General features: G+C 58.2%; 38 protein-coding genes and 1 pseudogene (1 of these 39 running past the window's edge). 25 read left to right on the top strand and 14 right to left on the bottom strand.

Annotated elements, in window-relative coordinates; translation table 11 throughout:
- From DW58_RS14750 to DW58_RS14690, 13 genes and pseudogenes are all read left to right on the top strand, one after another.
- Positions 1 to 915: type VI secretion system Vgr family protein (locus DW58_RS14750; protein ID WP_029593055.1), on the top strand; the 915-nt coding region annotated here is incomplete at its 5' end.
- Between the two features lie 9 nt (positions 916 to 924).
- Positions 925 to 1314, top strand: a pseudogene (locus DW58_RS14745) (PAAR domain-containing protein); the annotation flags it as partial.
- Positions 1315 to 1375: 61 nt separating this feature from the next.
- A complete protein-coding gene (locus tag DW58_RS14740) occupies positions 1376 to 4156 on the top strand; it encodes a glycoside hydrolase family protein (RefSeq protein WP_024549785.1) in 2781 nt (926 codons plus the stop codon).
- Positions 4157 to 4171: 15 nt separating this feature from the next.
- Positions 4172 to 5017 (top strand): hypothetical protein, encoded by an 846-nt coding sequence (locus tag DW58_RS14735; RefSeq protein ID WP_152525601.1) that lies wholly within the window; start codon positions 4172 to 4174, stop codon positions 5015 to 5017.
- A gap of 259 nt (positions 5018 to 5276) precedes the next feature.
- Positions 5277 to 5948, top strand: a complete 672-nt coding sequence (locus DW58_RS14730; RefSeq protein ID WP_035886184.1) for a hypothetical protein — start codon at positions 5277 to 5279, stop codon at positions 5946 to 5948.
- Positions 5949 to 6065: 117 nt separating this feature from the next.
- A complete protein-coding gene (locus DW58_RS20700) occupies positions 6066 to 6623 on the top strand; it encodes a hypothetical protein (protein ID WP_152525602.1) in 558 nt (185 codons plus the stop codon).
- A gap of 414 nt (positions 6624 to 7037) precedes the next feature.
- The gene (locus DW58_RS14720; RefSeq protein WP_024549782.1) at positions 7038 to 7526 is read left to right on the top strand and encodes a hypothetical protein; all 489 of its coding nucleotides are present in this window, start codon (positions 7038 to 7040) and stop codon (positions 7524 to 7526) included.
- Positions 7527 to 7686: 160 nt separating this feature from the next.
- Positions 7687 to 8601, top strand: a complete 915-nt coding sequence (locus DW58_RS14715) for a DUF4123 domain-containing protein (RefSeq protein WP_024549781.1) — start codon at positions 7687 to 7689, stop codon at positions 8599 to 8601.
- A 17-nt stretch (positions 8602 to 8618) separates the two neighbouring features.
- Entirely contained in the window at positions 8619 to 13388 is a 4770-nt protein-coding gene (locus tag DW58_RS14710; RefSeq protein WP_024562369.1) for a toxin C-terminal domain-containing protein, read from the top strand.
- A 1-nt stretch (position 13389) separates the two neighbouring features.
- Positions 13390 to 13842, top strand: coding sequence for a hypothetical protein (locus DW58_RS14705; protein ID WP_024549757.1), 453 nt, complete (start codon positions 13390 to 13392; stop codon positions 13840 to 13842).
- A gap of 293 nt (positions 13843 to 14135) precedes the next feature.
- Complete coding sequence (locus tag DW58_RS14700; protein WP_024549758.1) at positions 14136 to 14621, top strand: Imm15 family immunity protein; 486 nt, start codon at positions 14136 to 14138, stop codon at positions 14619 to 14621.
- A gap of 175 nt (positions 14622 to 14796) precedes the next feature.
- Positions 14797 to 15261 carry a hypothetical protein gene (locus DW58_RS14695; RefSeq protein WP_024549759.1) on the top strand — a complete coding sequence of 155 codons (465 nt, stop codon included), beginning with the start codon at positions 14797 to 14799 and terminating at the stop codon, positions 15259 to 15261.
- Between the two features lie 164 nt (positions 15262 to 15425).
- Positions 15426 to 16379 (top strand): DKNYY domain-containing protein, encoded by a 954-nt coding sequence (locus DW58_RS14690; protein WP_024549760.1) that lies wholly within the window; start codon positions 15426 to 15428, stop codon positions 16377 to 16379.
- A gap of 132 nt (positions 16380 to 16511) precedes the next feature.
- Here DW58_RS14690 and DW58_RS14685 read toward each other — a convergent pair whose 3' ends face one another.
- From DW58_RS14685 to DW58_RS14655, 7 genes are all read right to left on the bottom strand, one after another.
- Positions 16512 to 17471: a GlxA family transcriptional regulator gene (locus DW58_RS14685; protein ID WP_024562370.1), complete on the bottom strand. Its 960-nt coding sequence runs from the start codon at positions 17469 to 17471 to the stop codon at positions 16512 to 16514.
- 57 nt (positions 17472 to 17528) lie between these two features.
- On the bottom strand, positions 17529 to 18305 hold the full coding sequence (locus tag DW58_RS14680) for an MBL fold metallo-hydrolase (RefSeq protein ID WP_024549762.1): 777 nt from the start codon (positions 18303 to 18305) through the stop codon (positions 17529 to 17531).
- A gap of 161 nt (positions 18306 to 18466) precedes the next feature.
- A complete protein-coding gene (locus tag DW58_RS14675; protein WP_024549763.1) occupies positions 18467 to 19753 on the bottom strand; it encodes a hypothetical protein in 1287 nt (428 codons plus the stop codon).
- Between the two features lie 11 nt (positions 19754 to 19764).
- Positions 19765 to 20994, bottom strand: a complete 1230-nt coding sequence (locus tag DW58_RS14670) for a hypothetical protein (protein WP_024549764.1) — start codon at positions 20992 to 20994, stop codon at positions 19765 to 19767.
- A 114-nt stretch (positions 20995 to 21108) separates the two neighbouring features.
- Positions 21109 to 21750: a response regulator gene (locus DW58_RS14665; protein WP_024549765.1), complete on the bottom strand. Its 642-nt coding sequence runs from the start codon at positions 21748 to 21750 to the stop codon at positions 21109 to 21111.
- A 2-nt stretch (positions 21751 to 21752) separates the two neighbouring features.
- Entirely contained in the window at positions 21753 to 23240 is a 1488-nt protein-coding gene (locus tag DW58_RS14660) for a PAS domain-containing sensor histidine kinase (protein ID WP_029593052.1), read from the bottom strand.
- A gap of 162 nt (positions 23241 to 23402) precedes the next feature.
- A complete protein-coding gene (locus DW58_RS14655; RefSeq protein WP_409371881.1) occupies positions 23403 to 23945 on the bottom strand; it encodes an RNA polymerase sigma factor in 543 nt (180 codons plus the stop codon).
- A 341-nt stretch (positions 23946 to 24286) separates the two neighbouring features.
- On the opposite strand from DW58_RS14655, the gene sctW reads away from it, so the two are divergent.
- The 12 genes from sctW (at position 24287) to arsC (ending at position 35228) form a co-directional block, all read left to right on the top strand.
- Entirely contained in the window at positions 24287 to 25423 is a 1137-nt protein-coding gene (sctW, locus tag DW58_RS14650; RefSeq protein ID WP_024550863.1) for a type III secretion system gatekeeper subunit SctW, read from the top strand.
- A gap of 27 nt (positions 25424 to 25450) precedes the next feature.
- Positions 25451 to 27574, top strand: coding sequence for a type III secretion system export apparatus subunit SctV (gene sctV, locus DW58_RS14645; RefSeq protein ID WP_029593050.1), 2124 nt, complete (start codon positions 25451 to 25453; stop codon positions 27572 to 27574).
- On the top strand, positions 27574 to 28449 hold the full coding sequence (locus DW58_RS14640; protein ID WP_235810701.1) for an FHA domain-containing protein: 876 nt from the start codon (positions 27574 to 27576) through the stop codon (positions 28447 to 28449). The genes sctV and DW58_RS14640 overlap by 1 nt, the downstream gene beginning before the upstream one ends.
- The gene (sctN, locus tag DW58_RS14635; protein WP_029696695.1) at positions 28449 to 29801 is read left to right on the top strand and encodes a type III secretion system ATPase SctN; all 1353 of its coding nucleotides are present in this window, start codon (positions 28449 to 28451) and stop codon (positions 29799 to 29801) included. The genes DW58_RS14640 and sctN overlap by 1 nt, the downstream gene beginning before the upstream one ends.
- Positions 29785 to 30249: a hypothetical protein gene (locus DW58_RS14630; RefSeq protein ID WP_024550670.1), complete on the top strand. Its 465-nt coding sequence runs from the start codon at positions 29785 to 29787 to the stop codon at positions 30247 to 30249. Before sctN ends, DW58_RS14630 begins: the two co-directional genes overlap by 17 nt.
- Entirely contained in the window at positions 30246 to 30794 is a 549-nt protein-coding gene (locus DW58_RS14625; RefSeq protein ID WP_024550671.1) for a type III secretion system HrpP C-terminal domain-containing protein, read from the top strand. The genes DW58_RS14630 and DW58_RS14625 overlap by 4 nt, the downstream gene beginning before the upstream one ends.
- Positions 30791 to 31837 (top strand): FliM/FliN family flagellar motor switch protein, encoded by a 1047-nt coding sequence (locus DW58_RS14620; RefSeq protein WP_024562660.1) that lies wholly within the window; start codon positions 30791 to 30793, stop codon positions 31835 to 31837. Before DW58_RS14625 ends, DW58_RS14620 begins: the two co-directional genes overlap by 4 nt.
- 5 nt (positions 31838 to 31842) lie before the next feature.
- Complete coding sequence (sctR, locus tag DW58_RS14615) at positions 31843 to 32496, top strand: type III secretion system export apparatus subunit SctR (RefSeq protein ID WP_024549160.1); 654 nt, start codon at positions 31843 to 31845, stop codon at positions 32494 to 32496.
- A 7-nt stretch (positions 32497 to 32503) separates the two neighbouring features.
- Positions 32504 to 32764, top strand: a complete 261-nt coding sequence (sctS, locus tag DW58_RS14610) for a type III secretion system export apparatus subunit SctS (protein WP_024549161.1) — start codon at positions 32504 to 32506, stop codon at positions 32762 to 32764.
- Positions 32764 to 33576 (top strand): type III secretion system export apparatus subunit SctT, encoded by an 813-nt coding sequence (gene sctT / locus DW58_RS14605; protein WP_024549162.1) that lies wholly within the window; start codon positions 32764 to 32766, stop codon positions 33574 to 33576. Before sctS ends, sctT begins: the two co-directional genes overlap by 1 nt.
- Positions 33573 to 34658, top strand: a complete 1086-nt coding sequence (gene sctU / locus DW58_RS14600) for a type III secretion system export apparatus subunit SctU (RefSeq protein ID WP_024549163.1) — start codon at positions 33573 to 33575, stop codon at positions 34656 to 34658. The genes sctT and sctU overlap by 4 nt, the downstream gene beginning before the upstream one ends.
- A 138-nt stretch (positions 34659 to 34796) precedes the next feature.
- Positions 34797 to 35228, top strand: a complete 432-nt coding sequence (gene arsC, locus DW58_RS14595) for an arsenate reductase (glutaredoxin) (protein WP_024549164.1) — start codon at positions 34797 to 34799, stop codon at positions 35226 to 35228.
- 30 nt (positions 35229 to 35258) lie between these two features.
- On the opposite strand, the gene DW58_RS14590 is transcribed toward arsC, so the two are convergent.
- The 7 genes from DW58_RS14590 to DW58_RS14560 form a co-directional block, all read right to left on the bottom strand.
- Positions 35259 to 35675, bottom strand: a complete 417-nt coding sequence (locus DW58_RS14590; RefSeq protein WP_024549165.1) for a type III secretion system chaperone — start codon at positions 35673 to 35675, stop codon at positions 35259 to 35261.
- Between the two features lie 36 nt (positions 35676 to 35711).
- Positions 35712 to 41759, bottom strand: a complete 6048-nt coding sequence (locus tag DW58_RS14585; RefSeq protein ID WP_024562661.1) for an AvrE-family type 3 secretion system effector — start codon at positions 41757 to 41759, stop codon at positions 35712 to 35714.
- A 26-nt stretch (positions 41760 to 41785) separates the two neighbouring features.
- Positions 41786 to 41971 carry an HrpT family type III secretion system protein gene (gene hrpT, locus DW58_RS14580; RefSeq protein ID WP_024550873.1) on the bottom strand — a complete coding sequence of 62 codons (186 nt, stop codon included), beginning with the start codon at positions 41969 to 41971 and terminating at the stop codon, positions 41786 to 41788.
- A 10-nt stretch (positions 41972 to 41981) separates the two neighbouring features.
- Positions 41982 to 44033 carry a type III secretion system outer membrane ring subunit SctC gene (gene sctC, locus DW58_RS14575; RefSeq protein ID WP_035885602.1) on the bottom strand — a complete coding sequence of 684 codons (2052 nt, stop codon included), beginning with the start codon at positions 44031 to 44033 and terminating at the stop codon, positions 41982 to 41984.
- A 63-nt stretch (positions 44034 to 44096) separates the two neighbouring features.
- Positions 44097 to 44324, bottom strand: a complete 228-nt coding sequence (locus DW58_RS14570; protein WP_024550871.1) for a hypothetical protein — start codon at positions 44322 to 44324, stop codon at positions 44097 to 44099.
- Positions 44325 to 44399: 75 nt separating this feature from the next.
- On the bottom strand, positions 44400 to 44993 hold the full coding sequence (sctL, locus tag DW58_RS14565; protein WP_024550870.1) for a type III secretion system stator protein SctL: 594 nt from the start codon (positions 44991 to 44993) through the stop codon (positions 44400 to 44402).
- Positions 44980 to 45122, bottom strand: the end of a protein-coding gene (locus DW58_RS14560; RefSeq protein ID WP_024550869.1) for a hypothetical protein. Its footprint extends 448 nt past the window's final position; the window shows 143 of its 591 coding nt (coding positions 449-591); the start codon falls outside the window, past its right edge — the gene reads right to left on this strand; its stop codon occupies positions 44980 to 44982. The genes sctL and DW58_RS14560 overlap by 14 nt, the downstream gene beginning before the upstream one ends.

The following is a 45122-nucleotide window of genomic DNA, read 5'->3' as shown; positions in this document are numbered from 1 at the left end:
GGCCCGGCCGGGGAGGAGATTTACTGCGACAAATACGGACGCATCAAGGTGCAGTTCCCGTGGGACCGCTACGGAACGCAGAATGACCAGAGTTCGTGCTGGGTGCGGGTGAGCCAGGGCTGGGCGGGTGGCCAGTACGGCATGGTGGCCATCCCGCGCATCGGGCATGAGGTGGTGGTGAGCTTCCTCGAGGGTGACCCGGACCAGCCGATCGTCACCGGGCGCACCTACCATGCGACCAACCAGACGCCATACGTCCTGCCGGAACACAAGACCCGCACTACGCTGCGTACCGACACCCATAAAGGCGCGGGCTTCAACGAACTGCGCTTTGAGGATGAAGCCACGCGCGAGCAGATCTACCTGCGCGCCCAGAAAGACATGGATACCGAAATCTACAATATCCATCGTCAGAGCGTGGGCTGCGATCAACACCTGAGCGTAAAACAGGATCAGTATCAGCGCGTCGATCGCCACAGTCACCGCACTATCGGGCAGGACGACATCGAGCAGATTGGACAGGATCACCACCAGTCCATCGGGCGCAGCTTCTTCCAGAATATCGGTCAGTCGTTGAAACGCTTTATCGGCGGCGGCGTGGTCACGGCGATCGGCGGTAGCCGCCAGACCACGCTCTCTGGTTCGGAAGAGCTGCTGATCGGCGCGCACCAGCGGGTGCTGGTCAATACCGACAGCTATCTGAAAGCCACCGACATCGTGCTGGAAGCCGGGCAGTCCCTGACGATCAAAGCGCCGGGCGGCTTTATCAAAATTGACGGGGCAGGCATCACCATGGTGGGGGCGGTGGTGAAAATAAACGACGGCGGCGCGGGCGGTTCAGGCACCGCGCCGGTTTCCGTTGAGCCGGACGCGCCAGCGAAACCGACCCTGCCGGATGCGCCGGACAGACGCTAAGGAGAGATCATGCCAGCAGCAGCGCGATTAAATGATATCGGTAAAGGTCATGAGTGTTTTCCGGATACGCCCGTTATTGCGGGCAGTCCGGACGTCATTATCAACGGGCAACCGGCCGCGCGGGTAGGCGACGCGGTGGATCAGCACGGTTGCCCCTGTTCCGGCAGCCCGCATGGCGTCCATGGGCGAGCCATCGCGGCCGGATCCTCAAACGTGTTTTTTAACGGTAAAGCCGCGGCACGGCTCGGCGATGCCATCGACTGCGGCGGTAAAATTATTACCGGCAGCGGCGATGTGATTATCGGCGATACGCCGTGGCAATCCCCCTCCCATGACTGTGGAGAGCAGGCTGTGCTACGCGGCGCGCCGCTGCTGGCACTGACCCCGGCTCTCAATCCGGAAGAGCTGATTGAAAACGTAGCCCTTCTTTCACGCTGACAGGAAACAGAACGGAATCATTATGGAAACGCGCTACCCGATAAGGAAAGCGGACGGCAAGGATTTTGCCGGCCCGGATGAAGTGCTTGCTCTGCTTCGCAATGAAAAGCATGGGCAGTGGCTGGCAGGAAATAATGGTATGTGGCACGGCGGTATACATATCAGCCGCAACGCCGCACCCCAGGCGGTGATTTCAGCGGAAAGTCCGGAAGGGGCGATACCCATTCAGTGCATCGCGCAGGGCGAGATAGTCGCCTGGCGCATTCAGCAGGAGTATCACCAGCAGCCCTATGGCGAGGCGGTGGAGGGTGAAGAGCCTGTTATGCTGCAAAACTCCAGCGCGTTTGTGCTGGTGCGTTCCGTGCATAAGCCGGATGACAACCCGGCAACCTGGCTCACCTTTTACACCCTGTATATGCATCTGGCGCCGTTGAGCTGTTTCCCCAAAATGAAGATGTTCCAGGTCACGCAGCAAGGTAATGGCCTGAGTATGCGCCGGTACAGCGGCTCGGAAGAGCCAGGTCAACTGGCACCCGATTCCAGCGGCAGGCTTCGCGCGGGTGATAAGGTCGTGGTCACGGAAGAGATCACGTTTATGCTGCGTTCAAAAAAACGCGACCTGGCGGGACGCACGCCGCCAGACGTGCCATCCCCGTTTGGCCTGGCGCAGAAAGTCAAAGACGGCGTGCCGCAGGGCGAAAAATTCTGGACGTCGGCCCTGCCGCAGTATGTGGCCCCGCTCGGTGATAAATATGCGTATCTCCCCGACTGGATGGCAAAAGCCGTGGAGAGTGGAAGCCTGGATGCGGTGGTGATCCCACCCGAGCCGGTTGCCATTCGCGCCGGGGAAGCTATCGGTTTTCTGGCCCGCGATGACGCACCGGGCAAAGGCAGTGCCGTACTCAGCGACTGGTTTATGCATATTGAGGTGCTGAGTAACGACACCAACATGCCGGCTTTCCTGAACAATCCGGGACATCTGACTAAGGGCACGATGTACCTGGAGGTACAGGGAAATCAGCCGCTGTACTACTGCGAAGAGAAGGGCGACAAGAAAACCTTTACCGTAATGGATGTCACGACCAGTACGGATGCGGGAAAATTATTACGCCGCGATGATGCCAGCCCCTTTAAAGATGACGCGGGTATCACCTGGTATAAGCTCCGCCCTCATACCTGGATGAAACAGGATGCTGTGAAGGAGATTATCCAGCACGATCTGAAAGCCCTGCGGTTTACCCCGCTTCAGCAGGAGCCGGCAAAAGATTTTCAGCAGAGCCTGGGCGAACAATGGCTTGGCAAAGCGTTCAGTTTCATCGGCGGGGCCATTCATCCCGAAAGAGCGCTGGAAAGTCAGGAGCTTAGCGAATACTATTCGCAGATAGCGAAGGTGCTGGATGCTAATGGCGACGGCAAAATATCTTCAACGGAACTGGACCTGTACCGGTCCGCGGTGCTTCAGGGCTTACGGAACAGAAATGAGGAAGTTGAAATGCTGCTGCGCCGTCTCATCGTTAAGCACGAAAGCGAATGGTACGGTAAAAGCGCGCATCCGCGCTGGCAAGCGTTGCTCGCGTCGTTGCCGAAAGACGGGCAGGACTACGTAAAGAAATGGATTGATAACCATGAATGGATGAGCCAGGTTCCCGCCTTAGCGAAAGATGAAGCGCTGTGGCATTTTCATCCGGTGGAATTTATTGATGCAGTAATGCAAAAGAGAACTAAAGAAATCATCTTTCCATTTAAGGTTAAACCTAACAATGATATCAAAGGTAAATGGAAAAGTTACTATTGGGGAGCATCCTTGACCGATAATAATGCTTCGCAAGCGATATTTGGAAGAAATAGATCCAACGGGGCCAGGAAGCATGCTGCTCGTGATCTCTACTCCGAGCCTAATACTGAGATTGTTGCGATCAGCAATGGCATCGTAAAAAGCATTACTCACTATTATTATAGTACTTGGCAAATCACGATACAACATACAACTGGTGATGGTCGTCATTTCTATATAAGGTATGGAGAGGTTGACCCTAGAAGTATTAAGGTAAGTGTTGGTACATCTGTTTCACAAGGAGATGTCGTTGCAAAGACAGGCTTGATGATTAACCCTGCAACCGGTCACCATCCAAATATCATACCTGGTGAGACAGTATACATGCTTCACTTTGAATACTATCCAGGTCAAGAAAAAACGCCCCCACCAAACAATGTTCAAAATCCACCGTTTCAACGCCGTCAGGATTTATATGATCCACTTGAAATACTTCAAGAGGGCTATAGAAACACATTTGATAACGCAAAAGAGTCGGTTAGTGACCGAATAGCTATCAAAGATCTAATGCTTTCTGTTGAAGGGAAAAGATTCATTAAGGATTGGGAAGATTTTAAATCCGAAGCTTATAATGATTCAGAAGGCTTCTGTACCATTGGATATGGTCACTTAATTGCTAAGCAAAGATGTGAAAATATTCAGCTATCAGATGAATTTAAAGATGGAATAACAAAGGCGAAAGCTGATGAGTTATTTGAGTTGAGGCTTCCCAATTATATCAATGAGTTAAAAAAAGCTATTAGCGTTGATCTTTATCAACATGAATTTGATGCTTTGGTTAGTTTGTTATTCAATATGGGTTCAATGAGAAAAGCTCCGTTAATGAGAGACAAGCTAAACGCTGGAGATTATGAAGGAGCATCAAGTGAATTTCTGGATATCACGAATGGAGGTAGTGCTGGCCTTATAGCTCGGCGTAATAAAGAGCATAGTCTTTTTTTGACTGGTGTTTATGATTCCTCACATTAAAGGTCAGTGAAGTTTATGAAAAAATATTTTGGTCTAATCTGTGCGTTATGTTTCTTGTATTCAGGAATAGTGATAGCGAATAGTCCCACCGACGCCTCGCCATGGTTTTATGATAAGGTATCAAATGCAAATGTTTTAGGCAAAAGCGATCCGGTTTTCATTCATGAAACAGAAGAAAATTATAAAGATATTTCACTTGTTTTTGCCAAGCAAAATCTAACAATCACAAATAAAACATCAAAAAATAGTAATATTTGCTCAGTGGAATATGTGAGTATCAGAAAAACACTTTCTGCATACTTCATGTCAACTAAAACAACAAATCTCTACGAGGCTTTATATAAAAACAATGGTATTGCAATACCCACTGAAATCAATTTGATAACTTCAGTCAATCCTGATGATAGTTGCCCGTCACCATATGATGAAATCATAGCGATTGGTGATTATTTAACAATAATAGATCAAGACTATGTTATCTTCTTTAAGCAACTAAAAAGTGATAATGAGAAGAGTGATAGTTCGCGGAACAGCAATTTTCTCGATTTCTGTAGAAAAGAAAACTCCGACCGCATCTATGATGGGATAGATAGCTATACTTGTTTTTTCCCGAGCATGAGTATAGCGGATTCATATGAGTTATTGAGCAAATCTAGCCCTGACAAACAAGGGTTTTTAAGAGGCATGTTGCCGGAAAATGATGCAGAGTATGAACTGGATGGAAAGAAAATAAAGTATCATTGGGAAAGTGGTACTGTATTAAAATTAACGGTGACTGAAGATGGTGAAGCCGAAATTTATATATTCGACCAGCAAGCTTCAGGTGCGAATGTTGCGATTAAATATGAAGCGCAATATTAAAAATAATTTGACCATGCATTATTTTTAATTTCAGGGTGTTTATCCTGATAAATTTTGAGTCTGGACGGACTGACGAGGAAAACCAGACTTCTACAATGAAATTTTCGCTATGAATGTAATGATATTATAAGCAGAACTCGTCACCCAGCTTCACTTCGCTCGAGTTTATCACTGTGAATTAGATAGACCGCGAGCATAAGGCATTGTAAGTGGTATACAAGCTGTGTCGCGAAGTGGATTTCTATCCATTCATTAAGGGATGAATAATGAATTTTACTTCATACGGAACAATGATTTTAGTGTTATTAACCACTGTGTCATCCTTCGCTGGCGACGGATTGACGATAACAACTCTCAAGGTAGTCGGTGGTCTATCATCCGGAAAAATGATAAATATCAACTGCACTATATCAATATTAATAGTGAAGCCTATCGTAATAGCTCTCTTATTGAGCCGGACATTAATGAAAACAATATTTTCCTAAACCACAGTTCCAATGAAAGCGTCAGTTTAGTCATTGCGTACCCGCGTGATACCTGGATATATGAATTTTCAGGCGGCGCTACGCCATCCTTACGTTCTGCTTGCCGGGAAACGAAAATAACCTCGCCTGATGACATGCAGAGTATAGAAGTGATGACATTATGTGACAAGAGTATTGCTAAGAGTGTTTACCCCCTTACTGAAGTGAAAGGCGATGCTTTACTGCATGCAGACAATCTCCAGTTAAAAGAACCGGTCAAAAGCTTAATTAGTAGCGATAAAGCATTTTTACTTAATGATTCTGGCACCAACAAACCCAGAAGGCCCTACTTGATTAAAGGGGATGAAGTACTAATCGAAGCGTATAGCCATCCTCTAGTAAAGGTCAGTTATCAGTCGAAGGGCAAACGGGCTGTAGCCTGGCTTAACATTGCTGATATTTTATGACTGGATATATTTATTAAAATTTCAGTGATTTCGACCGTACCTTCATCCACAGGGTTATAACAACCCTGGATTAATGAAAGAAAGCATTGTCAGATGCTAACAAAGACGAATTTGCGCATGAAAAAAATTATCAAAGTACGCCTTAAGGCGTTATCACTTGTGATTCTTGCACCCTATCTTTTCATATCTGCTGCCCTTGCTGATGTTCGACTGGTGTCACCCTCTGGATCTGCGTTAATATTTTCGGATAAGAAAACAGAAAAAAATTATGATCGTAATGCATGGGGGCAATTATTTTATGAGGTCAAAGGAAAAAGAGTAAACCTTAGCATTGAGGGACGGTATTTTGTAGAAGACGGTAGCTCTCGTTTATCACCCTCTGGCAGATATTTTGTGGTGAATAGTGTCGCAGGTGGATATGTCGATATGTTTGATGGAAGGGGCGAGCAGTATGTTGATAAAGCTTACTGTAGTGTTATAGATATGCGCACGGGATGCATCATTAGTGACTGGGATGGTGAAGCCTGCGGATATGATTGGAAAAAGGATAGTGATGAACTTGCAAGTTCCGATGAGCCGAATGCTGAAAAGTTCGATTTTCTCACGTTTCGGCCTGATATTAATAAACCATATAAACAACTCTCATGGCTAGCTTTAAAAGAGGTTAATGGTTAGCTCCGCTGCGATCCGATCAGTAAAGATAATATAAGCACATGGCAACGGCTTGCTAAAGAGAACAAAGTCTCACAAAAAAATGTAGATTCAGTGATTGTTGATTTTATTAAAAGCCTGCGTCACTCTGCCACGATCTCAATGACAACATATCTACATTCACTACCGGATAATGCCAGCGCAACCCGTTCTTACTTAATTCCCGGCGACAACGTTAAAGTGATACAGACATCTAAAGATCAGCAGTGGTTACTGATAGGCTACATAACCACTAAAAGTCGGCCCTTGGCTGCATGGATCAAACGTGAATCCCTGCAGCCGTAATTATCTGTTACTTAATCAATTCAGTTTAATTCGGTGGGTGTTAAGAATGCCGTCCTCAACTAAATAAATGCTATCAGGGACAAAAGAAACGATATGCGCTGTTCTCTCTTAATTGCGACGCTATTGTCATACCCGCTGAGCACACTCGCTAGTCCTGAAGTGATACAGGGGCCATTCACAATTGATGCTGCCGACACCGTTTTCATTCAGCGCGAAACTGATAAAGATTATCCGTTAGGGCTTTATTGGCAAAGTGAGCGCGGCGTGGTCAGGGTAGATACATACCCCGTTGAGGGTGATGAACCAACGGTGGAGTCAGTCTTTTTCACGACCATTCAAAACAGAAAAAACGTCATTGTATTACTCTCGTGGCACCAGGTGCATCGTGCAGAGGGAATCAACGGCTATGCCTGGCAGGTTTACGGTTATATATATGAAAACCATACTCTTGTCAGTAATTCTTTAATCAATAACGATCCGCAACTTCGCGGCTTTGATGGTGAGTTGGGCGGTGCCGAGTCAGTTTTCAAATATAAAAACGCCGCCGCTATCAAGTCCCGGCTGCAACAACAATATCGATAGCATTTGCCAGACCAGATTACTTCAAAATAATTCGTCAGGCCTGTAACACAGGGGTTCATGTTCACCCCAGACAACATAATTTCAACCCTGGTTCGATACTACTACTCAAATATACTCAAAGCCGGCGGGATGCCGGAAATTTATTTTACGGAGTTGACCCGTGAATACTTCACACGCATTTCTTTTACACAGCATATCTACCCAGGCGCAGTGGCAGGAAAAACTTGCTCAGGGAGGCTGCTTCGTTATTGCCGAAGCCGCGACAAACAGCGCCGTTCCCGGTGTAGCGGAACGCTGGGGCGGCAGTCTGGAACACACCCGCCTTTACTGGGGGGAAACCGGCCGCGTTCATGCCTCGATCTCACCATACTGCTTCCCGGTCAACCCGGAGAACTGGGACGCGGTGCGCGAGCAACTGCTGACGCAGTACGGCTGGGGCATCGGTATTCAGCTCGACTGGTTTATGCGCGCCATGCCGGCGCAGGAGCAGCTTAAGGCGTTACAGAAGCATCTCCGGGAATGGAACACGGTGGTTACCCCCGCCGGAGAAGAAGCCATCTTACGCATCGGCGACTGGCGGGTCGTGAAGCCGCTGCTGGAGGCGAGCACCGTGCAGGAGGCCAGCGCATTTTATGGTCCGATCGGTACGTTCTGGCAGCTCACTCCGGAAGGCAGCGCGGAGAGCCTGACCTTAACCCGGCGTGAAAAGGTGGCCGTCGCCGCACCGCCGCGCACCCTCAGCGACGCGCAGTGGCTCGCGCTGCTCGGTCCATCTGAGCTGGATGTCTTTCAGCGTTATATCGCCCATCTGCGGGAATACCACGGGCGCTGGCGTGATGCTGACGACGACGCGGTGCTGGCGTTTACCCAGCAGCAGAGCGAGGCGGCGCAGCTGCGTGGATTTAATAGCGAGCGCGACATTGTTCGCTATCTGGCGCTGGCGACTGAACTGGAGCCCGCGTTTATCGATGCTGACTGGGCGCAGGTCATCCTCGGCCAACCGGAGTATATCGGTACGCAAAACCGCATGGATCGGCTGTTTGAGAAAGCGATTCAACACCTGGAAAATGCCTGAACGGAAAGGGATGTCACATGAGCGAGAACAAATCCGCTACGCTGGTCGAAAGTAACAAGGCCATCGAACAAAACTTCAGTACTGATAACAAGATCTCAGGCGGCTGTACCAAATGCGGCTGCGAAGTCCTCATCTATTACCACTACGATTCCGGAAAACCGGTACCCAACGCCCCCTTTGTACTGACCGACAGTAACGAAAAAAAGATTGAAGGTCGAACGGATGCCAACGGGCTCTGCTTTGTTCATGACATGGGCTGCGGCCCGTTCGAACTGCTGATGGAGGAGGGCTCAGACGAATTCACGCCGAAACAGACCGTCGCCAACAACCCGGTGCTGCAGAGCAATCCGGAGTATGCCCGTATCGCTGGCGAGTACTTCACGCTGTTTCTGATCCTGCGCAAGCAAGGGCTGATCGAATATGACGCGGATGACAGCAGCGACAGCGAGGTCGACGTCGATGAAAGCGGTATTTTCGGCAATCTGTTTACCTCCATCCCCGACGAGTACCGCAAAGCCTATACGCGTTTCTGGGAACTTGACCGCAAGATCAACCGCAGCAGCCCGGATCTCAAGCGCGCCGTTAACAAGATCCACCACAGCCTTGCCGCAGAAGTCGCCGATAAAGGCAACGACAACGCGGCGCTGCTGCTGTTCTGCGAAATAGCTCTCGGCTTTATTCCCGTGGTAGGCCAGGCGATGGACGTTTACGCCATCGGTGAGTGGGGCTACCACTCATACGAAACCCCGGCGCTGCTGAGCGACAATCTGCACATTGCCGATGGAGCGCTGTGCGTCATCGGTATCATCCCCGGCCTGGGGGATGCGCTTAAGGTCGCCGGACGCGCCATCATCAAAGCACTGCGCAAGTCAGACGCCAAATCTATTCAGTTCGCCATCAAAACCATCCGTAATCTTTCAGACGGCAACCTGATTAAAGGCTTGACCAGCATGCGCAGCAGCATCCGTGAGTACGGTGCGAAGGCGAAAAAGCTGCTGCAGGATATCCACGCCGCGCTGGTGAAGGTCATCGCCGAGTCGGCGGCGAAAGGCAACTGGATCGTCTCCCTGATGAAAGAGAGCTTCGACGCCATGGTGAAGGCGATGGGCGATCTGATCAAAAAATTCGACCAGGCGCTGGCGGAAATCGACAGCAAATTCAATGAATTCATCGGCAAAGTGATCACCCGGTTTACGGCGTCCTCCAAAACGAAAGGCAGCTACAAGGTCAAGGGGCCGGATGGTAAACCCCAGGCGATGGCTCCGCAAAATGCAGGCCGGAATGCGGACGAGGCGGCGGACAATACCGCAGCGAAACAGCGGGCCGCCGAGCAGGACCAGAAAACGAAACAGTGCACCACCAGATGCGACACAGAGGGTGAGCCGGTCGATATGGCGACCGGGGCGGTGGTTGACTGGCGGACCGATTTTGCGCTCGGTGGCCTGTTCCCGCTGGCGATGAAACGCTATTACCGCTCGGCGGGCGAGCGTCATCCGGGATTGTTGGGGCGGCTTTGGCGTAGCAACTGGGATATCAGCCTGACGCTGGAAAAGGGCCTGGTCAGGATGATGGACGGTGAATTTAACGAGGTCTGGTACGCGCTGCCGAACGAGGGGGAAATCCTCAAGGCCGAGTCGAATCCGGTGTGGCGGCTGACACGCTCCAACGGCGTGTTAACGATGATCCACCTCGATGGCATGCGTTATCAGTTTGAACACGCGCTCGGGAACCAGCTCTGCCTCACGGCAATGGAAGACCGGGCGGGTAATCGCGCCACCTTCCTGTGGGAACGCACGTGGCTGCGCTGGATTGCCTTGCCGGATAGCCGTCTGATCCACGTTGAGACCCGTCACCATCGCGTGACAGCGCTGACGCTTTGCGATGCCGCCCGCCATCCGCTTAAAAAGCTGGTGAGCTATCAGTATAACGACAGTGGCGACCTTACCGGCGTGCGTGCCGACGAAGGGCACAGCTTCGACTATCGATATTCGCCCGAAGGATGGCTGCTGCGCTGGAACGATCTGGCTCATACCTGGGTGGAACATTCCTATGACAAGCAGGGACGGGCGCTGAGCGATAACTGCGCCGGCGGCTACTGGTCGGGGCGGTTCAGTTATGACGACGATAACCTGACCAACCACTACCGCAGCGGATTTGGCGGCGTGATCAGCTACATCCGCGATGAGCGGAATAACATCCTGATTCGCCGCACGCCCGACGGTGGTGAAGAGAAAAGAGAGTGGGTTAATAACCAGCTGGTCGCGCAAATCGATCCTCTCGGTAACCGCACGGAATTCACGCGTAACGACTGGGGCCAGATTGTCGAAGTGAAACGTCCAGACGGGGCGGTATATCGCTACGATTATGATGAGCAGGGGCAGCTGCTGGGCTGGGTCGATCCGCTGGGCAATGTCTGGCGCTACACCCGCAACGCGCTGGGGCAGGTGGAGACCGCCAGCGATCCTGAAGGACGCGCCTGGTACTATGCCTGGAACGAACAGGGGCTTCTGGCCGCGGCCACCGCGCCAGACGGCAGCGTGCAGCGCTACGTCTACGATCGGCGCGGCCTGCTTGAGCGACTGGTACCGGATCGCGCACCACCGGCAAGCTTCTTCTATGACAGTCAGGATCGCCTGACCGAGCGCCATATCGCCCATGAAAGCGGGACGCAGATCCGCCGCTGGGAGTATCACGGTTCGCGCACGACACCGGCCACCGTCATTTATGAAGACGGTACCTCAACCCGCTTTAGCTACGACATCGAAGGCAATCTCACCGCGGTGCAGGATGCGCTCGGGCAGACGCACCTTCTGCGTTATGGCGCGTTCGATAACCTGCTGGAAGCCACCGACCCGCTGGGCGCGACCGTGCGCTATCACTATAACGCCGAAGCGGAGTTTGCCGGGGTTACCAACAGCCAGGGCAAGACGTGGTCTTACCGGTTCGACACCTGCGGGCGACTGTGTGAAGAGAAGCACTATGATGGCCGCGTCTACCGTTATGAGTATGACCTTGCCGGGCAGCTTACCCGGCGTTACGCACCGGATGGCAGTACACAGGTATATCAGTACGATGTGGCAGGGCAGCTGACGCAGATTGCCGCGCTGCGCGCCAACGGTGACAGCGAGGGCATCACGACGTTCGGCTACGATCTTGCCGGCAGGCTGATCAAAGCCGCTGGCCCGGATGCGCTGGTGGAGTACCGCTGGAGCCCGGCCGGGCATATCGTCAGCGAGAGCATCAACGGCGCGGAAGTGCGCTCCGGCTACGATGAAGCCGGGCAACGCGCGGTGGTGGAGGGGCTGCTCGCCTCGCTCGGTCTCAGCTGGCAGCACGGGCGCCTGGCTACGCTGAGTATCGGCGAACATCAGCCGCTGTCGTTCAGCCACAACGCACAGGGATATGAACAGCAGCGCAGTAACGGCCAGGGGTTCGCCCTGCGGCACGAGTGGACGCCGACCGGATTATTGACGCGTCAGAAGCTGGAGACGGACGGCGGGCAGGTCAGCGATACGCTTGAGCGCCGCTATCAGTATGATGCCCTTGACCGGCTGACCGGGATCAGCGACAGCCACTGGGGCGACCAGGCGTTTCGCCTCAACGGTACCGGGCAGATCACCGCCGAACGCCGCGATAAAAACCGGGAACGCCAGGCGCGTCTGTTTGGCTACGACAGCGAGCAGAACCTGTGCGACGTGGCCTCTCTCGCACCGGGCGCCACGCGTCAGGACGCCGTCACCGAAACCGCACAGTATGATGTCGCGGGACGCATCATCCGGCGCGGGGACAGCGTTTATCAGTACGATGACTGCGGCCGTCTGGTGATGAAGCGCCGCACGCCGGCCGGATTTCGTCCGCAGGAGACGCGCTACGAGTGGAACGTTCACGACCGGCTGGTGCGTATTCAGCTCCCCGACGGCGCGCGCTGGCGCTACCGCTACGATCCGTTCGGGCGGCGCGTCAGTAAGGCACGCGAGGGCAATGTGCCTTCGGCGCAGGCCATGGCCCGCATCGACTACCGCTGGGACGGTGACCAGCTGGTCGGGCAGCAACATTACCTCGCCGACGGCAGCGCGGCCCGCCAGCTGCAGTGGGTGTACGAGCCGGGAAGCTTCCGCCCGCTGGCGCAACTGGATGCGCAGGGTGAACGTTCGCAGCTGCACTACATCGTTACCGATCTCACCGGCACCGCGCGCGAACTCTGTAGCGAAGAAGGGGAAGTCCACTGGCGCGGCGAGCAGCAGCTGTGGGGCGCCCACCGCGAAGCCCGCAAACCTATGGCGCTGCGGCGCTATCTGGGCGACGCCGCCAACGAGGAAACGAGCTGCGACCTGCGCTACCCCGGCCAGTTGTACGACGCGGAAAGCGGGTTATACTACAACCGCCATCGCTACTACGATCCGGAGGCCGGGCAGTATATCTCCCCGGACCCGATAGGGCTGGCGGGTGGTATCAGGCCGCAGGGATATGTGCATAACCCGCTGGAGTGGGTAGATCCGCTGGGGTTGAGTACTAATAAATGTTCGCAACCAGATAATGCTAATGTAACCAAGTTAAGCCATAAGGAAAAAGCATCAGAGCTAGGTTACTCAAAAGTTAATGAACGTTCGCATGGGCAGCCTGTTTTTGTAAATAATAAAGCTCCCAGAGAATTACGTTACATTACACCTGATGTAGATAAACATAATGGTGGATTTTGGAAAGCTGCAGACAGTATAAAAAGCCTAGGTAGTAGAAGGACTAGAACAGGCACCTTTGATGAGAATTTAATAAAAATAGGTGATTGATATGAAGCTTTCGTACAGAATAACAAAATATAAAGATAAGCATGATGATGATTGCTATTATAGCCATGCTCAAGAATGGAGTAGTTTTTTTGATGTAGGATCTAAGGTAAGCCTGCAGGAATATATCGCCGTAGAGGATTCATATATTGATTTTTTGATAGCTGCGTGCAGGTATTATCAAGTTACAAGTTTGCAGATTGTAGGGCTGGAGGTTTATGAATCGACGGAATATAAAGATATGTCGATTGTAGACATAGACAGTGTGCCACAAGTTGTTAGGGATATACTCCGCGAGAAGATTTGGGCTAAATTAGTAGCGCCATACCTTGAATTTCACTTTGGCTATGATTTTTATATGTATTTTTTATGTGAGGATAATAAAGAGATGTTCATTTCGACCGTTGATACACCTTTAACAGTAGATGCTTATATCTCACCCTACCTTACAAATTAGTTATTTTTATTAGCTATGCAGTGCTTTTTTAACTCAGACTGGGCGACGTCTCCAATATGTAAGAGCAGCACGACCAGCGCTCCCCTTTCATTTCACATCTCCGGAATGATAGGCGCATTGCTTCAGGCCGCAGGGCGCGTGCATAGCCAGTGGCACGCTCATCAAGCTAAACCGGAAAAAGGAAAACATCCAGCATTAAATCAGGATGGTTCGGCTCATGATGGTCCTCCATCTTTTTCAAAGAAAACACTTAAATGGTTAAAAGGTCATGGATGGGATGTGGATGATTGGTTATGATTGATTTTGATAAAGAAATGCAGAAACTTATAAAGAAAGAAGGGTTAGACGATCCATCTATCTTCTTTGCTGATTACGATACCTTCGAAGAAATACCATTGTTTTCAAGATGGAAAAATATTTCTTTCCTCTCACCTATGTCATTTAATGAGAAAAATAAAGTTTTAATAAAAACAGGGCTTGAGTTAATTCATAATAGTAACAATTGCGAATGCAATGATATTGATGATTACTTTATTTGCCTTAGTTTGACTAATTGGGATGACTACGAAGAGATAAATTGCCTGACACCTAATATATATATATCCCGAAGAAAAGAGTGGCTGCTCTCTAACTTAAAGCTTCGAGAGACACAAACCATTGAGGAAAATATAATTAGAGAGTATTTATTTTCTCTAGGGTTGTCTGATCGTAAAGTGTTTATTTCTGAGGGTTTTAGTGAAAATAAAAGAGTGTATATAGCGCACAATTCTATGTGTTAATGTTGATGCCGGGATAAAATCAAATGCCCCGGCTTTTAATTACCTAAGACTTCTGCTTACCTAGGCCAGCCAGGTTGCTTTTGTAAACATGTTCTATAACTATATCCATAGTTGAGCGGATGTTCGATTTTACTCTTTGATTATAGTGCTTGTGAAATGGGAATGGATAACAAACATGCCTGATATTTTTGAAAATAAAAGAAAGCTTTTGTACCGTAAAGCTCAGAATAACGTTAAGCTACCTCAGCTTCACCTTAAGTTAAAACGTCTTTTAGTCGACGAAGAGGTGTATTTGTTTTTAAGCCTGTCTGAAACCGACGGGTTAATTAATTACCTGTCAAAAAATAACGTTAAATTTCACGAGCGTTGCTGTTTTTCAAATTTAAAAGACGCATGGGGATATATTAACAAAAAAGTTTATGGCAGCAATTGTTATCTTTATGTCGACACAGACTGGAAGTATTGTGGTGCCGTGGCGCTCGAGAAAGGATTTGTTCTTTCTGATGGCTTCGATTTTGACGAGGTCATCTGCGACGAACTGCGTTTCTTCTCAAGGGAGGCAAAGAGAATTACAACGGTTGATTACAGTCACTCCAAAAACGATGACACTTACACCTGTACTTTCACCGAATATCAATGATTAAGGTGGGGTTAGCAAACCAAATAATCAGGATATAATAAATAACATTATTCCCCCTACAACAAACTCCACACTACGTACCCATCACGCTTTCGTTGCACATTAGCTATTTTCATCAACGGAACTACACCAGCAATATAACTATTAATGGATAAGGACATATCATGAAGAGCAATCCCCTTTATTTCGCGCTTACCCTGACGTGCGCAGCAGCTACACAAGCAGCCGTCGCTAACGATGGCGTTACCGCTCCGTGGAAAAATCTCTCTGGCAACGTTGTCTACCAGCCACATGAAAACAGTACTCCACGCATTCTGGAAGGGGCAGATGCGAATGCTTTCTCTGCGATTTATACCGGTGGCGATATCAATATCGCGCAGTCGCAGGGGCATTTTTATTGCAATGAGCAGACGTTGCCAGAGGGCTTTGATCCCAACTCTGCTACCGTGAGCGAAAGTTTCCTGTTTTCGAATGTCGGCTCATTCGTCAGCTGCGAAAAAACTGCCGTCCCCCTTGATGGGGAACACTTCCACGCGCTCGATTTTCCGTACTACAGCGATGGTAAGGTCATCGTAACCATCAGCGGCAGCCTTGTTGAAGGAGCCGATCCCGCCACCTTCACGGTACTGGAACAAAACCAGGGTAAAGATAAAGCGCACTATTTTTTTAACGCTGGCGAAGACGTGGTACTGCCCGTCAAAAAGTCTGCCAAAGCGTTCTCACCGTGCTACGGCTGGGCAAATGTAGATGGAACGCTTTATTACGAAGGGATCAGGCAACCCCAGGCTGATGCCGCGACCTTCCGTTGTTTCTCCTTCACCACAGCGGCAGATAAACATGGATTCTACAGCGGGGGAGGGAAGCATTTAACGCGCATTCCTGAGGATGCATCATTAAACAAGCTTAAGGCGATCGAGGAGAGCGTGTTTACCGACGGAAAATACGTGTGGTTCGTATCGGCCACCGGGATGTTACTCGAAGGGCTGGATGCGAAGCGGATCAAAATAGACGATGTCATGGGCGATAAAGAGATAACTGATGGCACCATAACCTGGCAGTGTCCTTCAATGGGAATAACCGGTGAAGCGCGTTGTGAGAAAGTTATCCCGGATGCCTGATGCGTTTTCCTTAACCTGACACCATCTCCCTTTCACGGCCCGCTTTACACAGCGGGCCTGTGCCATAACGCCAGCCAGCACGTCCTTATTTTCTACCCCCTCAAATCACCCCAAACCCCACACTACACCCCTCTACACGCTCCCGCGCCCCCGAAACGTACGTCGCCATTCGCCGGGGCTGACGCCGAACCGGGTTTTGAAACTTTGCCTGAACGATACCGGCGAGTGAAAGCCTGCCAGTTCGGCGACCGCCTCGACGCTGTTATCGGTGGATTCGAGCAGCTCCTGGCTGCGCTGCAGGCGCTCGGCGTTGAGCCAGTCGCCCACGCTCATGCCGGTGGCTTTCTGAAAATGGCGGGTGAAGGTGCGACGGCTCATGTTGACGGTGCGCGCCAGCGAGTCGAGATCGTGGGTCTGGTGCAGATTGCGGCGCAGGAAGTCGAGCAGGGTGTTGATCTGCGCATCGCGCGTCGTCTCCGGCACCGGACGCTCGATAAACTGCGCCTGCCCGCCGTCGCGGTAGGGCGGCATCACCATCCTGCGCGCCACGCGGTTGGCCAGCGCGCTGCCGCAGTGCTTACGCACCAGGTAGAGGCAGCAGTCGATCCCCGCCGCGGTTCCCGCCGAGGTGATCAGCCGGTCATCGTCGATATAGAGCGCATTGGTGTCGAGCTGCACCTCGGGAAAACGCGTGCTGAAGTCCCGTTCATATTCCCAGTGGGTGGCCGCGCGGCGTTGCGTCAGCAGGCCCGCCCACGCCAGCACATAGGTACCAAGGCACAGGCCAACCACTTCCGCGCCGCGCTGCCAGGCGGCATTCAGCGCGGCGATCAGCGCCCCGGAAGGGGGCTGCGCCGGGTCCGCCCAGAACGGCACAATCACAATGTCCGCGTGGTCGAGAGCCTCTAATCCCTGGTCCACCTCAATCACCATTCCGAGATCCGACTCGACCCGGCCCGGCTGGTCGGCACAAAGCTGCAGCGCAAAGCATCCGGGGTCGGTCATCGTCTCGCCAAAGATGATGCAGGGTACGGAGAAGTGAAACGGGCTGAATCCGGGGGTGGCAACCACCGCTACGTTAAGGACGCTCATCGGGTTTCCTGTCTGAGGGTAAAAAGCCCCGGCGCGAGGCCAGGGCTTACAGTATGGCTAAAAATGGCAGCTTTCGCCGTCCGCCGGGATCGCCACCCGGTCTGCGATGCCGTGGGCGTTAACATACTCCCGCAGCTCTGCCCGGCTAAGCAAGCAGTGGTTTACCGCTTCCATATGCGAGGCGACGATCGTGGCCCGCGGCAGCGCCTGAGCGGTACGCAGCACGTCCTCTTTCCCCATAATGATCGCCCCAATGTCGTCCACCTGGGCAAATCCGGCATTCAGTACCACCACATCCGGCTGCCAGCGGGCCAGACTCTGGGCATACGTATCGACCCAGATAGTGTCTCCGGCAATATAGAGGGTTTTCTCATCCGGATGCTGGAACACGAGGCCACAGGCATCACCCAGCAAGGCCGCCATTTCCGGTATCGCATACGCGGCATCGCTGCCGTGCTGCCCGTCAGTTTTAGACAGCGAAATGCCGGCAATCAGGTTGCTGTCCTGGAGCGGCTCAACGCGGGTAAACCCCTGGCTGCGGATCAGCGCCGCGTCGCTCTCGTTTTGGGTGTAAATCTGCATCGCTTTCGGGATAACCGCGCTGGCAGCCTCGTCCCAGTGATCGCGATGGGTGTGGGTCACGATAATCGCGTCTACATCCAGCAGCGTTTCAACCGGTAAGGGCAGGGCGACGAGCGGATTACGCAGATGGGATCGCGCGGTGCCGGGGAAGCCGTCCCAGGCCTCTTTATCAGTGAGCATAGGGTCAATAAGAAAACGGGTGCCGGCATACTTCAGCAGTAAGGTGGCGTTGCGGATCTGGGTCAGTTTCATCATCACTCCGGGATGCGTTAGTGGAAGTGATGCCAGTGTACGGGGGCTGCGGCTGCTGCGTGAGTAGCCTGATGGTCAATAAACGATGGAATCGGGCCACAATCAAACGTGACATATCAGCGCAAAACCCCTGGGCATCTGCCCAGGGAGTTAAATCAAACTTAATTTACCTGGCCTGGATGGGAGGCAACCGGGGGTTCGTTACCGTTGCGCAGCGTACCGGCAATCACGTAGCCCTGTTCCATGCGGATCAGCTGTTCTGGCTGCACGTAGTGGCCAGATGTCAGCAGGATCTCGGATTCTACGTCGGTCATATGCTCGGCCGGATCGTCGTTTAACGCCTGGCCGAGGGCCGTCACGCTGACCCCTGCGGCGCCTTCGGTTTTAAGCATAAATAAAAGTGAGGTTGCGCCTTCGGGGTTATTTTCCAGCGCGCGTAACGCATCGCGCCGCAGGCACTCATCCTTAATGCTGTTGGTGGTGAGATCGATGGTGTAGAGCGGCTCGCCCATCGAATGCTCCTGCTGCTGGGTGGCAAAGTTCTCGGCAATCTCATAGTCGCCGCTGGTGCTGCAGAAGCCGTTGAAGCGCAGGTTCTCGCCGTTGAGCAGGGCGCTGACGATGCGGTCGCCCTCAAACACGCCGTCGTGACCGATGCCGGACTGGCCACGCATCAGCGGGACGCCGGAGAGGCGCGGCGCGGTATCAATAAACTGCATCAGGGAGGAGACCGGCCCGGCGAGGGTGTCCGGAATGCGGGTGCGCAGCTGGTCAATCACCGCATTGGCATTTCGCTCGTGCTCCTCTTCATCGACCGCATCATACGAGCTGGGATAGAGAAAGAAATCCGACGCGAACTGGTGCAAAAACTCCTGAACCTCTTCCGGGTCGCGGAACTTGTCGTTGCGGCTGGTCAGGTAATGGGTCAGATCCTGATAGCCCATGGCGGCAATGTTCATCATCACAAAATCACCGGCGTGGGCCGCGCGATAGTGTTCCAGCGCAGCCGCCAGGCTCTTTTTTTGCTCCGGCGGGAGATGCGCCGCCATGGCCGCACTGCGCTGGTCGAGCAGGGCATGGGTCGACTCGATGGTGAACTTATCCATGCTGCTGATGCGTTCCAGATCCACCCCGGCATGCCGGGCGAGGGCTTCGCTCTCGGTGCGGATCCGCTCTGCGTGAGCCGGGTTGATGGCGAGGCGGGCACGCTGCTGGATCTGACGCGAGCGCCCGTCGCTGAAGGCCGAGCAAAACCCGCTGCTGTTGAGCGGACGCGTGGTGACGGGCTGGCCGTGGATCCGCACCGTATGGTGGCCTGGCGCCATCGCGCCGGGCGCCCGGGCCTGCGCCGTGTGTGCCGTGGCCTGCGTGTTGTGTGCCAGAGGCGCGACCGCGTGAGCCGCAGGGTTGTAGAGGTGCGGGGCGTAGTGGTTGTTGTTAACGGGCAAGGTACATCTCCTCAGGTAAGTGACGTGCCGGCGTCGCGCGCATAGCGCAGGGCGCCCACGGCAATAAAACCGTCATCGTGACGGATAAGCTGTTGGGGTATGAAAATGTGTCCCGGCGCGAGCAGGATCTCGTTCTCCTGGCCGGTGATGTGGCCCTGCCCGATATGCGGGTTCAGCGCCTGTTCGGTGGCGTTGACGCTGACGCCCGCGGCGTTTTCCGGGCGGATCAGGTAGAGCAGAGAGCGGCGGGCATCGTCGCACTCGCCGTTATCCAGCGCCTGCAACGCGTCCCGGCGCAGCACTTCATTGCGCGCCTCGTTTTGGGTATCGGAGAAATCGATGGTATAGAGCGGGGTGCCGAAGCCGGTGCTGCTGAGCTTGCCGGTAAAGTCCATGGCCGCCTCGTAGCTTGCGGTGGTGCTGAGGAAGCTGTTGAAGTGCAGACTTTCGCCGCGCAGCATGGCGCGCAGGGTATTATCCAGCGAGCGCAGCGGATTATCGCCCCCGCCGGACCCGCGCATTAACGGCACGTTCGACAGCCGCGGCGCCTGATGGAGATAGTCGGTTAAGGTCCGCGCCTGCTCCGGCAGCAACCCTTCCAGACGGCTGCGCACATCGTCTATCGCCTCCTCTTCATCGCTCTCATACCCGCTCAGGCAGTTGTAGCGCGTGGCGAATTCATGGACGAACGCCTGCATATGCTCCTCTTCGTCGCGGTCGGGATCGATGCTGTGCAAATAGCTGCGCAGGTCGGGAAAGCCCATGGCGCTGATGCTCATCAGCACGTGGCCGCCATCGGTGCTGCGGTAGTCGTCGAGCGCGGCGTTGATGTCGCGGTGCTGACGCGGGTCGGTGCGCTGCAGCGCCGCGCGGGCCGCCTGCTGCGTGATGTGATTGAGCGTCGGAAACGCGTCCAGCGCCATGGTCCGGATGCGCGCCACATCGTTGGCGGCGGCGTCGCGCAGCTGAGGGTCGCTCAACACCTGGCGGGCAAACGCCGGGTTGATCCCCAGCTGGCTGAGGTGATGAACGCGGGCGCTGTGGCCGTTCCTGAACGACGAAACAAACCCTGACTGGTTCAGGGGCGTTACCGGCACCGCATGCGGGCCGATGCGTCGGGCGCCACTTCCGGCGGGTGCCGGACGCGAGGTTGCCGCTTCACCGGCCGTCGGGGCGGTACGCTGCTGGGGGTGAAGCAGCGCGGGAGTGTGCCTGGCGGCGGAATGAATGCCAGAGGGCATAGCCTGGATCCTCAGAATATAGGGGAATATCCGTGAGTGGTCAGGAAAGCGGAAGGGTTCCCGCGCGGCGAATAAAACCGGCTGCGCGCGGGAAGAGGGCGTAGCCGCGACGGGTCAGCGCACCAGGTTATGGCTCAGGGAGTATTTGACGATATCGGCGTTGGTGGTGAACTTCATGCGCTTCATCATGCGCGATTTGTAGGTGCTGACGGTCTTATTGCTGATCGCCAGCGTATCGGCGATGGCGTTGATGGTCTCACCGTGCGCCAGCATGATCATGATCTGCCGCTCGCGCATCGTCAGGCTTTCATGGGCCGCGCGGTTGTTGCCGTGATAGTCGGAGAAGACAATCTCCTGGGCGAGATCGTGGTCGATATAGCGCGCCCCGCGGGCCACGGTGCGGATCGCTTTCAGCAGCGCCTCGGGCGGCTTGTCTTTAGTGATATAGCCCAGCGCGCCGCTGCCCAGCACCCGGCGGGCGATCTGTGGCTCGTTGTACATGCTCAGCACCAGAATGCGCAGATCGGGATACTGGGGGGTAATGCGGTGAATCAGGTCCTCGCCGCTGATGCCCGGCATGGAGAGGTCCAGCAGCAGCAGGCTGACCTCATGATGACGCAGCCGCTCCAGCACCTGGCTGCCGTCCGGGGCTTCACACACCACTTCTATTGCCTCATCAAGGGCAAATATTTGCTTCAGGCCTTCACGCATAATGGCGTGATCTTCGGCAATCATCAGGCGTATCCGCTCTTCCATCGTTATTCTCCTTTCTGTTTTTCGCCGCCGCCGCCGCGCGGGGCGGGCAGCGGGAAGGTCAGCCGCACGCGGGTGCCTTTTCCACGCGCGCTGATAATCGCCGCCTCGCCGTTGAGCATGCGCGCGCGCTCCTGAATGCCGGGCAGGCCAAAGGCGTTTTTACGCACCCGGCCCGGCGTGAATCCTTTGCCGTTATCAACAACCTCAATGGAGAGCGTGTCGGGCTCTGGTTTAACGATGATATAGACGGTGCTGGCCCCGGCGTGGCGGGCGACGTTGGTCAGCGACTCCTGCACCACGCGAAACGCGGCGGTGAGCGAGGCGTCATCCAGCACCACGGTGTGCTCGTTGGGGGCCACCAGAATGCAGCGGCAGCCGCCGTCTTTATTGAAGCGATCGCGCAGCCACTCCAGCGCCGGGATCAGCCCCAGATTCAGCACGTTGGGGCGCAGGCGGGTCGACACATCCCGCACCACCTGGATGGTGCTGTCCACCAGCCCCATCAGATTCTCTACCTGGCCGCGCAGCTCAGCGGTCTGCTGCGGGGCGCGCATCGCCAGCAGCGAGAGGCCGGTGCGCAGCGAGGTGAGATGCTGCCCCAGCTCATCGTGAATATCCCGCGCCAGCTGTTTGCGCTCCGCTTCACGATCCTGCTCGAAATTCTGCGCCAGCATGCGCAGCTGCTGGTGGGCAAAGCGTAGCTCCTCCTCGGTTTGCCGGATCGGGGTAATGTCGCGCCCGACCGCCAGCACGCTGGCGAGCTTGCCGGCGAGGTTGTACTCCGGGACGCAGCGCACGTGCAGGGTCCGTTTTTTACCGTGACGCAGCAGTGTCAGCTCCTGTTCGGCACCTTTCTCATCCACCAGGGTTTTGGAAACCAGCTTAAAAAAGCTCAGCCCGACATCGCCCTTCGGCACGCTTTCGGTGAGCGGCTTGTGGTGGATCTCCTGCTCGCTCAGCCCGAACCAGTTGCGTACCGCCGGGTTGGCATACAGACAGCGGGTGTTGAGATCGAAGCGCAGGATGAGATCCGGGGAGTTCTCCACCACCAGGCTCATCTGCTTTTCGCGCAGGCGCTGCTGCTCTTTCTGACGCCGCAGCTCGCGGACATCGTGAACCACGCACAGGATGTGCTGTTCGCCGCGGTGGGTGTAGCCGATGGAGCTGACCTCAACCGGGATCAGCTCGCCACGGCTGTCGCGGTGATGAGAGGTAAAGGTGATGCCTTCCGGACGGACGCTCAGCTTCCACCAGAGCGCCACCACGTCGCTGTCGCGCAGTTCCGGATCGATGGCAGAGAAGGGGAGCTGTGAAAAACCCTCGCGGTTATATCCCAGCAGCGTACAGGCTTTATCGTTGACATATTTGATACGCAGATCACAGTCGATCAGATATATCGCATCATGAACCCGGTTCAGGGCGATGTCTGATAAATTCGCTGCGTCCAGCGCGCTATTTTCCGGGCGGTTTGCAATAGCCTGCAGTAGCATAATTCCCTCTATGTTGTTGCTGGTCTTTTCACCAGTCAATATTGCTCTCGCGTAATATCAGCGTGAATAAAGTTCCCTTCTGGAACTATTTCACGCTGTAGGATAATTAACGTCTTCAACATAGTAGCAGTTAAATCATGTCAGCCGTTTGTCGGCGCAGTATCAGGCATAGATGCGGGTTTTCAACGCCTCTCGCGCCCGTGACAATCGGGAACGGACGGTACCCAGCGGAATATTCAGGTGAAGCGCCACATCCTGATAGCTGCCTTCTTCTTCCACCAGAATCGACAGCATGGCTTTAATATCCGGCCCCAGCGTATCAATCGAGTCCAGCGTATTAAGCAGCAGTTGGCGATTTTCCGTCAGATCGCAGGGGTCGTTTTCCAGCAGCAAATCTGCTGTGATTTCATCGTCCAGGCACTCCAGGAAACCATAACTATGCTGGCTTTTGTAATAATTGCGAATCAGATTAACCGCAATTCCAAACACCCAGGTTTCAGGACGTGACGCACCCATAAATTTATGCCGATTGCGCAGCACTTCCAGACAGGTCATCTGCAAAATATCTTCCCCGTCCTCGTGATTAGCAATTCGCTTTCGAATGAAATTAAGCAGCTTTTTATTATGCGTGAGGAAAACTTCGTCCCAGTTCACATTTTCCGGGAATGCGGTTGCATTATGGGACTGGGCGACATCAGGCATCATGGTGCTAATCATTATTTGCTCTCCGGTAGTTGTCATCGTGACCCTTACCCCATAGCAAGCGCTGTGCCAGCCCACGTTGTGATGCTAATACCCTGTTTTAACGCCGGTTTATATTCCCTCCAGGAGTTATCTGAGACACTTTTTGTTTTTATCTTTCGCCGCACAATGCAATTAATTGCATTCCGCCGCGCCGATATATTTTCCCGCAGCGTTGTGTATGGGTAGCGAAAATTCACCGGGCGTTCCGCCGCGCCATTCGCCGCGTTTTTTTTCATTTTTTCGGGAACCGATGTCCGGGTGTCGACACTGAAAAGGGGTGATAACAACGAGGAGTGCCGGCGATGATTAAAATGCAACATGCGCTACTGGTGCCGCTGGCCCTGAAAGCCCTGCATAAGGGAACGGAGCAGTCCACAGCAAAAAACGCCAGCCACGGCCCGGACAACGTGCGTACCCGCACCGAAACGCTTAACGACTCGCTGGAAGAGATTGGGATGATGTTCAGCGAGAAGATGGAGCGTAAAAACAAGGCGCTCAACCGCCGCAACCTGCAAAGTAACCTGCTGCGCAACAAGCACGCGATCGGGAAAATCGACGAGCTGACCCATCTGTTCGAGCTGCTGGATAACAACGACAACCAGCGCACCGAAGAGCAGCTCAGCCTGCTGCGCGACGCTCTGAACCAGTCTCCGCCGCCGGACAGCGATGCGCTGGTCGAGGCCGCAGGTGGCGATGCGGCGCGCTGCGATGTGCTGCTGCGCATTCTGGAGCAGCAGGCGCATGTTGACGGCAACCCTGAGCTTGCCAGCAAAATCGGCGGCCATCTTGACCGCCTTCAGCACACCCACGGCGAGACGATCCGCGCCGGAACCAACACCGCCAGGGCTATCGCCGAACACACCCGCGACCCGCAGCGCAAGCAGTCACTGCGCAACCTCTATTACGACACCATCGTCCACAAACAATCGGCGGTGATGATGCTCGACATGCTGCTGAAGGAGGTGGAGTCGCGCTATCTGCTGGCGTCGCTGCGCACCCTGCAACGGGCGCTGTCGGACGATATCGCCGCGCTGGCGCCGTCGATCAGCATCGGTGCGCTGTGCTGCATTCAACGCGGATTGCGCGATGCCGCGCAGATCAGCCAGACGCTGGCTAACTGCTCCGCCTTCGTAAAGCGCATGGAGACCAAGCTGCCCGAGGTGGCGATGACCGGGCTGACCCTGACGCGACGCGCCCTGCAAATCAGCTACAACGGCGCCTATGAGAGCGACTTTCACCACCTGGCAGAAGAGGTGGTCGGGCAGCACACCACGCAGCTGCCGCTGTTTTACGCCGGACTGTTTCCGCTGATGCACGGCCTGCCGCCTTCGCTGTGGCAAGAGCCGGAAAGCCGCAAAGACGCGCTGACGCTGCTGCGTAACATGATTGGCGAGGCGTCGAAAGACGAGCAGCAGGCCAACATGCGCAAAGATGTTTAATTTCCGCACTTCGACGAGGCCCTGGCGATGAACGTCCTTTTTCAGATTCTGAACAGAATTGCCATCAGTGCGATGCAGCGCTCCGAAGTGGTCGGCGCCGCCTTTGCGATGGCGCTGGTCTTTATGCTGATCATTCCGCTGCCGCTGGGGCTGATTGACGTACTGATCGCCGTCAATATTTGTCTCTCTTCGCTGCTGGTGGTGCTGGCGATGTACCTGCCGAAACCGCTGGCGTTCTCGACCTTCCCGGCGGTGCTGCTGCTCACCACCATGTTTCGTCTGGCGCTCTCCATCTCGACCACCCGTCAGATCCTGATTCAGCAGGACGCCGGGCACGTGGTGGCGGCGTTCGGTAACTTCGTGGTGGGCGGCAACCTGGCGGTGGGGATGGTGATGTTCCTGATCCTGACGGTGGTTAACTTCCTGGTGATCACCAAAGGGTCGGAAAGGGTGGCAGAGGTGGCGGCGCGCTTCACCCTCGACGCCATGCCGGGCAAGCAGATGTCCATCGACAGCGACCTGCGCGCCGGCATGATTGACGTCTGGCAGGCCAAGGCCCGCCGCGGCGAGCTGGCAAAAGAGAGCCAGCTGTTCGGGGCGATGGACGGGGCGATGAAGTTTGTGAAGGGCGACGCCATCGCCGGGCTGGTGATCCTGTTTATCAACCTGATTGGCGGCTTCAGCATCGGCGTGTTACAGCTCGGGATGCCCGCCGGGGAAGCGATGCACGTCTACTCCATTCTTACCATCGGTGACGGGCTGATTGCCCAGATCCCGGCGCTGCTCATCTCCCTGACCGCCGGGATGATCATCACCCGCGTCTCTTCGGACAACGATCAGGCGGTGGATAACAACATTGGCCGCGAGATTGCCGAACAGCTGACCAGCCAGCCGAAAGCCTGGCTGCTCTCCTCGATTGGCATGGTGGGCTTCGCGCTGCTGCCGGGGATGCCTACCGGGGTGTTCCTGGTGCTTGCGGCGCTGACCATGACCAGCGGCGGGTTCCAGATCTGGCGCGCGCGCCAGGAGTTACAGCTGGCGAAGCCGCAGATGGAGAACGAAGTGGTGCCGCCGGAGCTGAACGGCAAAGAGGATCTGCGCCAGTTCAACCCGACCCGGCCCTACCTGATTAACTTCCCGTCCTCGTGCCGCGGCCAGCCGGAGACGCTGGAGCTGGTGCAGGAGATCCGCCGTCTGCGAAACCGTATCGTCTACCACTTCGGCTTTACGCTTCCGGCGTTCGACATTGAGTTCATCGACAGCCAGCCGGAGAACGAATTCCGCTTCTCGGTGTATGAGATCCCCAAAGTAGTGGGCACCTTCAACGTGGCGCAGCTGGCGGTGAAACGCAGCTGGCTGGAGAGCATTCCTGAGGCGGCGCGCGAGGGCATTGTGGAGGGCGACGAACTGCGTCGCGAAGCGGAGCTTATCTGGCTGCCCGCCGACCATCCGCTGCTGGAGAACGACGAGGTGGAGCGCTGGAGCGCCCGCGAACTGCTGGTTAAACGCATGGAAAACGCCATCCACGCCAGCAGCCCGCACTTTATCGGACTGCAGGAGACGCGGGCGCTGGTTTCGTGGCTGGAAGCGGAGCAGCCGGAGCTGTCTCAGGAGCTGCAGCGCGTGATGCCGGTGGCGCGTTTCTCCGGCGTGCTGCAGAAGCTGGTGGCGGAGCGTATTCCGCTGCGCTCGGTGCGCGCCATTGCCGAAGCGCTGATCGAGCACGGCCAGCACGAGCGCGACATCCATCTGCTGACCGATCTGGTGCGTATCTCGATGAAAAACCATCTCTGCTATCAGTATGCGCGCCCCGATGGGCTGCACGTCTGGCTGATCACCCCGGAGCTGGAAGAGCAGCTGCGCGATGCGCTGCGCCAGACCCAGAACGACATCTTCTTTGCGCTGGCGCAGGAGCAGGTCTCCGCCATTTTGCAGGAGGTGGGCAAAGCGTTCCCGGTGGACAACGACCCGCGCGCCGTTCTGCTGGTGGCCCAGGACCTGCGCAGCCCAATGCGCTCGCTGATTCAGGAAGAGTTCCACTATGTACCGGTGCTCTCGTTTGCGGAGCTGCAACCTAATCTCGCGGTAAACGTGCTGGGGCGTATTGACCTCGATCCCGCCGTTTACTCACTGACCACCTGGGAGAGTTAATGATGTTCGAACTGCGCGTGCTGTCGGGCCTTCATTTAGGCGCAGCGTTGCCACTCTTTGGCGACAGTTGGGTTATCGGGCAGGCCGGGGAAGCCGATCTGCTGCTGAGCGACGAGGGGGTCAGCGCGACCCACTGCACGTTACACCGTCACGAATCGAGCTGGCAGCTGGCGTACGCCGACGGGGAACCCCGCCCGCTGGAAACCAGTGAAACCTTCGCCGTCGGCCCGGTGTGGCTGATGGTGGCCCAGGCCGATACCCCCTGGACGCCGTTTACCCCGCCAGTCGAACAGGCGCAGCCTGTCCAGGCCCCGCAGCCACAGGCCGCCGCGCCAGTCGCGGCACAGCCGGTGCGCCGTAGCCTGTTCACCCGCACCATGCGGGTGGCGATGGTGAGCATGATGCTGCTCCTGACCTTTACCGTGGTGAGCTGGATCCTGCAGCCGACGGTGGCCCAAACCCAGGTCGTGCCGTCTCCCGGCAGCCTGCTGAGCGTGAACGAGATTAAAGGCCCGCTGCTGAAGATGCTGCGCGAACGCGACCTCGGCAAAGCGGTGGCAGTGATCGCCGGCGAAAAATCCATTGAGCTGAAGGGCACCCTGAGCGCCGAGCAGATGCAGATTTTCAACCGCATGATGGGTCGTTTTAAAGAGGAGTTTCACACCGGGGTGCCGGTGGTGAACCGCGTCGAGCCGCGCAAGGTGTCGCTACCGTTTCGCATCGTGCAGATCACGACCGGCTCGCGCGCCAACATCGTGACCGACGACGGCCAGCGGCTGTTCGTCGGTGATGAAGTGGACGATCTGCGTCTGGTGGCCATCACCGGCGACCAGATTGAGTTCAGCGGCCGGGAAAACATCAAGGTGAGCTGGTAATGGCCCTGGCGCTGGAAGCGTGGTACGCCCAACAGCAGCAGCGGTTGACCAGCCTCTCGCCGGTCAAAGCCTGGGGGCGCATCACCGGCATCAGCGGGATTTTGCTGGAGAGCAGCCTGCCGCAGGCGCGCATCGGCGATCTGTGCCAGGTGGAGCGCGACGACGGCAGCAGCGTGCTGGCGGAAGTGGTGGGCTTTAATCCCCGCCATACGCTGCTCTCAGCCCTCGGTCAGTTGGATGGCATCGCCCAAGGCGCGCGGGTGATCCCGCTGCGCCTGCCGCACAGCATTGTGGTCTCCGATGCGCTGCTCGGCAGCGTGCTGGACGGGTTTGGCCGTCCGCTCAGCGACGACGGCCCCGGGGCTTTCGCCATGCCCGGCAGCGGGATGGCGTCAGTGAGCGTGCTGGGCGATGCGCCCGCGCCAACTGACCGCCCGCGTATTGATACGCCGCTGCCGACCGGGCTGCGCGCCATCGACGGCCTGCTGACCATCGGCACCGGCCAGCGGGTCGGGGTGTTTGCCGGGGCGGGCTGCGGGAAAACCACGCTGCTGGCGGAGATGGCGCGCAACACGCCCTGCGACGTCATCGTCTTTGGGCTTATCGGTGAACGCGGACGCGAACTGCGCGAGTTCCTCGATCACGAGCTGGACGCCGAGTTGCGCAGCCGCACGGTGCTGATCTGTGCCACCTCGGATCGCAGCAGCATGGAGCGCGCCCGGGCGGCGTTTACCGCCACTGCCATCGCCGAAGCCTGGCGCGACCAGGGCAAAAGCGTGCTGCTGATCCTCGATTCGCTGACCCGTTTTGCCCGCGCCCAGCGCGAAATCGGTCTGGCGCTCGGCGAACCGCCGGGCCGCGGCGGGCTGCCGCCCTCGGTCTATACGCTGCTGCCCACGCTGCTGGAGCGGGCGGGGCAAACCTCCCGCGGGGCGATTACCGCGCTCTATTCGGTGCTGATCGAGGCCGACTCGATGAACGACCCGGTGGCGGATGAAGTGCGCTCCCTGATTGATGGTCACATCGTGCTGACCCGTAAACTCGCCGAGCGCGGCCACTACCCGGCCATCGACGTGCTGGCGAGCCTCAGCCGCACCATGAGTAACGTCGCCACCCGGGAGCACATCGGCAATGCGGTGCAGGTGCGGCGCATGATGGCCGCGTGGCAGCAGGTGGAGATGCTGATCCGCCTCGGGGAGTATCAGCCGGGCCACGATGCCATGACCGATGCGGCGGTATCGGCCCAGGACGCCATCAACGGCTATCTGCAACAGGGCATGCATGAGCCCTCCGCCTATGAAGAGACCCTGCTACTGCTTTCGGAGGTAAGTCGCCATGCGCCGACACCGTAACCTTGATGACGATATCCCGGTGGAAGATGCCGGGGCCGCGCTGCAACAGGCCTTCGCACTGCTGTTGCCGATTCGCCGTCAGCGCCTGCGCCGCAGTGAACGCGCCCAGCGGGAAGCGGATCGCGCCTTGCGTGACACCGTCACGCGAAGCGACCAGTTGGCCGAGCAGCTCGCCGAACAGCAGACCCGCTATCTGGCGCTGCGCGACGGGTTTGCGGAACGGCATCTGGCGGTGACCCAGAAGCAGGAGCGCCTGATGCAGGGGCTGACGCAGGAGCGCGGGGCGTGCGACGCGGTCGCCGGTCATAAAAACGCGCTGGTGCAGTGTCAGCGGCTGACCGAGGTGCAGACCGCCCAGCTGGAAGAGGCCCAGCGTGAGACCCAGGCCAGACAGCGCGACGTGGAGAAACTCGAATACATGATTCAGGAAAGCGAGGTGCTGCGATGAGCGCATTACCCCAGGCCCGCGAGGCGGGCAAAGAGCCGCTGCCGCAGCGGCCATCCGTCGCCCGCGAGCGACCGACATCCCAGGCCAGCGACGCCGCACCGGCGGATCGCAAAGGCAAAAGCACCCCGGTGAAGCAGGATGCGTCGCTGTTTGACGCCCTGCTGGGGCAGCCGGAAACGGGGCTGTTGCCGGCGGGCGTGCCCTTAACCGCCACCGCCTGGCCCTGGCTTCAGGCGCCGGACACCAGCGCCCCGGAGACGGTCGCCTCACCGGCACGGGTCTGGCAGCAGATTGAGCCGGCGCTGTGTACCGCGGTGGAGAAACAGCCCGCCGGGGCGGTGGCCATGACGCTGCTGCTGCCGAAGCTGGGTGAGGTGGATGCCCGGCTCAGCGCCGCCGGCAACGGCTGGGACATCAATCTGCGCTTCGCTCCGCAGGCGATGCTGATGATGGCCCCGCATCAGGAGCGCTGCCGCGAGTCGCTGCGTCGGCGCATGGCCTGCCAGGTGCGGCTGCGCTTCGAGCAGCGCGGGGGGCAGGCATGAAACCACTGGCGCTGCGTCGTCAGCGGCGCACAGAGGCGCAGCTGCGGCAAAAAACCGGGGCAGGCTGGCGCTTTCTCTTTGACACCGACGAGGCGTCCGGCTGGCTGGAGCTGCACCTGACGGCGCAGGCGAGCGGGGCGGTGCAGGCCCGGGGGCTGGCGTGTCAGGCCGGTACGCTGTGGCTGAGCGAGCCGGAGGCGGTCTGCGGTCTGCTCTCCTCCTGCCCGGCGCTGCCGGACGCCGCGCGGGATCAGGCCTGGTACTGGCCGCTCTATAACCAGGCGATGTGTGCGCCGCTACAGGATCTGCTTGGCGCGATCTCACCGTCCGACGCCGACGTACCGCCGGACGATCTGCTGTGGCTCTCACTGACCGTGGTGCTGGGCGATGCCCGGGCGCACAGCGCGCTTGGCGCCACGCCGGAAACCCTGACTCACCTTCTGGCGCACGTCGGCTGGCAGCCGCTGTACGCCCCGGCCGACGAGGCGCTCTCCCTCAGCCTGCCGCTGAACCTTGGCGCGCTCACTTTACCGCTGGCGCAGCTACGCGCATTACGTCCCGATGACGTAATCCTTCCCACCCGCACCTGGTTTACACCGACCGGCGAGGGGGAACTGCACCTCGCCCGCGTCCGCATTCAGGGTGAATTACAGGGTGAGGAAGGGCGTGCTGGCCGTTTTTATATTACCGATTTGGAGATAACCGACGTGAATGTAACCCCCGATGATTATGCGATGGATGGTATGCCGCAGCCGGATGATGAGCGTCCGGCAGCCCCGGCGACAGAAACGTCGGCCTTCGATCCGCTGCCGCTGGCCCTGACGCTGCGCTGCGGCCACCTGCGGCTGACGCTCGGCGAAATTAACCGCCTGAGCGTCGGAACGACCCTGATGGTGGATCACGTGGTGCCCGGTGAAGCGCTGTTGTGCCACGGCGACTTCCCGCTGGCGAAAGGCGAACTGGTGGACGTGGAGGGGCGGCTCGGGCTGCAAATCACCCATATGCTGCCGGCGGCAGCAAATCCGCTGGACGCCGACAGGTAACCGCTATGGAAATGGGACCGCTGAATCCGATTATGCTGGCGCTGTTTCTCGGCGCCCTGACGCTGCTGCCGATGCTGCTTATCATCTGCACCAGCTTTTTGAAAATCTCCATGGTGCTCCAGCTCACCCGCAACGCCATGGGGGTGCAGCAGGTGCCGCCCACCATGGCCCTGAACGGCATCGCGCTCGCCGCAACGCTGTTCATTATGGCGCCGGTGTTCAGCGATATTACCGACCGGGTGAAAACCCTGCCCATCGACTTCAGCTCCATGGAGCGGCTGGAGTACACCCTGGGCAACGGCATCGAGCCGTTAAAGAAGTTTATGACGCGCAATACCGACCCGGACATCGTGGTGCATCTCCAGGAGAACACCCACCGCATGTGGCCGGAAGAGATGGCGCGTACCGTTCAGCCCGACAACATGCTGCTGGCGATCCCGGCGTTCGTGCTCTCCGAGCTTCAGAACGGTTTCAAGATCGGCTTTCTGATCTTCATTCCGTTTATCGTGGTGGACCTTATCGTCTCTAACGTGCTGCTGGCGCTGGGGATGCAGATGGTGTCGCCGATGACGGTCTCCCTGCCGCTCAAAATCCTGCTGTTCGTGCTGATAAGCGGCTGGACGCGCCTGCTTGACGGGCTGTTTTACAGTTACCTGTGAGGACTAGATGGATATTCTGACGCTGTTTCGCCAGGGCATGCTACTGGTGGTGATCCTCTCGGCGCCGCCGCTTATCGTCGCGGTGCTGGTGGGGATTGTGATCTCGCTTCTGCAGGCGGCGATGCAGCTGCAGGACCAGACGCTGCCGTTCTGCATCAAGCTGGTTGCGGTAGGGGTGACGCTGGCCCTGAGCGGCCGCTGGGTTGGGGTGGAGCTGATGCAGCTTGCCCAGACCGCCTTCGCCATGATGTCCACGGTAAGCGCCTGATGCTGCTCGGTGCGCCGCTGGCCGATATCTTCAACAGCATTCTGGCGCTGGCCCTTGCCATGGCGCGCATCTTTCCCTGTCTGCTGCTCACGCCGGTGTTCAACTTCAGCGTAGTGAAAGGGGTGATGCGTACCGCCATCGTGGTGGCGCTGTCGCTGTTTATTACCCCGGCGATAAAAGTGCAGATCGACGCCCTGGAGCCGGACATGCTGGTGCTGGCCGGACTGATGCTCAAAGAGTTGGTCATCGGCTGCCTGATCGGCCTGCTGCTCGCCATGCCGTTCTGGCTGTTCGAGTCGGTCGGCGGGCTGTTTGATAACCAGCGCGGGGCGCTGATGGGCGGGCAGATCAACCCCCAGCTTGGCCCGGACGTCACCCCGCTGGGTAAGCTGATGCAGCAGTCGATCATTCTGCTGCTGATCATCGGGCTTGGGCTGTCCACCATTACCCAGATCATCTGGGACAGCTACCGCCTGTGGCGCGCCACCGAGTGGATGCCGTTTCCGTCGGAGGCCGGGTTCCAGGTTTATCTCACGCTGCTGGGCAAAACCTTCACCGACATGGTGCTCTACGCCGGGCCGCTGGTGGCGATCATGCTGCTGATGGATTTCGCCATCGGCATCATGAGCATCTACAGCCCGCAGCTCCAGGCCACGGCGCTGACCATTCCGGTGAAATGCCTGCTCGGCATGCTGTTCTTTATTCTCTACCTGCCGCTGCTCAACCATCTGGCCGGTGAGCGGCTCTACGAGCTGCGCGACCTGAGCGACATCCTGCCGCACCTGGTCGAACCAAAAGGGGTGACGCCGTGAGCGAAAAAACCGAAGACGCCACACCCCAAAAACTCCAGGACTCGCGTAAAAAGGGGCAGGTCAGCCAGAGCCAGGATATTCCGAAGCTGCTGATCTGCATCGGCGTGCTGGAGGCGATCTTCGCGCTGGTGGATACCGGCATGCAGCGGATGCAGGCCATGATGCTGCTGCCGCTCTCCCGGCTGCGCGAGCCCTTCGATCACGCTCTGGAGGAGGTGATCAGCAACTCCTTCACCGTGTTTCTGGTGCTGGTGGGGCTGGTGTGCGCCATTGGCCTGGTGCTGCGCATCATCGGCGGCTGGGTGCAGTTCGGCCCGCTGTTCGCCGTGGAGGCCCTGACGCCCAATCTGGACGCCCTCAACCCGGTGAACCAGTTCAAGAACATGTTCTCGGCGCGCCAGTTTACCCAGCTGCTGACCAGCGTTATCAAAGCCATCGTTATCGGGGTTATCGTCTGGCTGGCGATTGAGCCGGAAATCGCGGGTCTGGCCCAGCTGGCGCTCGGTAGCCTGGACGGTTTCTGGCAGGGGGTAATGGCGCTGTTTATCAAGGTGACGCGCCGGGTGCTGATGGTGATGCTGGCGCTGAGCGCGCTGGACTTCGGGGTGCAGAAGTACTTCTTCCTCAAGCAGCAGCGCATGAGCCACGACGATATCAAGAACGAGTACAAGCAGAGCGAAGGCGATCCGCACATGAAGGGCCACCGACGCCAGGTGGCGCACGAAATTCTCAACGAAGAGCCGCAGGCGCCGCGCCAGGTGGCGGTGGAGGAGGCGGACGTGCTGCTGATTAACCCGACGCACTTCGCCGTCGGCCTCTACTATCGCCCGGATGAAACCCCGCTTCCGCGCCTGCTGTTTAAGGCCAGCGACGAGGAGGCGCGCACCCTGATTGAGGAGGCGCAGCGCAAACGCGTGCCGGTGATCCGCTATATCTGGCTGACCCGTACCCTGTATCGCACCACCCGCGAGGGAGCCTTTATTCCACGCGAAACCCTCACCGCGGTGGCGCAGGTCTACCGCCTGCTGCGCGAGCTGGAAGATCAGTACCTCGATGAGGTGATAGAGATCCGCGACGAGTAGCCTCTCAGCACGGTAATTTCCCTCCGTTTACCCCGTTCACACGATTTGCTCACAGGCGCGTCATCAGACAGACTATGGTTTACCTGAGGCCCGGACGCGGCCGATGCGGTACTTCCTCCATCCTGTAGAGGGTCAGCCATGAGCGACATTACTATCTACCACAATCCGGAATGCGGCACGTCACGCAATACCCTGGGGTTAATCCGTAACAGCGGCGCGGAACCGGAGGTGATCCTCTATCTGGAGAATCCGCCGTCGCGCGTTGAGCTGAGCGGACTGATTACCCGCATGGGCATCGGCGTACGCGATCTGCTGCGCACCAACACCGAACCCTATGTGAGGCTCGGGCTGGATAATCCCGACATCAGCGATGACGAACTGCTGGACGCGATGCTGGCGTACCCAATTCTGATTAATCGTCCCATCGTGGTGACGCCGCTTGGTACCGCCTTGTGTCGCCCCTCCGAACGGGTGCTGGATCTCCTGCCCGATCCCCAGCGCGGGGAGTTCATCAAGGAGGATGGGGAGGTGGTGATCGACAAGCAGGGCAAGCGCGTCGGGGAGGCGTAGCCGGAGCCTGCTACAGGCTCCGACAGAGGGTTAGCGGGCGCTGAACATCTCCGTGAGCAGCTCCCGCGCCTCGCGGGCCTGCTGCATGAACGCCTCAACCAGCGGGATAAAGGTCGTATGGTTCAGGGCATCAATGCCCTGCTGGTGGCACAGCCGAATCTGATTGTCTTCATCGAGCGCCAGCCAGCAGCCGCGCATGGCGTCCATTTCAAAGTTAAGCGTCATCATCAGCCGCCACGCGGAGAGCGTCTCCTGCCAGGGGGCGATATCAAACAGCCGGCAGTGAAGCAGCAGGGCATCGCTCTCGGCGGGCGCTTCCAGCACCAGCGCCTCCTGTCCCTGGTCATCCACCAGCGCACACACGCCGTTATCGAGGGTTAACGGGGGCGTGCCGGGGCGGTTAAGGCCGCTGAGCAACTGCTGAATTTGCGTCTGTAGGGGCGTCATGTCACGTGGTCTCCGTTAGGTTGAGGGCGGGCGCGCCTACAGCACGCCGCGTTTATCCTGCACTTCGGCGCGGGTCAGGGCGTTTACCACATCCTGACTGGCGTCGGCGATATCCCCTTCAAGGGTAAAGGCGTTCGGCGTGCGCTGATCCTCGCCGTAGCTGAACGCGATTTTGCCAAGGTTGCGGGTGATGCTGACGTTCGCCTGGCTTGAGGCGCCGGTCAGCAGCAGCGGCAGGTTAAACCCTTCCTGCTTGGTGTCGGTCTCGGTAAAGGCGATCGACTTAACGCGCATGTTGCTGCGGTCCTTGAGCATCGCCTGAATCTCCTCCGGCTGGGTTTCGCCTTTGAGCCACTTCTGCTGCATCCGGTAGCGGGTTTCGTCGGTAAACTCCAGGGTGACCGACGCCTGGGTATTACGGTTCGTTTGCAGCTCGCGGATCACTTCTTTCAGCATCGGCTTCTCGGCCATAAACCGGCTAATGGCTTCGGCGTTGCTCTCCGGCAGTTCGCTGGCGAACAGGCTATGGACCACGTGCATCAGGCTGTTATGGTCGATTTTGCGCAGGTTGTTGTAGGTCGACTGGTACTCGGCGCTGTTCAGGGTGTGGGTGCGCTGCGTCGCCGCTTCCTTCTGGATTTCCAGCTGTCGGGCGGCATTAAGCACCCCGTACTGGGCGTTGTTCGCTGGTGTGATGGCCAGCAGCACCGGAAGCAGCTTCTCAAGCTTCATGGCGACCGCTTCACGCTCGGTTTTCATAAAGGTCGAGAACGTCTCGTCGCTACTCTTCTCTTTCTTCGGCGGCTCGTCGGTCTGCGCTGTCGTGCCTTTGGCGTCACCCTTTGCCTCGGCTTCGTCAGCCTTCTGCAGCTTCTCATAGGCTTTGCGCTCGGCGGCAGAGAGCGGACGCAGGGTGCCGTGGCTGGTGGCGCGCTCCCGCAGGCTCTGCTCTTTAAGGGCTTTCAGCGCCGGGGTCAGGGGTGGCAGTTCGTTCTTCGGCGGCTTTTCGGCATCTTTGATCTCCTGAAGCAGGGCATTCATCTTCGGGTCATCGAAGCTGGACTCAATCTGCTTGATAAGCTTGTCGAGCTGCTGTTTATCCACCGGATCGGCGCGCCCGATGTCGAGACTCATGCTCTGCTTGGTGCGGTTATCAATGCTCGCCTGAATGTTGGTGCTGTTGATACCGAACATCGGGATGCGCGCGCTCTTCGACCCGCCGGTGGTGACCCCAACCCCTGCGGTGACGCCCGCCCCGACGCTGGCGCTGTTGAGCATGCGCAGGCGGTTATCGCTGTCGCTGAGGGTGGTGCCCGCGCCAGTGCGGGAGACGCTGTGCTCGCTCTGGGCCGAAGCCAGGTTCGTGGTGGCCTGCAGGCTGGCGGTGGCGCGCGCCATAGCCCGGTTGCGGGTTGGATCGGCGCTGTTGGTCGGCAGGTTAACGCCGCCGCCGGCCATCGCCATCATGGTGGCATCGACATTGAAGGTCAGGGTGGTGCCGTTTTTCACCTTATGGCTGACGCCGCTCTCCAGCAGAGTGGCCGGGTCGAGCGTGCCGTTGGTCAGCTGATCGAGGAAATCCTTCAGGTTGGCTTCGCTGACGGTAAAGCTGACGCTGTTCTGCATCTGGCGCTGGAGCGCCATGGCCAGGATACCGTTAAGGCGCGCCGAGGGGGTGAGGCTACGCTGGTTGCCCAGATCGACCTTGATGTTTTTGGCATCCGGCGCCTGGCTTATCGGGTTCCAGCCCACCGCGCCAAACACTGTGCCGGTGCCGCCGCCGTTGCGGGTGAAGGAGACGGTGATCCCGCTGTCGCTGCGGGCGAAGCTGGCGTTATAGGCGCGATCGAGGTTGCCGCGCACCCCCGGTACGCCGATCACCTCTCCGCCGGGGATCACCGATAGCGTCAGCATCCCGCCGTAGTTACGGCCAAAGCCCATGTTCTCCCCGGACTCCAGCGAGGCAATGGTGCGCATCATACGCTCGGTCATCTGCTCCTGGGAGCTGGCTTTCACCACGGTGCGGGTGGTCATGTTCAGACCGTGGTGGGGCTTGCTGAAGGCATTGGTCATGGAGCGAATGGCGTCGTAGCAGGCTTCAAGCTGCTTATTGTTCACAAAGCCCATGCTGGTGGCCTTCTGAATCGGATCGTTGCCGTAGCGTTCGTCGCGCAGGACGCGGAACCTCTCTTGCGCCTGGTCGATACGGGCAAACGAGACCGGGTTTCCGGCGGCGACGGTCTCCAGCTCATCCACCAGGGCATGCAGGTCGCGCATCGCCATCCCGTCGAGGATCAGCCGTGATTTGGTCAGGCCCATATCGTCATGGGGATCGCGCTGGCGGCCCATGGGCGGCTGCGCTTTCTGATGGCGAACCACCACGCCCTGATTCTCCAGCGACTGCATCAGGGCATGGCTCGGACGCGCGGTGCGCAAGGGGTAGTGGTGATGTAACGCCGCCAGATCCTGCACCAGATTGTCCTCATCGCTCCACGGGTTCATCGCCTGGGTCAGCGCCCGGTGGCGGGGGGGAGTAAATTCGCTATCGCTGCTGCCGTCACCCTTAAGCGCACCGGCGTGCTGTCCCAGCAGCATCGTCTGGTGATGGGCGCTGTCGGCCACGCTGTCGCTGAAGTCGCGCAGGTGCTCCAGGAAACGCCGGTCAAACGGGCCGTTTTCCAGTGCTTTCAGACGATCCTCCAGAGGAGAGAGTTGCGTCGCGGGCGGGGCGGCCAGCGCGGCTTTCATTGCCTGATGCAGAGTGGCCTGGCGCTGGTAGATCGGACGCAGCTCCTCACGCCCCTCCCAGGCATGCACCGTGCTGCGGTACGCCAGCTTCAGCGGGCGCGGCGGGCGGCTCAGGTTAGGGTCAAACACGTGGGCGCGCAGTCGGTCGCGCAGGCGGCTGTTCACGTGGTTGCCGTCGCGCCCGGTCATGCCCATCACGCCCACCTCAGCCTTGAGGGTCATGCCGTGCACGTTGACGCTTTTCGACGCTTCACCGAGGCGGTCGCGTGCTTTCTCCACCCGCCGACGGTGCGATTTGGCCTCCAGCTTCGTGCCCGGGTCGTATTCCGGCTGGATCAGCCAGCGATCCTTGGGGGCAATCTGCTGCGCGTTCTGGTTGGTGACGGCGGCGCTGGTGTTCTCCTGCGCCGCGGCATCCTGCCGTTCGCCGCTGTCCACGACGTTCGCCCCGAGCCGCATCCCCGCCAGCTGTAAAATGGCGCTGCGCCCGAGTTTATCGGCCACCATCAGCCCGCCGCCCGCCACGTTATGCAGTGTGTCGATGGCATCCATGCCCTCCGGCAAGGGCACCGACTGCCACGCTGCGCCAGGACGTGCGCCCGGCGCGGCTTGCCAGTCCTCTTTCGGCATGGCGTAGAGCTTGCCCTGCTTATCCAGCACGTAGAGCGTCTGCTTCTGGTCGGTGGTGATGTCCACCAGTTCGTTGCCCTCGCCGGTGGCGTTAACCGGGCCCATCTTGTCCGGTATCACGTGGGGGAGATAGTTGTCGATGCCCGCTTTGGTGAGGGTTTTCATCATCTTCGCCGGCTGCCGGCTGTCGGGGCGGTTATGGTGATACTGGATCTCGTTCTTTTCGCTGATGGCGGCCAGCCGCTCGCTGTCCACAGGGGCGATGGCGCGGGCCGGGTTATGGGGGCCGAAACCGGGCAGGGGAATATCCACCGCAATGCTGCTTTTTTGCTGGCGCATCACAAACTGGTTGTTAAGCCCGCCGATCTTGTCGCTTTTCAGGTTCACCTTCACCCGCGCCGGCTGACCGTCGTCGTTGATCACCCAACCCTGACCGTCCTGGCCGCGCTTGAGGCTGCGCACGCTTTCGCTGGTGGCCTCCCAGCGCTGGGAGTTTTTGTTGAGGGCGTAAAGCTTGTCGTTATAGACGATGAGCTGGCCGAGACGACCGAGATCCACCATCTCCTGCGGCAGCGGGCGCGGCTGGATCAGCCCTTCATGATGGTCCATCACCAGGCTTTCATTGAGGTTCCACTGGGGCTCAAAGTGCCCCTGCTGGTTAAGGGCGCAGACGTGGCGCTGGTCGTTACCGTCTTTGACGATCGCCAGCAGGCTACCGGTGCCGTGGTTAAGAAAGCTTTCAAGGGTAAAATGCTTACCCGGCAGCGCGGCCAGTTTGGCCGTGCGCTCGCTGGCGTCGGTCAGCACAAGCTGCTTGTCATCCTCGGCGGGGCTGTCGCCGGTGAACAGCTTACCGTTGCTGTCGATGGCAAACACCTTGCCGTCGTGCATCGTCATGCCGCGGGTATGAAAATCGCCGATCTCGCCATCGGGTTGGCGGGTTTTCAGCGCCAGCGTCACGTGGCGCGACTTATCGTCATTCAGACGCCGCAGAAAGGCGACCGACTGCTTATTGGTTTTTTCGTTCGTCAGAGTGACCAGGGTTTCACCGCGATGGTTGGTGCAGTACCCGGCGATTTTGTCAGAGAACTTCTCTGACTTTTCCCCGGTAGTCAGGTTGCGCAGGGTCTTTTTGTCGTAAATGGCGAACAGGGTGTCGTCGGCCTGTTTGGTCAGCTTGCTGAAGCTTTTCTCTTCGTTTTCATCCACCTGATCCCAGCGCATCGCGCGCTCATCGAGGCGGTAGAGCCTGCCACCGTGCTCGCGCAGGTGCTCGCTGACGGTCTCCCGAACGGCGCCCTTATCACCCTGTTCACGATCGTGGGCGAAAATGCCGGTAAGGGCTGCGTGCACCGCCGCGTCCGGCAGTAATACGGTACGTTGCAGCGAGGCGTCTCCGAGCCGGCGCGCCGGCGCGCGTACCGTGGCGATATCCGTGCCGTGCAGCTTGATCTGCACCTCCGAGCGGGCGGTGAGGGGTTTCACACCCAGCTTATCCTGCACGTTATCCAGACGTGACGGCTCCGGCTGCTTCCAGCCTTCCATCGGCACGCTCTGGGTCAGGCCGATAAAGGCGGTTTTCTCACCCTGCAGGCTGAACAGGCGTCCGTGGGTGTCCATCAGCAGATGCTGACTGCTGTCTTGATTCGCCTGGTGCGCCTGCCAGGTGTGCTGCGGGCGGGCCACGGTTTCATTAAGAATATTGCGCAGGTTGTCGGAGACGGCGTGGGTCACGCTGAGCTTGCCGCGATCGCTGAGGGCAAGTTCCGCAATCTGCGGACGGAGCTGGTTGCGCTGCTCCGCCATGTCATTTTTGGCGGCGTTAAACGCGAGCTGCTGGGTGCGGTTGAGCTGGCTGAGGCTCAATTCGGCGTATTTCTCCTCCTCAACGGTCTCAAGCGACGGTGCCTGGGCCAGCGGGCTGCGGGCGCGGCTGGGCTGGCTGAGGCTTGCTTCGGCGAGCTTCTTCTCCTCGATGGTTTCAAGCGACGGGGCCTGGGCCAGCGGGCTGCGGGTGCGGTTGAACTGGCTGAGGCTTGCTTCGGCGAGCTTCTTCTCCTCAATGGTCTCAAGCGACGGGGCCTGGGCCGCGTTACGCACCGGCTGTTTGCCCCGGGCGTTGTCACTCATCGGCGGCGGCGCGCTCGCGTCGGGATCGGTCGGGGTGCGGGCGCTATAGAGCTGCATCGCCAGATCGGCGGCGGTGGTAAGGGTATCCAGCCGGGAGGCGGAGGAGGAGGCAACGGGAGCAGAAGAGGGTGAAGCGGTGGAAGGACGGGACGCGACGTCGGGCGTTCGATGCGGCGCCCCCGTCCGGGTATAGCCTGTGGTATCCGGCGCGCTGGGTCGCGACGGCAGACCAGAGGCCGGACGCCTCGGCTCGCCCGGTAGTCGGGCGGGCGAGGCAGCGCGCCCACTACCCGACGCCGCCGGCGAGGCGGAACGGGCGCTGCGCTGTAGTTTTTCCCTCAGGCGCGTCAGGCTCTGGCGCATGCTGCCCCCGCTGCGCTGGCGGGCCGACGCCGGGGTTTGCTGAAGCGGCGGAGAGGCGGGCCGCGTGGCGGCACCGCCGGAGAGCGAGCCGCCCGCATTATGGCGCGCCCGGGTCGGGAGCTGTCGCAGGGGAATAGACTGCGACGCCTGGGCGCCAGCCTGGATTTTGCGGCTGGCACTGAGGCCGGCCAGTAAGGGAATTTTAATGACCATGATTGCTCCTCGCTGACATCTCGCGGTTAGTGATCGACCGGAACCTGGGTGTAATCATACGGGCCGTTACGCATCTCCGGCTGCCACCAGATGGTCAGCCGATGCAGATCCGACGACGGGCGGCAGCTCACCTCCAGGCAGCCGGTCGTCGGTTTGGCGCAGGCGCTGAGCAGCAGGGTCACTGCCGTCAGCATCAATACTCGCTTCAACATGTTCATCTCCTTAACGCGTCACTAAGCGGCCGGATGAGGTCGCCGGGGCAGGTGCGCCGCCGGAAGCCGAGAGCAGCGAGACGCGGGACGGACGCGCCGGGCCGTTGGGTTCAAACGCCACAAAGACTTCCGCCGATTCCCCGGGATTGAGGGTCGCGCGCGGCCAGACCGCCACGGCCAGCGTGCGATCGCTGCGGCAGGTGGCTTCGTCGAAGCGCTGTGGTCTGGAACTGTTGTTGGTGATCACGCCCACGGTGAGCTGCACCGCCTTGTTGCCATACCACTGGTGGCGGCGGTAGTCGCTGGTGAACACCGACGGGATACGGCATAGCGCGCTCAGGGTCTGCCCGGTACCGCCTGCGGTCATGCCGACCGGAATGCGGTTGCGAGCCAGATCGCGCATCGCATCCTCAACCACCTGTTTCATGTCGGTGAACTTATGGCGTTCGCTGACTTCGCTCATGGCCGTATTGAGCTGTTCCCGTGACTCCTCCGCGATGTAGCGGGAGGGATCAACCTGATCGCCGATCAGGTGCGGGGTAATAATGAACAGCCGTTCGCGCTGGGAGGTTTCATGCCGGGTCGAGGTGAAGAGCTTGCCGATCAGCGGGATGCTGCCGAGGATCGGAATGCGGCGCTCGCGATCGCCGGACTCTTTGGTGTGGAACCCGCCCATGACCAGCGAACGACGCGCCTGCACCATCGCCTGGGTGCTGATTACCCCGTTACTGGTACCTTCCGCTTCGCCGTCGTCATTTTTGCTGAGCTTGCCGTCTTCCACGTCAACAATCAGCTGGATCGCCGACTGCGGCGTGTTGCTGATGGCGCGCGGCGTGACGCGCAGGCTGGTGCCGGCGGTAACCGCCTGAATATCGGCCACCCGCTCGCCGATGGCGCGGATAAACGCGGTATCGCTGAAGTCGATCACCGCCGGCTGGTTCTCCAGCGTTAGAATGGACGGGTTGGCGATAATCGACGCGGTGCCTTCGCCCTCCATCGCTTCAATATTGGCAAAGAAGCGCTGGAAGTCGGTCACGAACAGGGTGCTGGAGCCAGAGAGCATGTTCGACGCACCGGTGACGTTGCCGAACTGGCCGCCAAGGGCGCTGGAGAGGCGCTGCATCTCGTTGCGATCGATATCGACAATCACGGCGTCAATCTCAATCAGCTTCTGCGGTACGTCGATGATGTTAATCAGCGACTGGTAGGCGGCGCGGAATTTGGGATTGTCGCGCACCAGCAGCATGTTATTACGCACGTCCGCCGACACCTTGCCCGCCAGCGCGCTCGCCGGGGCAGACGCCGGGCGATGGGATTTCGAGGTGCCGCGGGTAATCAGCTGGTTCATGATGTTCTGCGACTGCTCGCGCATTGAGGCGTAGGTATCTTCACTTTCGCCCTGCGAAGCCGCCATGCCGCTGGCGGTGTTGCTGTTTGCCTGGCCCAGCAGCTCGTTGAGCATGGTTGCCACGCCCGGCACCAGCAGCGTCTGGTCGCGGTACTTGATGCTGCGATCCGCCACCGCCGCATACTTGAGCGGGAAGGCCATCATCTCTTTGTCTTCCTCGGCCTTCGGCTTTTCATCCGATTTACGGGCGAAGTCAGAGATAAGACGCACGTACTCCGGCGGCCCGGTGACCAGCACCACGCCGTCATCCGGCAGTTCGCCCCAGCCGAAGCGCGGCTCCAGCAGGCCGACACCGCGCAGCGCTTCTTTGATATCCGGCGCGGCGTCCGGGGAGATCTCGAGGCGCTGCGAGGTCTGTTCCGACTGCGGGCTGACGTAAAGGGTATTGTTGTAGACGAACCACTGGAAGCGGTACTCCAGCGCGAGGCGATTAAGGAACGCCTCCGGGCTGTCGGCGCGCAGCTTGCCGGTGACGTTGCTGTCGCCGAGGGTGCCGAGATTGACCTCGACCCCAAAACTGTTGGCGAAGTCCTCAAGGATAATGGAGATCGGCGTATTGTCCGCCGAATAGGCATAGGCCCCGTTTTTCCACTCGTCCGGTACGCGGGCCGATGCGGTGCTGATGCCGAGCATCAGGACAAAAAGTGCCGCCATCAGGCGGCATAGCACTGGAAACTTCAACACGCCTCACTCCTTGCTGCCAGGGATGGCTGAGACTCAGTTAATGGCATCAATGATGGCCTTGCGGATGCCGAACTTGAACTGGGTGTACTGCGAGCTGGCCCAGCCGGCGTTGGACATATCCAGCAGCTGGTTCTGAAAGGCGTACATATCCGCCACGCTGTAAGACTCGCCCGACATCTCTTTGGCAAACTGATACGCCTCGTGATGGGTGCGGGAATAGTGTGTGGATAGCTGACGCTGAAACAGATCGTTGGAACTCATAAAAAAACCTCCTCGCGTTGAACACCTCCTTATGTGGCGCGTTATGCGAGGCGGTTCCAGAGAAGTGAAATTTTTTTACAGGGCGGGGGCCGGCTGGCGCGTGAACTGCTCGCGCAGGGTTGACCACGCGATATACAGCTCGCCGCGGTCGGTGACCAGCCGCAGGGCGTCCGCCTCCAGCGCCGGGTCGCCGCACAGGGTCCATTCCAGCTGCGGCTGTTCCGTCAGCCAGTCGCTCAGGGCCTGCTCCTGTGACTGCGCGCAGTAGAGGGTGGCCTGCTGCTGGCGCGGATGGTGGCGTAAAAGCTGATGGAGCAGGGCGTGGAACCGCGACTCACGGGGAACGTCCCCCAGCAGCTGATGCAGAGCGTCGTTCAGCAGGCGGTCCGCGAGAGTGACCAGCTGCGCCTCCTCCTGCTGGCGCTGCGCCTGCCAGCCGGCCAGCACTTCATCCGCCTGCTGCCAGAACTGTGCTTCGTCGCTCAGGCGCTGCGTCGCCAGCTCGTGCTCCGCCTGCTCCCTCGCCGCCTCAAGGATGGCCGCGGCCTGCTCATGGGCCGCGGCGAGGATCTGCTGCGCGGCGCGGTGGTCGGCGAGGACTTCCCGGGGCAGCACCGGCCCGTCAGGCACCGCGCCGTCCAGCAGCGCGATGGGTTTAATCTTCCACATGTGACCTCTGTGCGGATTGCTGTTGAAGTTGCCAGAGCGCGGCCTCCCAGAGCGGTCGCAGGCGCTGGGCCGGCATCGTCAGCGGTACGGTATCGCACCCGTCCACCGCCGGCTGCGCAAACAGCAGCC

It is taken from the genome of Siccibacter turicensis LMG 23730, from assembly GCF_000463155.2.
GTDB lineage: Bacteria > Pseudomonadota > Gammaproteobacteria > Enterobacterales > Enterobacteriaceae > Siccibacter > Siccibacter turicensis.
Note: the sequence above shows the minus strand (reverse complement) of the source record. Positions and strands in the feature narration are given on the sequence as shown.

What these genes read in the sequence shown, in the direction of transcription:
- DW58_RS14665 (WP_024549765.1), bottom strand. Translation starts at nt 21,750, where the DNA reads ATGGAAGAGCGGATACGCCTGATGATTGCCGAAGATCACGCCATTATG.
- sctC (WP_035885602.1), bottom strand. Translation starts at nt 44,033, where the DNA reads ATGGCGGCACTTTTTGTCCTGATGCTCGGCATCAGCACCGCATCGGCC.
- DW58_RS14570 (WP_024550871.1), bottom strand. Translation starts at nt 44,324, where the DNA reads ATGAGTTCCAACGATCTGTTTCAGCGTCAGCTATCCACACACTATTCC.
- DW58_RS14710 (WP_024562369.1), top strand. Translation starts at nt 8,619, where the DNA reads ATGAGCGAGAACAAATCCGCTACGCTGGTCGAAAGTAACAAGGCCATC.
- DW58_RS14670 (WP_024549764.1), bottom strand. Translation starts at nt 20,994, where the DNA reads ATGCCCTCTGGCATTCATTCCGCCGCCAGGCACACTCCCGCGCTGCTT.
- sctL (WP_024550870.1), bottom strand. Translation starts at nt 44,993, where the DNA reads ATGTGGAAGATTAAACCCATCGCGCTGCTGGACGGCGCGGTGCCTGAC.
- DW58_RS14685 (WP_024562370.1), bottom strand. Translation starts at nt 17,471, where the DNA reads ATGAGCGTCCTTAACGTAGCGGTGGTTGCCACCCCCGGATTCAGCCCG.
- DW58_RS14720 (WP_024549782.1), top strand. Translation starts at nt 7,038, where the DNA reads ATGCGCTGTTCTCTCTTAATTGCGACGCTATTGTCATACCCGCTGAGC.
- DW58_RS14700 (WP_024549758.1), top strand. Translation starts at nt 14,136, where the DNA reads ATGATTGATTTTGATAAAGAAATGCAGAAACTTATAAAGAAAGAAGGG.
- sctT (WP_024549162.1), top strand. Translation starts at nt 32,764, where the DNA reads ATGCTGCTCGGTGCGCCGCTGGCCGATATCTTCAACAGCATTCTGGCG.
- arsC (WP_024549164.1), top strand. Translation starts at nt 34,797, where the DNA reads ATGAGCGACATTACTATCTACCACAATCCGGAATGCGGCACGTCACGC.
- sctS (WP_024549161.1), top strand. Translation starts at nt 32,504, where the DNA reads ATGGATATTCTGACGCTGTTTCGCCAGGGCATGCTACTGGTGGTGATC.
- DW58_RS14640 (WP_235810701.1), top strand. Translation starts at nt 27,574, where the DNA reads ATGATGTTCGAACTGCGCGTGCTGTCGGGCCTTCATTTAGGCGCAGCG.
- sctW (WP_024550863.1), top strand. Translation starts at nt 24,287, where the DNA reads ATGATTAAAATGCAACATGCGCTACTGGTGCCGCTGGCCCTGAAAGCC.
- DW58_RS14680 (WP_024549762.1), bottom strand. Translation starts at nt 18,305, where the DNA reads ATGAAACTGACCCAGATCCGCAACGCCACCTTACTGCTGAAGTATGCC.
- DW58_RS14655 (WP_409371881.1), bottom strand. Translation starts at nt 23,945, where the DNA reads ATGATGCCTGATGTCGCCCAGTCCCATAATGCAACCGCATTCCCGGAA.
- DW58_RS14620 (WP_024562660.1), top strand. Translation starts at nt 30,791, where the DNA reads ATGAAACCACTGGCGCTGCGTCGTCAGCGGCGCACAGAGGCGCAGCTG.
- sctR (WP_024549160.1), top strand. Translation starts at nt 31,843, where the DNA reads ATGGAAATGGGACCGCTGAATCCGATTATGCTGGCGCTGTTTCTCGGC.
- DW58_RS14730 (WP_035886184.1), top strand. Translation starts at nt 5,277, where the DNA reads ATGAATAATGAATTTTACTTCATACGGAACAATGATTTTAGTGTTATT.
- DW58_RS14585 (WP_024562661.1), bottom strand. Translation starts at nt 41,759, where the DNA reads ATGGTCATTAAAATTCCCTTACTGGCCGGCCTCAGTGCCAGCCGCAAA.
- DW58_RS14590 (WP_024549165.1), bottom strand. Translation starts at nt 35,675, where the DNA reads ATGACGCCCCTACAGACGCAAATTCAGCAGTTGCTCAGCGGCCTTAAC.
- sctV (WP_029593050.1), top strand. Translation starts at nt 25,451, where the DNA reads ATGAACGTCCTTTTTCAGATTCTGAACAGAATTGCCATCAGTGCGATG.
- DW58_RS14695 (WP_024549759.1), top strand. Translation starts at nt 14,797, where the DNA reads ATGCCTGATATTTTTGAAAATAAAAGAAAGCTTTTGTACCGTAAAGCT.
- DW58_RS14660 (WP_029593052.1), bottom strand. Translation starts at nt 23,240, where the DNA reads ATGCTACTGCAGGCTATTGCAAACCGCCCGGAAAATAGCGCGCTGGAC.
- hrpT (WP_024550873.1), bottom strand. Translation starts at nt 41,971, where the DNA reads ATGTTGAAGCGAGTATTGATGCTGACGGCAGTGACCCTGCTGCTCAGC.
- DW58_RS20700 (WP_152525602.1), top strand. Translation starts at nt 6,066, where the DNA reads ATGAAAAAAATTATCAAAGTACGCCTTAAGGCGTTATCACTTGTGATT.
- DW58_RS14740 (WP_024549785.1), top strand. Translation starts at nt 1,376, where the DNA reads ATGGAAACGCGCTACCCGATAAGGAAAGCGGACGGCAAGGATTTTGCC.
- DW58_RS14705 (WP_024549757.1), top strand. Translation starts at nt 13,390, where the DNA reads ATGAAGCTTTCGTACAGAATAACAAAATATAAAGATAAGCATGATGAT.
- DW58_RS14630 (WP_024550670.1), top strand. Translation starts at nt 29,785, where the DNA reads ATGCGCCGACACCGTAACCTTGATGACGATATCCCGGTGGAAGATGCC.
- DW58_RS14735 (WP_152525601.1), top strand. Translation starts at nt 4,172, where the DNA reads ATGAAAAAATATTTTGGTCTAATCTGTGCGTTATGTTTCTTGTATTCA.
- DW58_RS14625 (WP_024550671.1), top strand. Translation starts at nt 30,246, where the DNA reads ATGAGCGCATTACCCCAGGCCCGCGAGGCGGGCAAAGAGCCGCTGCCG.
- sctN (WP_029696695.1), top strand. Translation starts at nt 28,449, where the DNA reads ATGGCCCTGGCGCTGGAAGCGTGGTACGCCCAACAGCAGCAGCGGTTG.
- DW58_RS14690 (WP_024549760.1), top strand. Translation starts at nt 15,426, where the DNA reads ATGAAGAGCAATCCCCTTTATTTCGCGCTTACCCTGACGTGCGCAGCA.